Origin of the sequence: Tolypothrix tenuis PCC 7101 (genome assembly GCF_963874875.1) — a bacterium.
Taxonomy (GTDB): Bacteria; Cyanobacteriota; Cyanobacteriia; order Cyanobacteriales; family Nostocaceae; genus Aulosira; species Aulosira tenue.
On sequence record NZ_CAWNJS010000001.1, the window covers coordinates 7,811,353 to 7,869,023 of the forward strand.

General features: G+C 40.1%; 48 protein-coding genes and 2 tRNA genes (2 of these 50 only partly in view). 15 read left to right on the top strand and 35 right to left on the bottom strand.

Annotation, left to right across the window (positions count from 1 at the left end):
- The 15 genes from AACU25_RS30770 to murA form a co-directional block, all read right to left on the bottom strand.
- On the bottom strand, window positions 1–1,037 hold the 5' portion of the coding sequence (locus AACU25_RS30770; protein WP_096582174.1) for a glycosyltransferase family 4 protein. Its footprint begins 178 nt before the window's first position; 1,037 of the gene's 1,215 nt are visible here — the first part of the coding sequence; the start codon lies at window positions 1,035–1,037; its stop codon lies off the left edge, out of view.
- 53 nt (window positions 1,038–1,090) lie between these two features.
- Entirely contained in the window at window positions 1,091–2,167 is a 1,077-nt protein-coding gene (locus tag AACU25_RS30775; protein ID WP_096582176.1) for a glycosyltransferase family 4 protein, read from the bottom strand.
- A gap of 89 nt (window positions 2,168–2,256) precedes the next feature.
- The gene (locus AACU25_RS30780; protein WP_096582178.1) at window positions 2,257–3,012 is read right to left on the bottom strand and encodes a glycosyltransferase family 2 protein; all 756 of its coding nucleotides are present in this window, start codon (window positions 3,010–3,012) and stop codon (window positions 2,257–2,259) included.
- A 250-nt stretch (window positions 3,013–3,262) separates the two neighbouring features.
- The gene (locus tag AACU25_RS30785) at window positions 3,263–4,195 is read right to left on the bottom strand and encodes a class I SAM-dependent methyltransferase (RefSeq protein ID WP_096582180.1); all 933 of its coding nucleotides are present in this window, start codon (window positions 4,193–4,195) and stop codon (window positions 3,263–3,265) included.
- 204 nt (window positions 4,196–4,399) lie between these two features.
- Window positions 4,400–5,341, bottom strand: coding sequence for a glycosyltransferase (locus AACU25_RS30790; protein WP_096582182.1), 942 nt, complete (start codon window positions 5,339–5,341; stop codon window positions 4,400–4,402).
- Window positions 5,342–5,359: 18 nt separating this feature from the next.
- Window positions 5,360–6,379 carry a glycosyltransferase family 2 protein gene (locus tag AACU25_RS30795; protein WP_096582184.1) on the bottom strand — a complete coding sequence of 340 codons (1,020 nt, stop codon included), beginning with the start codon at window positions 6,377–6,379 and terminating at the stop codon, window positions 5,360–5,362.
- 17 nt (window positions 6,380–6,396) lie between these two features.
- Complete coding sequence (locus AACU25_RS30800; RefSeq protein WP_096582186.1) at window positions 6,397–7,248, bottom strand: methyltransferase domain-containing protein; 852 nt, start codon at window positions 7,246–7,248, stop codon at window positions 6,397–6,399.
- Window positions 7,249–7,312: 64 nt separating this feature from the next.
- Window positions 7,313–8,605 carry an ABC transporter ATP-binding protein gene (locus tag AACU25_RS30805; protein WP_096582188.1) on the bottom strand — a complete coding sequence of 431 codons (1,293 nt, stop codon included), beginning with the start codon at window positions 8,603–8,605 and terminating at the stop codon, window positions 7,313–7,315.
- A 15-nt stretch (window positions 8,606–8,620) separates the two neighbouring features.
- Complete coding sequence (locus AACU25_RS30810; protein ID WP_096582190.1) at window positions 8,621–9,445, bottom strand: ABC transporter permease; 825 nt, start codon at window positions 9,443–9,445, stop codon at window positions 8,621–8,623.
- A gap of 117 nt (window positions 9,446–9,562) precedes the next feature.
- Window positions 9,563–10,360 (bottom strand): WecB/TagA/CpsF family glycosyltransferase, encoded by a 798-nt coding sequence (locus AACU25_RS30815; RefSeq protein WP_096582192.1) that lies wholly within the window; start codon window positions 10,358–10,360, stop codon window positions 9,563–9,565.
- A 970-nt stretch (window positions 10,361–11,330) separates the two neighbouring features.
- Window positions 11,331–11,525, bottom strand: coding sequence for a hypothetical protein (locus AACU25_RS30820; protein ID WP_096582194.1), 195 nt, complete (start codon window positions 11,523–11,525; stop codon window positions 11,331–11,333).
- A 649-nt stretch (window positions 11,526–12,174) separates the two neighbouring features.
- Window positions 12,175–12,258, bottom strand: a tRNA-Leu gene (locus AACU25_RS30825).
- Between the two features lie 57 nt (window positions 12,259–12,315).
- Complete coding sequence (locus AACU25_RS30830) at window positions 12,316–13,410, bottom strand: alpha-hydroxy-acid oxidizing protein (RefSeq protein ID WP_199347196.1); 1,095 nt, start codon at window positions 13,408–13,410, stop codon at window positions 12,316–12,318.
- A gap of 87 nt (window positions 13,411–13,497) precedes the next feature.
- Window positions 13,498–14,361 (bottom strand): M48 family metallopeptidase, encoded by an 864-nt coding sequence (locus AACU25_RS30835; RefSeq protein WP_096582198.1) that lies wholly within the window; start codon window positions 14,359–14,361, stop codon window positions 13,498–13,500.
- 190 nt (window positions 14,362–14,551) lie between these two features.
- Window positions 14,552–15,928, bottom strand: coding sequence for a UDP-N-acetylglucosamine 1-carboxyvinyltransferase (murA, locus tag AACU25_RS30840; protein ID WP_096582200.1), 1,377 nt, complete (start codon window positions 15,926–15,928; stop codon window positions 14,552–14,554).
- A gap of 302 nt (window positions 15,929–16,230) precedes the next feature.
- Here murA and AACU25_RS30845 point away from each other — a divergent pair.
- Window positions 16,231–16,312 (top strand) — tRNA-Leu (locus tag AACU25_RS30845).
- Window positions 16,313–16,390: 78 nt separating this feature from the next.
- Window positions 16,391–17,176, top strand: coding sequence for a TrmH family RNA methyltransferase (locus tag AACU25_RS30850; protein WP_096582202.1), 786 nt, complete (start codon window positions 16,391–16,393; stop codon window positions 17,174–17,176).
- Between the two features lie 156 nt (window positions 17,177–17,332).
- On the opposite strand, the gene AACU25_RS30855 is transcribed toward AACU25_RS30850, so the two are convergent.
- The 9 genes from AACU25_RS30855 to mfd all read right to left on the bottom strand — a co-directional run bounded on the left by AACU25_RS30855 (window position 17,333) and on the right by mfd (window position 26,412).
- Window positions 17,333–17,578, bottom strand: a complete 246-nt coding sequence (locus AACU25_RS30855) for a hypothetical protein (RefSeq protein WP_096582204.1) — start codon at window positions 17,576–17,578, stop codon at window positions 17,333–17,335.
- A gap of 198 nt (window positions 17,579–17,776) precedes the next feature.
- A complete protein-coding gene (locus AACU25_RS30860; protein ID WP_096582206.1) occupies window positions 17,777–18,205 on the bottom strand; it encodes an acyl-CoA thioesterase in 429 nt (142 codons plus the stop codon).
- Window positions 18,206–18,278: 73 nt separating this feature from the next.
- Window positions 18,279–19,682, bottom strand: coding sequence for a tyrosine phenol-lyase (locus AACU25_RS30865; RefSeq protein ID WP_096582208.1), 1,404 nt, complete (start codon window positions 19,680–19,682; stop codon window positions 18,279–18,281).
- Between the two features lie 143 nt (window positions 19,683–19,825).
- Window positions 19,826–19,999 carry a hypothetical protein gene (locus AACU25_RS30870; protein WP_190445645.1) on the bottom strand — a complete coding sequence of 58 codons (174 nt, stop codon included), beginning with the start codon at window positions 19,997–19,999 and terminating at the stop codon, window positions 19,826–19,828.
- 18 nt (window positions 20,000–20,017) lie between these two features.
- Window positions 20,018–20,581 (bottom strand): Uma2 family endonuclease, encoded by a 564-nt coding sequence (locus AACU25_RS30875; protein ID WP_096582210.1) that lies wholly within the window; start codon window positions 20,579–20,581, stop codon window positions 20,018–20,020.
- Between the two features lie 163 nt (window positions 20,582–20,744).
- Complete coding sequence (locus AACU25_RS30880) at window positions 20,745–21,311, bottom strand: hypothetical protein (RefSeq protein ID WP_096582212.1); 567 nt, start codon at window positions 21,309–21,311, stop codon at window positions 20,745–20,747.
- On the bottom strand, window positions 21,311–22,696 hold the full coding sequence (locus AACU25_RS30885; RefSeq protein WP_096582214.1) for an AAA family ATPase: 1,386 nt from the start codon (window positions 22,694–22,696) through the stop codon (window positions 21,311–21,313). The genes AACU25_RS30880 and AACU25_RS30885 overlap by 1 nt, the downstream gene beginning before the upstream one ends.
- A 12-nt stretch (window positions 22,697–22,708) precedes the next feature.
- The gene (locus AACU25_RS30890) at window positions 22,709–22,906 is read right to left on the bottom strand and encodes a hypothetical protein (RefSeq protein ID WP_096582216.1); all 198 of its coding nucleotides are present in this window, start codon (window positions 22,904–22,906) and stop codon (window positions 22,709–22,711) included.
- A gap of 17 nt (window positions 22,907–22,923) precedes the next feature.
- A complete protein-coding gene (gene mfd, locus AACU25_RS30895) occupies window positions 22,924–26,412 on the bottom strand; it encodes a transcription-repair coupling factor (protein WP_096582218.1) in 3,489 nt (1,162 codons plus the stop codon).
- Window positions 26,413–26,722: 310 nt separating this feature from the next.
- Here mfd and AACU25_RS30900 point away from each other — a divergent pair, with 310 nt between their 5' ends.
- A complete protein-coding gene (locus tag AACU25_RS30900) occupies window positions 26,723–28,048 on the top strand; it encodes a hemolysin family protein (RefSeq protein ID WP_045868022.1) in 1,326 nt (441 codons plus the stop codon).
- Between the two features lie 611 nt (window positions 28,049–28,659).
- Here AACU25_RS30900 and AACU25_RS30905 read toward each other — a convergent pair.
- Entirely contained in the window at window positions 28,660–30,282 is a 1,623-nt protein-coding gene (locus AACU25_RS30905; protein WP_321206599.1) for a GUN4 domain-containing protein, read from the bottom strand.
- A 478-nt stretch (window positions 30,283–30,760) separates the two neighbouring features.
- Here AACU25_RS30905 and lysS point away from each other — a divergent pair, with 478 nt between their 5' ends.
- The 3 genes from lysS to AACU25_RS30920 all read left to right on the top strand — a co-directional run bounded on the left by lysS (window position 30,761) and on the right by AACU25_RS30920 (window position 33,632).
- On the top strand, window positions 30,761–32,287 hold the full coding sequence (gene lysS, locus AACU25_RS30910; RefSeq protein WP_096582220.1) for a lysine--tRNA ligase: 1,527 nt from the start codon (window positions 30,761–30,763) through the stop codon (window positions 32,285–32,287).
- A gap of 137 nt (window positions 32,288–32,424) precedes the next feature.
- Window positions 32,425–33,120 (top strand): hypothetical protein, encoded by a 696-nt coding sequence (locus tag AACU25_RS30915; RefSeq protein WP_096582222.1) that lies wholly within the window; start codon window positions 32,425–32,427, stop codon window positions 33,118–33,120.
- A gap of 44 nt (window positions 33,121–33,164) precedes the next feature.
- Window positions 33,165–33,632 carry a hypothetical protein gene (locus AACU25_RS30920; RefSeq protein WP_096584309.1) on the top strand — a complete coding sequence of 156 codons (468 nt, stop codon included), beginning with the start codon at window positions 33,165–33,167 and terminating at the stop codon, window positions 33,630–33,632.
- A gap of 602 nt (window positions 33,633–34,234) precedes the next feature.
- On the opposite strand, the gene AACU25_RS30925 is transcribed toward AACU25_RS30920, so the two are convergent.
- Window positions 34,235–34,831: a glyoxalase-like domain protein gene (locus AACU25_RS30925; RefSeq protein ID WP_096582224.1), complete on the bottom strand. Its 597-nt coding sequence runs from the start codon at window positions 34,829–34,831 to the stop codon at window positions 34,235–34,237.
- 196 nt (window positions 34,832–35,027) lie between these two features.
- Here AACU25_RS30925 and AACU25_RS30930 point away from each other — a divergent pair, with 196 nt between their 5' ends.
- Together AACU25_RS30930 and AACU25_RS30935 are read left to right on the top strand one after the other, a co-directional pair.
- A complete protein-coding gene (locus tag AACU25_RS30930) occupies window positions 35,028–35,651 on the top strand; it encodes an RNA polymerase sigma factor (protein WP_045868016.1) in 624 nt (207 codons plus the stop codon).
- 103 nt (window positions 35,652–35,754) lie between these two features.
- Window positions 35,755–36,882, top strand: a complete 1,128-nt coding sequence (locus tag AACU25_RS30935; protein WP_096582226.1) for a tetratricopeptide repeat protein — start codon at window positions 35,755–35,757, stop codon at window positions 36,880–36,882.
- A gap of 164 nt (window positions 36,883–37,046) precedes the next feature.
- Here the strand turns inward: AACU25_RS30935 and AACU25_RS30940 are convergent, their stop codons facing one another.
- Together AACU25_RS30940 and AACU25_RS30945 are read right to left on the bottom strand one after the other, a co-directional pair.
- The gene (locus AACU25_RS30940; RefSeq protein WP_096582228.1) at window positions 37,047–37,850 is read right to left on the bottom strand and encodes a hypothetical protein; all 804 of its coding nucleotides are present in this window, start codon (window positions 37,848–37,850) and stop codon (window positions 37,047–37,049) included.
- A gap of 637 nt (window positions 37,851–38,487) precedes the next feature.
- Window positions 38,488–39,894: a sensor histidine kinase gene (locus AACU25_RS30945; RefSeq protein WP_096582230.1), complete on the bottom strand. Its 1,407-nt coding sequence runs from the start codon at window positions 39,892–39,894 to the stop codon at window positions 38,488–38,490.
- Between the two features lie 262 nt (window positions 39,895–40,156).
- Here AACU25_RS30945 and ppk1 point away from each other — a divergent pair, with 262 nt between their 5' ends.
- Complete coding sequence (ppk1, locus tag AACU25_RS30950; RefSeq protein WP_096582232.1) at window positions 40,157–42,370, top strand: polyphosphate kinase 1; 2,214 nt, start codon at window positions 40,157–40,159, stop codon at window positions 42,368–42,370.
- A gap of 151 nt (window positions 42,371–42,521) precedes the next feature.
- Window positions 42,522–42,923, top strand: a complete 402-nt coding sequence (locus tag AACU25_RS30955) for a response regulator (RefSeq protein ID WP_045868013.1) — start codon at window positions 42,522–42,524, stop codon at window positions 42,921–42,923.
- 256 nt (window positions 42,924–43,179) lie between these two features.
- Here the strand turns inward: AACU25_RS30955 and AACU25_RS30960 are convergent, their stop codons facing one another.
- The 3 genes from AACU25_RS30960 to thrC all read right to left on the bottom strand — a co-directional run bounded on the left by AACU25_RS30960 (window position 43,180) and on the right by thrC (window position 45,337).
- A complete protein-coding gene (locus tag AACU25_RS30960) occupies window positions 43,180–43,362 on the bottom strand; it encodes a hypothetical protein (RefSeq protein WP_045868012.1) in 183 nt (60 codons plus the stop codon).
- A 260-nt stretch (window positions 43,363–43,622) separates the two neighbouring features.
- Window positions 43,623–44,129, bottom strand: a complete 507-nt coding sequence (locus AACU25_RS30965; RefSeq protein ID WP_096582234.1) for a GNAT family N-acetyltransferase — start codon at window positions 44,127–44,129, stop codon at window positions 43,623–43,625.
- A gap of 116 nt (window positions 44,130–44,245) precedes the next feature.
- Window positions 44,246–45,337: a threonine synthase gene (gene thrC, locus AACU25_RS30970; RefSeq protein ID WP_096582236.1), complete on the bottom strand. Its 1,092-nt coding sequence runs from the start codon at window positions 45,335–45,337 to the stop codon at window positions 44,246–44,248.
- A gap of 347 nt (window positions 45,338–45,684) precedes the next feature.
- On the opposite strand from thrC, the gene AACU25_RS30975 reads away from it, so the two are divergent.
- Window positions 45,685–45,879: a hypothetical protein gene (locus AACU25_RS30975; RefSeq protein WP_096582238.1), complete on the top strand. Its 195-nt coding sequence runs from the start codon at window positions 45,685–45,687 to the stop codon at window positions 45,877–45,879.
- A 121-nt stretch (window positions 45,880–46,000) separates the two neighbouring features.
- Here the strand turns inward: AACU25_RS30975 and AACU25_RS30980 are convergent, their stop codons facing one another.
- Window positions 46,001–48,358: a hypothetical protein gene (locus AACU25_RS30980; RefSeq protein WP_096582240.1), complete on the bottom strand. Its 2,358-nt coding sequence runs from the start codon at window positions 48,356–48,358 to the stop codon at window positions 46,001–46,003.
- A gap of 217 nt (window positions 48,359–48,575) precedes the next feature.
- Between AACU25_RS30980 and AACU25_RS30985 the strand changes: the two genes are divergently transcribed.
- Window positions 48,576–50,189: an iron uptake porin gene (locus AACU25_RS30985; RefSeq protein ID WP_339382086.1), complete on the top strand. Its 1,614-nt coding sequence runs from the start codon at window positions 48,576–48,578 to the stop codon at window positions 50,187–50,189.
- Window positions 50,190–50,265: 76 nt separating this feature from the next.
- On the opposite strand, the gene AACU25_RS30990 is transcribed toward AACU25_RS30985, so the two are convergent.
- The 3 genes from AACU25_RS30990 to AACU25_RS31000 form a co-directional block, all read right to left on the bottom strand.
- Complete coding sequence (locus tag AACU25_RS30990) at window positions 50,266–50,550, bottom strand: peptidase (protein ID WP_096582244.1); 285 nt, start codon at window positions 50,548–50,550, stop codon at window positions 50,266–50,268.
- 407 nt (window positions 50,551–50,957) lie between these two features.
- Window positions 50,958–51,767: a 2-succinyl-6-hydroxy-2,4-cyclohexadiene-1-carboxylate synthase gene (gene menH / locus AACU25_RS30995; RefSeq protein ID WP_096582246.1), complete on the bottom strand. Its 810-nt coding sequence runs from the start codon at window positions 51,765–51,767 to the stop codon at window positions 50,958–50,960.
- A gap of 71 nt (window positions 51,768–51,838) precedes the next feature.
- Entirely contained in the window at window positions 51,839–52,237 is a 399-nt protein-coding gene (locus tag AACU25_RS31000) for a metal-sensing transcriptional repressor (RefSeq protein ID WP_096582248.1), read from the bottom strand.
- Between the two features lie 463 nt (window positions 52,238–52,700).
- Between AACU25_RS31000 and AACU25_RS31005 the strand changes: the two genes are divergently transcribed.
- From AACU25_RS31005 to AACU25_RS31015, 3 genes are all read left to right on the top strand, one after another.
- Window positions 52,701–53,915: an HhoA/HhoB/HtrA family serine endopeptidase gene (locus AACU25_RS31005; RefSeq protein ID WP_096582250.1), complete on the top strand. Its 1,215-nt coding sequence runs from the start codon at window positions 52,701–52,703 to the stop codon at window positions 53,913–53,915.
- A gap of 618 nt (window positions 53,916–54,533) precedes the next feature.
- Window positions 54,534–56,747 (top strand): tetratricopeptide repeat protein, encoded by a 2,214-nt coding sequence (locus tag AACU25_RS31010; RefSeq protein WP_096582252.1) that lies wholly within the window; start codon window positions 54,534–54,536, stop codon window positions 56,745–56,747.
- Window positions 56,748–57,135: 388 nt separating this feature from the next.
- Window positions 57,136–57,671, top strand: the start of a protein-coding gene (locus tag AACU25_RS31015) for an efflux RND transporter periplasmic adaptor subunit (RefSeq protein WP_096582254.1). Its footprint extends 1,066 nt past the window's final position; only the first 536 of its 1,602 coding nucleotides appear in the window; it begins with the start codon at window positions 57,136–57,138; its stop codon lies off the right edge, out of view.

Below are 57,671 nucleotides of genomic sequence, written 5' to 3' on the forward strand. Positions count from 1 at the left end.
AGCGCCTCATGATCGCCTCGATATAGCAGACCAGTATATTCATGTTGAATAATCTCTGATGTTCCGGCATTATCATAACCAATCACAGGACGACAAACAGACATTGCTTCTACGGTAACTCTACCCATCCCTTCGTTTTTAGAACACATCAAAACCACATCTGAAGCTAGATAGGCTTGATATGGATCGTCTAGATAACCCCAAAATTCAACTTGATTTGAAACACCTAAATCTTCAGCTAATTTTTTAAGTTGAGCGAGTTGATCGCCAGAAGCATCACCAACTATTAATAGACGTACTTGAGAAAAAGTTTGAGTTAGTATTGACAAAGCTTTAATTGCTATATCTTGACCTTTATTAGCATGAATTAAACCAACTAAGGCAAAAGTAAATACTTTATCAACTCGCAAAGAATCATTTCCTAGTTTATATAAACGTTCTAATTCTAAAGTTGAAGCGATACCGTTATATACAACATGCATACGCTCTTTAGAACCTCTACTTGAAAAATGGTTGCGAATCGCTTTAGAAATAGCAATTTGTGCATCAGATTTTTGAATAAAAAAATTACATAATAACTTTCCCCAATCAAGGTGTAAATTGTAGTCTAGATCGAGAAATTCTCTAAGATGCCAAATATGTGGTATTTGAAGTTTCTCTGCCAGTAATGCACCTGCAGGAGTCGTGGAGGAATTTGTATACACCAGATCAACATTCCATTCCTTTACGATATCTGCTAACGAAGGAATTAGCTGAAGGTTTAAATAAAGACGTTTAAAAGCTTTAGGATAAAATGCAGCTATTCGGTATGACTTGTGAACAAAGTTACCTGCAGATTCAAATTTATCTGCCCACCATTGGATAGGAACAATAGCAAATTCTATATTGCGAAGTTTTAAAGTCTCAGTAAATTGACCCTCAAAAGGAGAGATAACATAAGGTACAACACCATATTTTTTTAATCCATCTATTAAGTTTAGAAGGGAACGATTGGCACCATACAAGTTGGGAAAATGAGTAATAAAAACTACTTTCATAATTCAAATAAAAAGTCATAGTAAGTATATTTACATATCAATAAATAATTTCCTTAAAGACAAGACCGATATATATCATTTGTAATTTCAGCAATATATCTCCAGTTGTACTTTTCAGCTAACTGTCGATTATGCTGTCCCATAGTTGATAAATTCGCGTGTTTCTCTAATGCCAGTTTCATAGTTTTCATTAAGCCATTTTCATCGTCTATCTCATATAAAAAAGCACCTGCGTCATCAAGCACTTCTCCAATACACCCTTTGCGTGGTGCAATACAGGCTTTACCGAAGGACATTGCTAGAAGAACGGCCCCAGATGTCAAAATATCTCGATATGGAAAAACAACTACATCACAAGCATTCATGTAGAGTTGAATCTGATTGTTGGGAACAAAACCTGGAATTAACTTAATGTTTTGGGCGTTAGCTAACTTTTGCGCCAGCAAATTTTTCATTTCTAGACTATCTTTATAAATCTTGCCTGCTATAACTAGTTGAGTCTTTTCACTATCTAATTCTTTGAATGTATCAATCAGTTCAGAAAGACCTTTGTAAGGTCTAATCAAACCCAGGAAAAGAAAAACAATATCGGAATCGTTAAAACCTAAGGCTGCTCGTGCAACTACTTTTTCAATTTTGTTTTCGTAACAGTCTATATAATTACCATGTGGAACAACAAATATCTTATCCTTATTTTTTACAGAGAATTTTTCTATAACTTCTTCTTTAGCTACTTGACAATGAGTAATAATAGCATTAGAAAATTTAATAACAGAAATACTGCATATCCAATCTAAAAATAAATTTATATTTTCATGGTTTTTGAGATTATGTACTGTCCAAACAATTTTTATTCCTAGAATTCTTAAAATAATTATTTGAATTATAAATATTACAGCTTTTATAAAAGACTTAATTGAATTTTCACTAGGTACTAAAAATAGAGGTTCCAACCAGTGTAAATGTACAATATCTGGTTTCCAGTTGGAAATCACAGTAGATAAAAATAGAAAATTATTATTTTCTCTTACTACTTGAATATTGAATTTCCCTAAGTTAGCAATAAGCTGATTCTGGTAAGGATTATCATCACTTGCTTTGGGAATAAAAATTGATTTTAAATTTTCCATATTAACTTAAATTGCTGTTATTTAGGTGTTCATAAAATTATCTATTTCCACACAAGACAAGATAATTTTTTATATTTGCTATTTTCTCCTCACTTTTTGAGTTTGCTTAACAAGTAGATATAGGCTACTTGGCACTGTTGAAGTAGGGGTAGCTTTTTTATATGCTTTTTTCTGATGTAGTTAGCAAGCTGGGTATGTTGACCATTAAGCTTAGTTAAACTTGTTTTTGTTCCTTCTATTGAGCGATAATTCCCCCAAATTTCATCTACATACTTTACTTTTTCTGCTCCTCGAATTGCTTTAAATATAAAATCTAAGTCCATGACGTAATGTTCATTAATATCGTATAATCCTATAACTTCATGTAGTTTCTTGTGATAAAAATAAGCCGAAGGATTAAAAGGATGAGGAGCTTGTTTAAGTAATATAGGTATGATATTTAAATTTTGAGGTTTGTTGATATGTATAATTTTATCTTCCTCATTTAAGACATTACAATTACCAACCACAAAACTTGGATCTGGCAAGGTTTTGAAAATTTCTAGTATTCTATTTAACACGTTATAATTATAAAAATCATCAACGTTCAAAATTCCAATTATTTCTCCTTTTGCAGCTAAAACTCCTTTATTCATAGCATCTGATTGTCCTTGATCTTTTTCAGAAATCCATCGAATATGTGAATAATTTTCTGCATAATGGTTGATAATTTCTACGGTAAGGTCTGTGGAACCTCCATCTACAATAATATGTTCAACTTCAGGGCATTTTTGGTCAATGACTACTTTGATGCATGATTCAATAAATTTTTCACCGTTATAAACTGGAGTAATAATGCTAATCATCTGTCTATTAATTGATATTGTGGCGTTGTTTAAATTATAGAAAGCAGTATACTAATTTTTGTCAAATTTTTATTGGGATTGCGGAAAAAATTTGGTAAATTCAAAAATAGTTATAACCAATTGATTATCGCTAATTAATATATGGATTATCTGCTGATATAAGTCTATATATCTTAGTTAATTTGTAAATATATGGACTATTTAGAAATTGCGATCGCTCGGCAGTTTTACTCATGTGATCGCATAGTTTTTATACAGCTTTTTTCAACCAGAGACTACCGCCAGTATTGCGTAAACACAAAGGCATTTTGTGCTTAAGTTCCTGTTGATAAAATTCACCCATAAATGAGTTAAAGTATAAAATCTGAAAGACGGAATTATATTGAAGAAAAGCTCTCAAGAAGTAACCTTCATTCCATGCTCTTCCCTCTTCCAGCCACTCTTTTGGATACTCAAATGAACAAAAAATATCGTGAAAATGTACAATCACTCCTGGTTTCAGCCGAGGAAGTATCTCGAAAATGATATGTGCAACATCACTACCAATTTTAACTACGTGTGATGAATCGATAAATAAGATATCACCCGCATCTAGCATTTGATATAAATCTATATCAACTTCTTGAACTGGTTTCTCAATCACTTGATGCTGAAGCTTATCTTGTTCATTTAATAAATTATAAAGACGTTCAGGGTAAGGTTCGATAAATGTAAAATTTACAGCGCTACCCAGAAAGCCTTCATTTGTGTCCAGCATAACTGCTGAAGAAAAGCCAGAGCCAACCTCAATCACTTTTTTAGGCTTTAAATGACGCAACATAGCATATAAAATAATTGCGTCTGAGTAGCAAAAAAATCGATTTTGATAGTAATATCGACAAGATGTATTTGGTTCTTCTGAAAAAGGTAATTCTTTATAATAGATAGCAAGCGAATCAAGCATTTGCAGTTGCTCTTCTTGCCTTAAATCTACACCAGGGAATTCTTTTTTGTATTTAAAAATTAGCTCTTCTTTGTCTAGTACATCACTGAGATTAGGAATAGGAGAATAGAAATGGCCAGGTGGAAAATTTTTGACAAATGGAGAAGAGTATAAATTATCAATGTCGTAACCCTGTTTAATAAAGGTAGACAACTTACGAATTCCGGGAATACTATAGACTAATGTTTTAACTTTGCTCATGATGCCTACTTCTATTAAATAAATTGCTTCATCAATGAGTACTAAATCTTTGAATAAACGTTGAGAAATTTTGTGTTTTCTACATTAAGTTGCGAGCTATTAATTATGCATTTTACAAAATTTGCTGATACAAATCGATGTATCTTTTAGCCTGTAGTTATACTGGATATTCTTCAGCATTAAATGCACAATAAGTTTAATTATTCAAGATGAAAAGCCTTGTCCTTGTATCTGAGAATTTAAAATTTCTTCTATTCCTAATAATTGTGCTTTTTTTCTAGCTTCATAAATCCGACGATCTATGGGATTTAACTTTGAAATTTGATAATATTCATTTAATTTTCTTCGCCATGATTGCTTCTGTATATTGGGCAATTTCCCTCGAAACGAGTCTAGTATTACATGAGAATATGTCATCCCTTCGATGAGTTTTACTATATATTCTTCTCCTAAACGGTTAGCAGGTATTAGATGGATTACTTTTAAATCTTTAAACTGACCAGTACCTAATCCAATATCGCAAGCTGTAAATGCTAAATCTGAATCTCCACCACTCATTAGCATCTTTCCCTGCCTATCTAATCCTAGTCTTTTTAAGTCAGTGCCTACTATATCACGATATTTTTCAGCTACAATTTTCCGAACACAAATTCCAGCACCACATGGTGTTGTTTCGTACTGATGAAGTAAATTTGACCATTTATCTTCTTGAAATTCTCGAATAGCTAAAAAAGGCAAATAAGGCTTTGTCCATTCAGGAGGTTGAACTTCGAATTCACCCTTAATTTGTCCACCCCAAGCACCTATAAATGGATAATCTTTACTAATTCGTAAAGCAATTTCCAAATATTCTGAATCTAAAACATTATCATCATCAACGAATATTAAAGTTTCTGCTGTTGCTTCTCTAATACCTCTTAAACGTGCAGGAGTTAAACCTAGTTGTTCTTCTCTAATATGGCGAGATTGAGGATGCCAGCTTAAATCTATTTCTGAAGACAGAATTTGGTCACTGGCGTTGTCTACTAATAAAAGTTCCCACTGTTCTACTGGCAATGTCTGAGCTTGTAAAGCACTTAAAACTTTATCAAGATAATTACGCCGAGGATTGTGAGTACAGATAATGACGCTTAAAGATAGTTTCATAAGTACAAAATAATTAAATTATGAATTGGCAGGCTGTCTCCAAGGTAGCCCCGATAAAATCATCAGGCGAAAAATTGGGATCATCAACTTGATAGAAGCTCTCACTATTGCAATTGACAAGTCACAGTTTAAAGCTTCCCGCAGTTGGTTCCTAGCGCCATAACTATCACCTGCGCTCAGAAAATCTTTTGCAGAATTGAGTGCATAAAAGGCATAGTTTCTTAATGCTGTTCTTGAAAGTTTATTAGCAGATTTGCTTGGCAAATATTCCCGCACAATATTAACTGCCTGACGAAAATCTTGAATATTCTTACCAGTCCGTACAGATTTTCCAGTTAATGAAGTAGCACCTCTGCGGTATAAAGCAAGTGGCTCAACTTCGTACCATACTGGATAATGAACAGCAATACGAACCCACATTTCCCAGTCTTCGCCCCAACAGGACATACGGCGGTCAAACCCGCCTAGTTGCTCGTAAACATCACGTCGCACAACAATCGATGGCGCTTGAATCAGCTGCTTGACAGCAATTCGCTCTAACCAATTGCTCAAAGTTCCACTTTCTGGCTGTTCTAGATAGGAAGTCCAAATTGGATTTCCTTGCTCATCTATGTGTATATGGCGACAAAAAGCTGCCCCAATATCAACATTTTCTTCAAAGCCACGTTGAAGCTTCCGATAAAAGCCATCTCTGACGCAATCATCGCCGTGCAGTAGATGAATTAACTGTCCACGCGATCGCTGCAAACAAGTCTCAAAATTTTTGATATAACCTACATTCTCTGGTTGACGGTAAAAACTAACGCGATCGCCTGCTAGTTCTCTAACAACAGCTTCGGGATCATCTTTTGTTGAATGGTCATCAATGACCTCAATCTGCATTACTTCTGTCCCTGGATCTTGCGCCAACACACTTACTAGTGTTTCGCGTAGATAGTTTGCACAATTGTAGGTAGGAATCATCACTGACCAAAGAGGACGTGGTATTCCCTCTGGGACTGGTACAATAGTTGCGCGGTAAGGATGTGGCTCGTTCATGGCAGTCTTAAGTGCAGCTAATTCTTTGTTTTAAAACGATTAATTATTCTCTTCAATTTAGAGAACATTCCTGATTCTTTTTTCACTTTAGTGGTATTACTTATTTTTTCCTTATTGAGTTCTTGAATTCTAGGTAAAGATAAGTCTACTTTGTTGCTATCTTGAAAATTTATTTCACCTATTTTAACTAGATAAAAAACTGGATGAATCACAGAAAGTGATGTGCTATTTTCTACTATAAAATTTTTGAGCTTTTTCTCTAAAATATGATTATTCTCCAAGTAACTGGAATGAATAAATAGTAATATGTTTTGCCGATACCAATAAGCTACTTTAGAGTTATTCCAAAGTTTTGGTCGAATATAATCAATAGCCACATAATCCCTTTTTCTAAATTTTTCTGCCCAATAATCTTGCCACTGCTCATTAATATGGTTATCTCCACCCTGATGAGGTATTGCTGCCGAGAATAAAACCACAGAACTAAGATTTACTAGAGAATTAACGAATAATTCTGCACAATCTTCCGGCAAATGTTCAGCAACCTCTAAAGACATAGCTAAATCAAATTTTTTGTCTATTTTTAAAGGTGCTTTTAAATCATAAGGTATAAAGTTTTGCTTCGGAATCAATAAAGTATTTTCATCAACATAACTACCATCAACTCCTAATATTTCTTTAACTCCATTTTCTTGAAAAAGCTTTAACCATGTCCCATCTCCACATCCAACATCAATTACCTGATTACAATGCAGAATCTTTAAAATTAGAGGAACTATTACCTCAGCAGATTCCTGTGCATAATCATGAAGTTGATTATAAAAATCTTTGGTATAGTAATCTTTCTCAGTTTTCTTTAATGTTTGCATTTTTATCTCCAATTACTGCAAAAATCGAATTTATAGTTATAAAACTAACGTTGATATTGAAAATTTAGTCTGATGGAATAATTTCCCAATCAGGCTCAAGAAAAATAACTCCCATATTGGCGAATGGAGTACGACCAGTTCCATATATATCTGTCTCTTCTATACGAAAACTTAAATACCCACTTAAAGTGTCAACATCAATAGATCCATTACCTAACCATATATCTACTGTGTATTCTCCTTGAAGAAAAGGAGGATTTTTAAGTGTGCAACACATAGTAGCCGATTCATAAGAATTACCATTAGTTTCAAAACCTGTCATTCGGGTGTTTACACCACCAATAGTGCCAAACACTGCATGATTGATTACAACACCCATCACAGGATCTGTTATTTTTGTAATATTTGTTGCATCAAATGTCATTTCAAACGTGATATCTGAACCTAGAGGATAGCTGGTTTGCTCACGCCCATTTGAATCTAAAACTCGTGCAGAAGTGATAAAAGGTTTTGCCCAAGATGGACGAAAAGCTTGTAAATTTCTTTCAGCTTCTTGTTGACTTTGAATTGAAGCTTCTAAATAACGTTTAATTGCATCTTCTGTTTTCCCATAAAAAATTAATTCACCACTTTGAAGCATCAATCCGGATGAACACAAATTACTAATAGCTGCCATTTGATGACTAACGAAAATTACAGTCCTTCCTTCAGAAGCCACATTCTGCATTTTGCCCAAACATTTCTTTTGAAACTGAGCATCTCCAACAGCTAAAACTTCATCTACAATTAAAACTTCTGGTTCCAGATGCGCCGCCACCGCAAACGCTAAACGCACATACATACCAGATGAATATCGCTTTACTGGCGTATCTAAAAATTTTTCTACTTCTGCAAAATCAACAATCTCATCAAACTTGCGTTGAATTTCAATCTTGCTCATCCCCAAAATTGCACCGTTGAGATAAATATTTTCTCTGCCTGTCAATTCTGGATGAAACCCTGTACCAACTTCTAATAAACTTGCTATCCTTCCTTGAATGCCAATCCTACCACTAGTTGGCTCTACAATTCGGCTTAATATTTTTAATAATGTTGATTTGCCTGCGCCATTACGCCCAATAATACCAACTCTTTCACCCTGCTTAATTTCAAATGAAACATCCTTCAAAGCCCAAAATTCTTCACGATTGGGATTATATATTTGCTGAACAGAAGGTTTAAAAAGTCTTTTACTTAGCGAGTCAACTCCTTTAGTAATAGAATCTCGCAAGGTTTTGTTTTTGCTGTTGACTTCTTTTTGATGACTAATAATGTACTTTTTACTCAGATTCTCAACTCGAATTATTGTATCAGACACGCAATCAACTCCTTGCTAAATCACATCAGCAAATTTCCGTTCCATCTTGCGGAAATACCAAATTCCGCTAAAAAAAACTAGGGCAACTAGTCCTACCGATAAAGCAAATCCTGGTAAATAAATGCTTGCTTCTCCTCCTAAGATTGCCCAACGAAAGCCATCAATTACCCCTACCATTGGATTGATTGAGTAGAGTAAGCGCCACTGTTCTGGCACAACACTACTACTGAAACCTACAGGTGAAATATATAAACCAAACTGAACAATAAAGGGCACAATGTAGCGGAAATCTCGGTACTCTACATTCAATGCTGCTAACCATAATCCTGCACCCATTGATGCGGCAAATCCAATCAATATAAATATTGGCAGTGTCAAAATTCGCCAGTCGGGCACAAAGTTGTACCATGCCATCAACGCTAACAGAATCATGCCAGAAATCATGAAGTCTACAAAGCTTACAATTACCGAACTGGTAGGTACAATCAAGCGAGGAAAGTAAACTTTAGAAATTAGGTTAGCATTTGCTATCAAGCTGTTGCTACATTCACTCAGCGCATTGGAAAAAAACTGCCAAGGTAACAAAGCCGAGAATACCAATATCGGGTAAGGCGCACCCCCTGAAGGTAACTTGGCAATATTACCAAATACGATTGTGAATACTACCATTGTTAAAAATGGTCGAATTAAGGCCCATGCAAACCCAATTACTGTTTGTTTATAGCGCACTAAAATATCGCGCCATGCTAGAAAGTAAAATAACTCTCTGTATTTCCACAGGTCTTTCCAATACTGGTTCTCAGTTCGACCTGCCTCAATGATGAGTTCTCTATTATTCATTTACTTAGTCGTAAGTCGTATGACTATATATGAGCAGTATGTAATTGTTTGCAAATCTGCAAAATCTGCATTTTTCCCAAAAGATACTTCTTCTGGTACTTACGCAAATATGATTCTTCAATCTCCTGTTCCATTCAGGAAGACTTCTGCAAAACGACTGGATGAGAGTAACTGTTTTGTAGCCAGCCACATAAAAGGTGGAATTGTTGTCATATAACGGCTCCAGAGACGGCGCGGTTCTTGAATCCAGCGATAAAGCCACTCAAAACCTAACTCTCTAATTAAGCGAGGTGCGCGCTTATGGATTCCTGCGTAAACTGGGAAAACTCCGCCGACTCCAATCATTACGGCTTGAATTTTACCTTTGTGTTGAGCCATCCAGTTTTCTTGTTTTGGACATCCTAAAGATACAAAGACTAGACCTGCACCACTTTTATTGATTTTTTTGATCAAATCTGCGTCTTCAGTTTCAGTCAGAGGACGGAAGGGTAAAGCTTCCATCGCTGCTATTTTCAGGTTGGGAAATTCTTGCTCTAGCCTTTGCCGCATTCTGGCAAGGATTTCGGTTTGGGAACCTAGAAAGAAAACACTGACATTTTGTCTTTGAGCTAGCTTACATAATCCTTGTAGAATATCCATTCCGGCTACGCGGTCTTGGGAACTCGCACCCATCCGCCGCATCATCCAAACTAACGGCATTCCATCAGGAGTGACGACATCTGCATTTTTTAGTACTCTAGCAAACTCGGGATTCCAATGAGCTTCCATGAGCATATGTACATTGGCAACGCAGACTGTTTTACTCTCTCGAGCGATCGCCCACTTCAGTATTGTTTGTATTTGGTTTTCAAAAGTTAATGCAGTAATGGGAAAATCCAGAACTTTTTGAGTAGGTACTAATTTTACCTCTCCCATAAATTCCTCCTGTGTCAAAAATCCTAAACATCAATTAGTTCATTGCCAACTGTGGAACAATCAGGTGATCCTATTGCTGACTTTCTTCTCAGTTCTTGGCATGGTCTGACTCATACACATGGAGATGCAATAGCTTTATCAGTAAGATTCTGGTTACCCTGGTATTTTTAAAACATGCGTTTCTCGTATCTTAGTTTACAAGCTTATCTGAGGCTTTTCCCAAAATTTACTATAAACTTTATGGTTACTTTATATTTACTTTGCAATTTCTTTACAAAAATATTACATTTTATGTAAATATCATGAACTGAGTAAGAGATCATCTGGAAAAAGAATTACGTAGAACAACTGGAAAATAATATTTTCAAGCTTCTAGCTCGAAGATAGTAGAGACAAAAAATCTCATGAACTCTCTGAAAATAGATATTGGCAGTAACTAAAGTTGTAGTTAATTAATATACATTTTGCTACGGTATATTGTTGTTTGTGTATTCAATTAGGGTGATTATCTAGAGATTTCCGCATCATCCAGAACTGGTTGCAGGTGCTGCGCTCATCAGTAAATTGGCTGAAATTGGTATCAAACTCAAGCTAAAAATCAAAAACTATGTAAGCTGAAGAATTATCTGTGTGCATATATTACACTTTAATCAAATTATAAAGTATTAATTTCCACACAAAAGCAAGTTTAATTTCCTAATTAGCTAATGACTGCCTAACACAGTAATAGTTCCCTGATAATGTTGCAGATAACTGTTTCGTACATTGATAACACAGACTCACCTGATTGTAAACGCTTTTTGACCTGATATTTATTACCTTGATTCTGCAATTAACAGCGTCATCTTCCCTAGTATTGATTTCAGTATTGGTGTCTGATTTAAAATTTAATTTTTAATTAAATGACTTAATAATTTTTGTTTATATTTCAGGCAATTATCTTTTAAATCTATATTTTTTGCATTTGCAACTAAATAAAAAAGGAGAAGATTAATTGTTCTTCTCCTTTGGCATTATTATTTTTATTGTCCGATTTTTGAGTTTCTTTCAGTCTTTGTCGCAACATTTGCCTTTGTTTTTTAAGTTGTCGCTGTCTTGCTGAACCACCTTTCCCTTTATCATTCCTGCCTTCTCGGCGAGGAGATTCCCATCTTTTTAATCTCATATTTTTTTACTCTCTGTGTAACTGGAAAGTGAATAACAATGGTGACTATGACGAAATGCAGACACAAACTTAATCAATTAATTTTGATTAGGCAGGAATTCTTACATCTCATCGTTAGCTCATAACTATATTAGCATTAAATCTTAATGGTTAGTTAGGCATGAAAAAAATAAAAGTATAAACACTTATTATTTAAATAAATATTATACATACTATACAAGTATAAAAACAGAGATAATATGTAACATTAACTACTTTTTACCAAGTCTGATGAGTCTTGGTTTTGATAGTTGATGATTTCGGAGTTTGATATTGAAGACCATAATGTATGGAATGCAGATAGTATCATTTCAAAATCTAGACGCAGTTAACTGTTGTATAGTTTCCTTTGTCCAATAAAATAATTGGCGCTGAGATGATGTTCCATATTCAAATTGTGTAATTCTAGTGGATAAAATGCCTATCTCACAATACTTTCGACTTTTTAGGCGTATTACTAGATATGCTTTAGCTGAGTAAGCTAAAGACTAGTCACGCTAGCTTGTAGCAAGTATTAACTTGCTTATCTAAAAAAGTCAATTACGATAATTTGATGACTCTTGTTAGAGAGCCGTTCAGGAAAAATTCTGATAACTCGGTTATTTTAAAGTGGGCAGGAGGAGAATCGAACTCCTATGACCGCAAGGTCGCCACATTTTGAGTGTGGTGCGTCTACCAGTTTCGCCACCCGCCCTTAGATGCAACTTTACTAATATACACTATCTGAGAGTTTTTCAACAAGGATGGAAAATTATTTTTCTGCGGATTTGACTAAACTGGAATCAATATCCTCTAGTTTGGCACAGCCACTTAGTGCCATAGCTAAACTTAACTCATCCTGTAGCAGCGAAATTACATGGGATGCACCAGCTTTTCCAGCTACTGCGAGTCCCCATAAAATCGGCCGCCCAATTAGTACAGCTTTTGCGCCTAAAGCTAAGGCTTTAAGAATATCTGTACCACGACGGATTCCACCATCCATCAAGATTTCGGCTTTACCATCTACTGCGGTGACAATCTCAGCTAAAGCATCTAAAGATGCGATCGCACTATCCAATTGTCTGCCACCATGATTAGAGACAACTATTGCTTTGACTCCGCACTCGACTGCACGTATGGCATCATCTCCTCGTAATATACCTTTTATCACCAAGGGTAGAGGGCAAATTGATTGCAACCATGCTAAATCATCCCAAGTTAGTGCCGGGTTTAGCTGTTGAGCAAAATAAGTAAACAACCCAGATTCCCCTTGTGCATGGGGTATATCTAACCCTGAGATGGTTGCAAGATTAGCGGCGTGTAAACCTGGAGGTAAGGAAAATTCGTTACGCTGATCGCGTTCGCGCCTTCCCAACATGGGAGCATCTACAGTTAAACATAATGCTTTGTAACCTGCATTGTAGGCTCTTTCGACTAAAGTGCGAGTTAAGCTTCTATCTTTATGGATGTAGAGCTGGAACCATTGCAAGGCATCAGGGAAATGTTGGCGTATCTCTGCAACTTGTTCAATGGTTTTAGTCGCCAAAGTACTGAGAACCATACCTACACCTGCTGCAGCCGCAGCTTTGGCGGTAGCGATTTCTCCCTCTGGATGGGCTAGACATTGAAACGCCATTGGTGCAATGAGTAAAGGTAGGGCAAGAGGTTGCCCTAAAATTGTGGTAGATAAATTGCGATCGCTCACATCTACTAACATGCGCGGACGCAACTTTAAACGCTCAAATGCAGCGCGGTTATCTCGTAATGTAATTTCATCTCCAGCACCGCTACTGTAATAATCAAGCGCCATCTGCGAAAGGTGGTTTTTCGCTAACTCTTCGTATTCAAAAAGGTTGATCGGTTGCAATTGATTGTGGATGTTGGCTAGGCGTTCGGTATTTTAATATCTCACGCCTAGATGCAGAGGTGCAAAGGAGAAGACAAGATGCTTAACTTACCAATTTCGCCATCCACCTTTGGATGTAAGTTCGGTTGGTTTATGGTTGTACAATAAGTTTTGATATTCTTTGCTACTTGCCCATCTGTCAATTTCTCTGGCTCGCAGTACTGGTACTGGGTGAGTTAATTGGGCTGTGCGGGCGGCTTTGACCATTTCGCCGAGTTCGTTCTTGCTAATATCATCGTAGGCACGAGCTTGAGCAACAAAAGCATCAAGGTTGAGTTGCGGTGCTAAAGTTGGCGAACCACCAGCTAACTTCATCAAAACTGACATCACAACTTTGGGATCTTGGGTAGCTAACAATGCGGCGCGATCGCAAGTAAACTCAGCACAGCGTACCCACTCTAACAGTTGTGTTTGTATTGCTTGAGCAATGAAAGAGCCGACATTAGGCAAGATTGCGGCTGCTAAGATGAGTAAATTTACGGGGGTTAGGTAAACACTATGGTCGCATTTAAGATGTCCTAACTCATGGGCAATGACAGCTTGAATTTCTTGTGGTGTCAGGATATCGATTAGCGAAGTATGCACCACAATGAAAGGTTGCTGACCTCGCATTGCAAAGGTATAGGCATTAGGTGCTGGATGTTGCCTGATATATAACTGAGGAGGTTCTATATCTAAGATTTTGCAAGCTTCTAACAGCAATTTGTATAAATCTGGCAGTTGGTTTTCACCTACCAAAACGCTAGAGGCAATATTTTCTACATAAAAAACCTGCTCTGCCATTGGCCCAAGCAGATTCCGCACCATCATATCTAAACCTGGGATCTGTTTGAGAGTTTTTGTAGCTTCCAAGTCTAAGGGATGACGAAAGGAGTCGGCTTTTAAACCAATCAGCGGTGTTTTTAATGACATGGTGTGAGAAGCGTAAAAGGGAATGGGAACTGGGTATTAGGGATTGGGTATTGGGGAGGGGAGGATTGGGTATTAATTATTTTTCCTTTGTTCCCCTTATTCTTATTGTCTTCCCAGTCCCCAGTCCCCAGTCCCTAATTCCTCATCCCAGTATAACGATTTAGCAGGGCGGGTATTGCCCAACTACTTACTAGGACTGAATGGAGGCGGGGGAATTACTGGTACTAGCAGCTGCGCCATCTGCGGATGGTTCGCCTACACGCAGAATTTTCGCACCCAGCTGTTGCAACTTGAGATCGAGTTGATCGTAGCCGCGATCGAGGTGGTGTAAACCCTGAATTGTAGTTGTGCCTTCTGCTGCCAACCCTGCTAAGACTAGCGCTGCTGATGCTCGCAAGTCCGTGCCTAATACTGGTGCGCCTGATAACATTGGTACCCCTCGAACAAAGGCAGTGTTACCTTTGACACGAATATCAGCCCCTAAGCGATTTAATTCGGAAGCATGACGTAAGCGATTTTCAAACACTGATTCGTTAATCAGGCTGTCACCTTCTGCCAAAGTTAGCAAAGCCATAAACGGCGCTTGCATATCTGTGGGAAACCCGGGATGCGGTAGAGTTTCTATATCGGTGGCTTTGAGGGTTGTCGCAGGGAGAACACGTAAGCAGTCGGGCGCTTCTTCAATAATGGTTACGCCAATATCCCGTAACTTAGCAAGAACTGGGGTTAAATGCTCTGGACTGACTCGTGAGAGGAGCAGTTCTGAGCGAGTAATCGCCCCTGCTACTAAAAATGTACCAGCCTCAATGCGATCGGGAATAATGCTGTATTCTGTCGAATGCAACTTGGACACCCCGACGATGGTAATTGTACTGGAGCCAGCACCTTGAATCTTGGCTCCCATTGCGTTACAGAAATTTGCCAAATCAACTACTTCTGGTTCCCGTGCGGCGTTTTCGATAATGGTTTCGCCATCTGCAAGAGTAGCAGCCATCATCAAAGTTTCAGTTGCGCCCACGCTGGGGGTATCCAGATAAATTCTGGCTCCTTTTAATCTGCCATTGCTTCCAGGAACATAGGCATTACAAATGCCATGCTCAATCTGAACTTCGGCTCCCATTGCTTGCAGTCCGCGGACGTGCAAATCAACCGGTCTGGCTCCAATTGCACAACCTCCTGGTAATGGCATCTGGGCTACTCCCAGCCTTGCCAAAATCGGCCCAATGGCAAAGAAACTTGCCCGCAGTTGGGTAACTAATTCGTAGGGAGCCTTGGAAGTGGTAATTTCACTGGCATTGATATCTAAAATGTCGCCGTTGCGTGTGAGACGAACGCCCAAAGCAGATAAAACCTCACCCATCCGTTCCACGTCCGCTAATAAGGGGACATTATGGATACGGCAATCTCCTGAACATAGCAAGGTTCCAGCCATGATCACCAGTGCTGAATTTTTCGCCCCGCTAATTTTTACATGACCCCGCAAAGGATGCCCGCCCCAAATTTGCAAGACTGAGGAGTCTGCTTCCAGAGTGGATTTGGCATCTGGTAAGCTGCTAGAAGGATTAATAAGCCTACCTCCAAGATAAATATGTCAATTTTATAAGGTTTGAAGTTGGTTCTGATTCTACAGTAAAGATTTGATTTGTCTACATTCTGTGCCTATTTCTTGCATCAATAAATGGTATTTTTCGGTCGGGGCTAATGGCTGAAAACGAGTAAGGGCAAAGTTTATAAGAATTTAAAATTTCTGATAACTAGCAAAAATATAAATTCTTGGCTGGTACCATCCGATACCCTGAAAAACCAGACACAGGAATTGACAAATTTAGATAAATGCGTAATAATCATAAATGGTCATGTTAAATGCCAGCGGAACTGGCGGAATTGGCAGACGCGCTAGATTCAGGTTCTAGTGCCGCAAGGCTTCCGGGTTCAAGTCCCGGGTTCCGCATCTGAGTAATGAGTGCTGAGTGTTGATTCCTGAGTAGGAAGAAGACTCAGCACTCAGCACTTTTAACTCACTACAGTCATGTTGACCAGTTTACAAAATCCCCTAGTGAAGCAAATTCGCAAACTACACGCAGCGAAGGAGCGACATAAGCAAGAATTATTTTTATTAGAAGGGACGCACTTGTTAGAAGAGGCTTGTGCGGTAAATTATCCTTTAGTGGCAGTTTGTTGCACTCCCGAATGGCAAGCTTCTCATCCTGAACTTTGGGAGCAAGCTTGTAATCTTTGTGATCGCTCTGAAATTGTCAGTGCAGAAGTTTTAAATGCGATCGCCACCACAGTCCAACCAGATGGGGTAGTCGCCACCGCCAAAAGGCGCGATCAAAAAACACAATTACCTGTGACTGGTATAGTTCTGGCTGTAGAAACTTTGCAAGATCCCGGTAATTTAGGCACGATTATTCGCACAGCCGCAGCCGCAGGTGCTTCAGGTTTATGGCTGAGTGGCAATAGTGTAGATTTAGATAACCCCAAAGTTTTACGCGCCTCTGCTGGACAATGGTTTCGTTTGGCAACAGCAGTGACAGAAGATTTAACAGCGACAATTGTGCAAAGTCAGCAAGCGGGAATGCAAGTCGTCGCTACTTTACCCAGCGCTAAGTTAACTTACTGGGAAGTAGATTGGCGCAAACCCAGTTTAATTTTATTGGGCAATGAGGGTGCTGGTTTGTCACCAGAGATCGCAGCAATGGCAGACAAGCAAGTACAAATTCCCCTCAGTCCAGGTGTAGAATCCTTGAATGTGGCGATCGCAGCTGCGTTGATGTTATATGAAGCCCAAAGGCAAATGATTTATCGTCAGTAATACTTGATTTAAGTAAGTTGGTGCATATAGGCTTTAAGCCCTTACCAATAATACCACTTGCTTTAAGCCGGGAAACCCGTAAGGGCGCAGTGGCTCACAAATGACTAAGGTCAAATGACAGCCTTTCCCACTTATCTTTAAATTGCGCCAGCCTACTTATTTGATGCGTTCTGCCAGATATTTCTCAATATCAGCCACCGCATCTTCAAAAGCTTCTAGATCGATAGCAGCTAAATCTTCTTCTTCAGCCTTGAGTTGAGCATCGCTGAGACTACCGTTAGACAATCCTGATGTAGTTTGCTCTGGGATGGGATTTCCTTGTAACATAGTCTCCAATTCATCCAAGGCTGCTTGAAATTCTTGGGCCGCCGTTTCCCGTTCTTCTTGCTGACGTTGCTCCATAAGATTGACCTGAGAATGTGAATTTATTGGCACGATTTTGAATGCAGTGACTAAATTTGTATCTTTTTGAGATTACATATCATAGTCTTAACTTTCCGGAATCATCGCGTCATATTGTATCAAATTTACATATTGAGAGTGGAAACTGGAACCGTGATCATTACTAGAAAGTTTTCATCAGGATTTCATACATAACTACTAGTTCGTGGAGACGCTAGAGTTTATTATTGCTGAGAATTTATCTAACATCATAGTGGGAATGGGTCGTGGACGCATGGTTTTAGCATCTACCCATACCCACATAGCTTCGGCTGTTACTAGTAACTCATCTTGGTTTTGTTTACGAATTTCATAAAGTCGGAAGCAGCGAGTCCCCCGTATTTCCCGCAACCAAGTTGTGACTTCTAAAGTATCACCTGCTACGGCTGGGCGGAGATAGTCAATTTCTACCCGCCGCATCACAAATACACCACCCGATTCTTTGTAGACATCTAAACTTAAACCTAGGTGTTCCGAGTGTTCAATCGCTGCTTGTTCAAGATAATTTTGATAGACAGCATTGTTAACATGTCCGAGAGCATCCATTTCGTAGTGACGAACACGTAGTAAAGTTTTGAAGAATTGCATGGAGATTTGTAACTTGATCGGTGTTTGAGACTTTCTTTATATTAGTTTTTTTGGATCAGCGAGATTTATACCTTTAGAGCAGCTCAAATCTTGCTTGGAAGAAACGAAGATATTTAGGTTCATAAACCATCTTCAATCCCCGCAAGCGATGGCGATTGTAATATACTTCGTCTACTGCTTCTGCAGTTAAATCCATGTGAGCTTGAGTATAAACGCGGCGAGGGATTGTTAGCCGCACTAGTTCTAACTCTGGATAATAGTGGTCACCTGTATCTTTGTTGCGTCCTGCGGAAACAATACCACGTTCCATTGCTCGAATACCCGCTTCTCGATATAGTTCTGCTGCTAAAAGCTGTGCAGGAAATTGGTCTTGGGGAATGTGGGGTAAGAAAGCTTTCGCATCTAAATAGATTGCATGACCACCAATCGGCACAACAATGGGAATATTCCAATCTAGTAGCTTTTGTCCTAGATACTCAACTTGCCCTATCCTTGCCCGAATATGATCGTCTTGGACTGATTCTTCAATACCTATGGCCATAGCTTCCATGTCACGCCCAGCCATACCGCCGTAAGTATGCAAACCCTCATAAATAACAATCATGTTACGTGCTTCTTCGTAAATATCGGGATCGTTCAAGGCTAGCCAACCACCAATATTTACTAATGCATCCTTCTTACCACTCATAGTGCAACCGTCTGTATAGGAACAAAATTCCTTTAAGATGATGGCAATTGATTGCTGGTGATAGTCTGCTTCTCGTTGCTGGATAAAGTAAGCGTTTTCTACAGCACGAGTAGCGTCAAGAATGATACGGATATCGTGACTTTTAGCTAATTCGTAGACAGCACGTAAATTTGCCATAGAAATTGGCTGTCCACCTGCCATATTCACTGTACCAGCAACGCTAATATAAGGAATGCGTTCCGCACCAACACGTTTAATCAGGTCAGTTAACTTTTGTAAATCGACATTACCTTTAAAGGGGTGTTGCGATCGCGGATCGTGGGCTTCATCAATAATTACATCAACAAAAGTACCACCAGCCAACTCTTGATGTAACCTGGTGGTGGTGAAATACATATTACCGGGTATGTAATCACCGGGTTTAATCAAAATTTTGGAGAGAATATTTTCCGCACCGCGTCCTTGGTGGGTGGGGAGAATGTAACGATAGCCGTAATATTTTTGGATAGCCTCTTCTAAACTATAGAAATTTTTGCTACCAGCGTAAGCTTCATCTCCCACCATCATCCCAGCCCATTGGCGATCGCTCATGGCAGAAGTGCCGCTATCAGTCAGCAAATCTATATAAACATCTTCAGAACGCAATAGAAAAGTGTTGTAACCAGCCTCTGCGATCGCTTGTTCGCGTTCAGCACGAGTAGTCATTTTTAACGGCTCAACCACCTTAATTTTATATGGTTCAGCCCAAGAGCGACGACGACGTGGGCGTTCTGGTATAGCGTCTGTCATAATTCTTGACTCCTTCATCTAGGCTTGCTGAATATTTGCATACCATTTTGGTGTGTGAAACCAGGATTGCCAAGATTGTCAAAGTAATTCGTAATTGATATAACGAATCAACTCTGCGAAAATTCAACAGCTAATAGAGTTGATTAAATTGTAACGCTGCTCATTTGAGGGAAAAGGCGATCGCTTAAACTGTTCGCTTCTGTTGCAACTTCTTCACATATTCTGCGATCGCTGTTTCCATCATGGGGATGTTGTGTATCTGGAATCGAGTATAAATCAGTATATTTAGAGAACTGAGGGTGATGATGCGATCGCACTCAAAGCTATACTAAATCTCACTCTAATAACCAAGCAAACAACTCTTTGACTGTCAGCTGTAACTTACCCGCAAACAATGGCGTAGGTAGAATTGCATCTGGCTCGTCAAACACCTCAGTTTCTTGCTTAGGGCGATAAACAAACACCGTTTGCTCATCTGGATCAATCAACCATCCCATTTGAGTTCCATGCTTGAGACAATGGAGAATATTTTTGGTTACCTTTGTTTGGCTTTGATCGGGAGACAAAATTTCAATTGTCCAATCGGGAGCAATGGGGAATATGTTAGCAACTTCTCCATTTTCATCGCGAGGAATCCTACTCAAGATAAACACTGCGATATCTGGTACAGTTGAACGTCCGCCAAATGTACAACGCAATTCAGGAAATGCACGAGCAATACGCTGAGGTTTAACTACACAATTGATCGCAGGTATAAGTTCTCCTTGCAACGTGCTATGTTTCCCTTGTGGCATTGGTTTGGGGATAATTTGACCATCAATATACTCACTAGCAGGTTTTGTTTCTGGTAGCTGCAGAAACTCCTCCAGTGTTAGAGTTTTGCTTGCGGCTTGTAGCATTTAGGGATTGGCTCTAGAACTGCTAGACTATCTCAAATCTTTATTGTACATTTTGGTAATTTTGGTCAATGGCGATCGCTTTCGGTGTTGCGAAAGAAAGCGAGACCGCTTAATTGCTTATTCACTTAAATTACTCATTTCTATTTATAAAGTACAACTGCCGTTATTGTTTGCCTCCGATCAAATGACTGAATTGAATGTAATTTGGAGAACTGATTTTAAGCATTTGCTCTGGAATACTATGAGCATCAGTTATTTTCTCACGTGTAGTTCTCTTATTAATGTTGATATTTCTGATAGTAACAAAGCGGTAAACATAAGTGTCCAAGAAATTTTTTTCACCCCAAAACTCTTTACCAATTTTCTGGCAATAGGTTATAAAACACTTAGCACCCTTAAGTTGCTGAATGATTTCCCATTCTGGACTTGTCTTAGTCTTTGCTTTCATTTCAATGCAGAGAATGACCTTTTTTGTATCAGTATCAGCAACGATGACAAAATCTGCACGCTTACACTCACCTTTTGAGCCAGAAAAGATGGTTGAAGGCGATTGAAAAGCATCGGCCTTGATGACAATAACTTGATCTTCATTAGGCATTCCATGAATTGTGACAATACAACTGGGTAAATCCGGTTCTATAAGTTTTACTTGCTTTTTGTTGTGGTGCGCTTCCAATGGAACTGTAGCGGTTGCCTTAATCATCTGTTTCAGGATAGCAATATCAGACATTAATCCTGACCCCAGACGATCGCTTCTTGAATCCTATTCATGGTTTCTATGGTTGTATCAAAGCTACGAGCTTCAATACCCAGTTCTAGATTAATGTCAGCTGGTGTTAAGGTCTGGCATTTAATTCTTTTTGTTTTTCCCTCTAGTATTATTGGTGCTTCTTCCGCAATATAAACTTTGATTTTTTCAGGAGAAATCAGTTCTGCTGGGCGATAACCTTCTTCTTCAGCAATTCGCTTGAGATGGGTTTTATCTTGATTAAGCATAATCAGCGTATTCAGTTCTTTGATGATGTAATCACTGTGGGTGGTGATGAAAACCTTAATACCGAGGTTTACCAATCGAGCGAAAAGCCGTGCAACGCGTCGCTGGTTTTCCGGGTGTAGATTCATTTCGGGTTCGTCCACCATCAGTAAATCGCCAAGTTGAGCCTCATGTCTCAGGTAAAAGCCTATATCTAGTAAGGAACGCACGGCACTAGAACTTTCATCCATAGAAAGCCTGACTCGTTTACCCTTGGGCACATAGTAAAGCTCATCGTTGCGAGTCACAGTATACTCGCCACCAATAATATCAGCAAAATCATCCAGTACATCTTTATGATGTTCGGCAATAAAACTGCTTTTTTTGACAATGCTTTCAAGCTGCCGAATAAAGTCCACATTTGTCTTTATTGGTAGAGCATAATCATCATAATCTTTCAGTAAAAGCTCCCTTGGGTCAATGTTTTTATCCACCTGACCCATTTCTTCCAGCAGCCGATTCCGGGCGAAATTCAACTCTTTGCGAAAAATAGCAGCACCAGTTCTTTCTGCACTAGCGATAAAAGGACGAGGAAAAAGCCGCTCAAAAATAATGTGTTTAAGAGCATCAGCAATAATGCGTTCAAGGACATCGGTAGGAATTGTTACCTGCTCTTTCTCAACAAGTAAGGTTACAACTAATTCTGTGCTTTCTTCGCTTTTAGTGATCGAAAAAAGTTCTGCATTAGCGGCTCTCATTTTCAAATCAAATCTGTCTACCAAACGAATATTCTGGATATCCAGAATTACCTGAAAATTAGTTGTTTTAAATCGTTCCGTCTGTGCTGCAAAAATCTTAGGTAATTGCTGAGTATATGCCTGACAACCATTAGCAACAATCTGCTCAGACTGTTTGATGTATTCTTGTATATTAAGACGAACTACGCCGTTTGCCAGAAGTTGCTCTATTTTATCGCTGCTAATTGGGATCGAAAACATTCGCTGCCAAGTATATAAAAAGCCAAACAAGGCATAAGTAGCGTAGGTCTTGCCTGTATTATTGCAGCCACAAATGATCGTCAGGTCGCCAAGCATAAATTCGGCTTGCTTTAAAGCACCAAGATTTTTGACTTTAATTTTCATTGCCGTATTCCTTTAGCGATCATCCCTTAGCATCCTCCTCAACCATACCAGCTGGGTTTGGGCAATGGGTAAACCTATGTTCACTGTTGCTTTGGTAGACAGATTTGACGTAATTTCAGTGCAATGGCATAAATCTATATCTTCATCATTCATGACATCTAAGCGTTGCCAATAAGTCTGCGATTTGTTCAAATTAGTTTCTCTGTTCATGGTAGGCTCCTAACTAATCAAACTACGGCAGCTTCTGGAATCGCACCTTGCATTTTACTCATAGCATCAAGTAAACTCTGCAATTGTTTATCAGCTTTGAGAACTGCTAAACCTCGCACTGTTACTTTACCTGGAGAATAGACAAAGCGTGTTTTCAAACTGTCTGGTAAATTCGCCGCTAGTAAGTTCCAAGCTGGTTCTTCCATTGGGGTTTCTAAAATGATGTGCTGTTTATTTTCGGGTTTAATGCGACTAAATCCTAATTTCTTGGCTAATTGTTTAAGTTCCATTACTCGCAATAATTGACTAGCTGGCGCTGGAATTGCACCGTAGCGATCGCTCCATTCGGCTTGAATCTGGTTTAATTCTTCTCTAGATTTCGCTGCTGCTACTGCACGATAAGCACTCATCTTTTGATCTAAGTCGGGGATGTAATCAGCAGGAATGAATGCTGTGAGGTTAAGGTCAATTTGCGTATCGTCAACTTTGGGAATTTCCTGTCCGCGGATTTCACGAATCGATTCTTCCAACATTTCCATATACAAATCAAAGCCGATCGCATCCATTTGACCGGATTGTTCTGCACCTAGCAAGTTCCCGACACCGCGTATTTCCATGTCGCGCATTGCGAGTTGATACCCAGATCCTAATTGCGTAAATTCCTGAATGGCTCGTAATCTCTGGCGTGCAGCTTCCGATAAGGTTCGCTGCTGGGGGTAAAATAACCAGGCGTGAGCTTGAATCCCCGCACGTCCCACACGACCCCGTAATTGATACAATTGCGCTAACCCGAAACGGTGGGCATCTTCAATTAAGATGGTGTTGACTCTGGGAATATCTAAACCAGATTCAATAATTGTCGTACAAACCAAAATCTCTGCATCACCATTGTTAAAGGTAAGCATTGTTGATTCTAGCTGTCCTTCATCCATTTGACCGTGAGCTACGGCAAACCTAGCTGAGGGAATGATTTCGCGCAATTTTGTTGTTGTCTCTTCAATGCCTTCTACTCGGGGAACTACGTAAAATACTTGTCCACCTCTGTCTAGTTCTTGACGAATAGCTGTACGGATAGTTTCATAATTCATCTGAGCCAGATGAGTTTGAATTGGTCGCCGAGATGGCGGTGGGGTAGTAATTAAGCTCATTTCCCGAATCCCCGATAAAGACATATACAAGGTACGGGGAATGGGTGTAGCAGACAGTGTTAGCACATCCACCTGAGTTTTGAGGCTTTTAATTTTCTCCTTTTGGTTAACGCCAAAGCGTTGTTCTTCATCCACAACCAACAGTCCTAAATCGCGGAAGGATACACCTTTGCCTAAAAGTTGGTGTGTTCCCACTACTATATCTAGTTCTCCCGTAGATAAGCGCTTTTGAATTTCTCGCCGTTCCTCAGCAGTGCGGAAGCGATTGAGTAAGCCAACATTCACCGGGTAAGGTGCAAAGCGTTCTTTGAGGGTGTGGTAATGTTGCTGGGTGAGGATGGTTGTCGGCGCAAGTAAAGCCACTTGTTTACCAGCAGTGACAGCTTTGAAAATGGCGCGAATAGCAACTTCCGTTTTCCCGAAACCCACATCGCCACAAACCAAGCGATCCATTGGGCGATCGCTTTCCATGTCGCGTTTGACATCTTGTACAGCTTTTAACTGGTCTGTAGTCGGTTGGTAGGGGAAAGAATCTTCCATTTCCTCTTGCCAAGGCATATCTGCTGGGTAGCTAAAGCCTTGTTGTTGCGATCGCGCCGCATACAATTTCAGCAAGTCCACTGCCAATTTCTTGATGGCTTTGCGGACTTTATTTTTGGTATTCTCCCAAGCTTTACCCGTCATTTTGTGCAGTTCGGGTGCTTTATCGGCGGTGGTGCGGAACCGAGATAAAGAACCAACTTGATCGGCTGCAACTCTCAGCAAACCGTCAGCATACTGCACCACAATATAATCACGGGTTTCATCGTTAATTGTCAGACTTTCGAGTTTGACAAATTTACCAATCCCGTGGCTGCGGTGAACTACATAATCTCCCGGACGTAGCTTATTAGGGTCAACTTGCTTCGATGCAGCTTGGCGGCGCTTGCGAATATAGCTAGGAGTAGCTAAGGAATGCTGTCCGTAAAATTCCCTGTCTGTAACTACTACCAAGCGGAAGGTGGGGAGAATAAAACCTTCCAGTTCCGCCAACCCAGAATATTTAAGCGCTACAGGTATATGGTTAATTTGTAGCTTCTCAATTGCGAGGTAATCACGGGGATTTGGGATAAACTGCGCTGGACAGTCATGTTCTTGCAACAGCGAAACCGAACGGGAAGGTTGAGCCGAAATTAGCCAAGTCGAAAAATTGCGATCGCGTTCTTGGCGTAATGTGTCAGCAAGTTTGGCAAATTGATGTGGTGTAACCGGAACAGGTCTACTGGCAAGATTAATGCCAGTATTTTCTTCTGCCAGTTCCGATAAATATACTCGTTTAAACTTCTCTGCTGTTGCTAAACAGTCATCAAAAGACCGATGGATTTTTGGCAATTGTAAAGAACCCAGCCCAATTTCCCCAGTTCCCAGAGACCATTGTTCCTCAGCATTTTCTACCCAGCGATCGCTATGAGCATGACATTGTTCTGGCTCATCGATGGCAACTAGAGTATTTTCGCTTAAATAGTCTAACAAAGATGCTGGTTGCTCAAAAGCTAACCCTAAAAAGCGACGGCTACCTTCTAAGAGTGCTGAGTCTGAATCTAATTCAGCAGTTATGGCTGCGAAATCAGCACGATTTTTTAGTTCATCTGTGACAATAGGCGCAAAGCTGGTAGGTGTGAGAACAATGTGGTCAATTTTGTCAAGGGCAGATCGTTGAGTTGAGGGATCGAATTCCCGGATTTGTTCGATTTCGTCACCAAACCATTCCAACCGCACTGGTAACTCTGACGCTACCGGAAAGATATCAACAATATCACCGCGCCGACTCCATTGCCCTTCTGTTTCTACCAAGGGTACTCGTTCATAGCCTAAAGTAGCGAGTTTCGTACTAAAGGTATTTAAGCCAAATTCCATCCCCTTTTTTAAAGTCAAGCAATAAGGGATAAAAGCCTCTGGTGGTGGTAAATGAGGTTGTAGCGCCCCCGTTGTCGCTACAATGGCAATTTTTGACTGTTGACCTTTGACCGTTGACTCTTGACTCTTCACCAAATCAGCCAACACCTGCATTTGTCCCCAAGTCATTTCCGTTTCCGGGTCAAAAGGCTCATAGGGTGATGCTTCGGAGGTGGGATAAAAATAGACATTTTTCCATCCCATTGCTTCTAATTGTGCATAAGCGCGTCCTGCTTCCTCCAAAGTGGCACACACCACAAATAAATTCTTTTCAGAATGCTGTGCCAATGCCGAAGCCACTAAACCCTTAGGAAGGCGGGGAATACCATTTAACCGCAAATCCTGTTGACGATTGAGTTTAGAAACTAGCTCGGTGGTTAGTGGCGATCGCACTAAAGCACGCACAATAGAAGAAAATGCCATAACTTTTACTATAAATTTGGAGTCGTCGAGTAGCAGCTTATGTCAACTATTTTAAATACTGTTAACAGCCGTCTGGGGATTGGGGACTGGGGACTTGGGACTGGGGATTGGGGACTGGGGAGATGAAAAGACAAGGTGAGAAATTCCTATTACCAATTACCAATTACCAATTAACCCATGCCTAATGCCCAATGCCCAATGCCCCATCCCCCATTCTCTTTATGTACAATTAAAGCGTTTATCGATGCACCTTTAATACTAGATACTAAGAGTTAAGCTAAGTTCGCTCTTGATAGCGGCAATTATAAGAATGTCCTCCATGACTTTTGAAATTTTAATCATTTTGGTATTAATTATTGCCAATGGGGTGTTTTCTATGTCCGAGATGGCCATCGTCTCGGCGCGTAAGGTCAGGTTACAGCAGTTGGCTAATCAAGGAGACGCAAAAGCAAGAGCAGCATTGAAACTCGCTGAGTCTCCCAATCAATTTTTTTCTACCATTCAAATTGGGATTACCCTGATTGGAATCCTGACTGGTGCATTTGGTGGCGCGACTATTGCGGAAAAGTTAGCGGTTTATGTGAAGTTAATTCCGTTTTTAGCAGCTTACAGTCAGCCAGTTTCATTCGGGCTAGTAGTTTTAATTATCACTTATTTGTCGCTGATTGTGGGCGAATTAGTGCCGAAGCGCTTGGCATTGAATAACCCAGAAGCCATTGCTGCGTTTGTAGCCATACCGATGCGGGCTTTAGCTGCGATCGCATCTCCAGCCGTTTACCTTTTAAGTGCTTCTACGGAAATGGTGTTGAGGGTGTTAGGAATTAGACCATCTACTGAGCCGCAAGTCACGGAAGAAGAAATTAAAATCTTAATTGAGCAAGGTACTGAGGCTGGTACTTTTGAAGAAGCTGAACAGGACATGGTAGAGCGAGTATTTCGCTTAGGCGATCGCCCTGTCAGCGCTTTTATGACTCCTCGCCCCGATATTGTCTGGCTGGATTTAGAAGACAGTGCAGAAGAAAACCGCGAGAAAATGGTGGATAGTGCCTATTCTCGGTATCCAGTTTGTCAAGAAGGATTAGATAACGTCCTAGGTGTCATTCCAGTGACAGATTTATTAGCTAGGAGTTTTAAGGGTGAGCCTCTCGATTTAACTGTGGGATTACGACAGCCTGTATTTGTGCCAGAAAGTACCCGTGGTTTAAGAGTTTTGGAGTTATTTAAACAAACCGTTACTCACATGGCACTGGTAGTAGATGAATATGGTGTAATTCAAGGACTAGTAACCCTCAATGACATCATGAGCGAAATTGTGGGTGATGTGCCAGCCGATCCCAGTCAGGATCAACCCCAAGCAGTACAAAGAGAAGATGGTTCCTGGCTGTTAGATGGAATGTTACCTGTAGAAGAATTTTTAGAAATATTTGATATGGAGGAATGGCAACCAGATGAGCGAGGTAGCTATCAAACTTTGGGTGGCTTTGTGATTACTCATCTAGGCCGAATACCCGCCGCCGCAGATCATTTTGAATGGCAGGGGATGCGTTTTGAAGTCATGGATATGGATGGCAATAGAGTTGATAAAGTACTGGTGATTCCCAGAAATCATAAATCAACAGAGTCCACAGAATCTTAGACATGAGTCAAAAAAGTCAAGCATAAATAAAGCAACTCATGTATAAGGGCGTATATATTGCGCCCTTAAATTACTTGAATATTGTTGCTAATAATAAAATATAGTTCAGTTAAAAAAATTAATCGATAAGCTGTTCCATATTTAACTTGCATATATTGGGCGGGCAAGATGCCCCACCCCACAATAAACATACAATTTCAGATTATGCAAACTAGATGTGGTTTGGCTTAACAAAACCAAAAAACTAGTTACTCAACAAAGAAAACAGAACAATAATTTTGGAGGGGGTTTGGGGGATTCTCCCCCAATTCTGATGGCTTTTTTAATAAGGATAAATCAATCGCTAATGAGCTTATACCACTTCAAATAATGTTTGCTACACATAACATCAATATATTCTAGAGGGCAAGGCATTTCCTTGCCCCTAAGTATGTCGCATTCTTTTTTCAAATTGGTATTAACTAAACCTTATTGGCTTATAATGATTTTTCTGACTTACCGGTAATACATCAAATGACAGAAAATATACCTTAATAAATTAGAGTTTTATTTAAATAAAATTGCAATATTTTTCCACCTAAAACTCATACAATAATTATCTAAACTTAATTTTATATTGCACAACTTTGGATACGATCGTACAACTCATACCAACAACCCCAATTGTTTATATTTTTCAAATCTTTTCTGAGAAATAAGTTGGTGAAATCAAAGGGAAGATGACCTAAGGGAGCCTCAAGACTATAATTTATTTGCTCGTCTTTGAGCCACTTACCATTTACAATCCAAGCGACATGCTCGGTAAAATCTTTGCATTTTAAATTTAGATCTTCAGATGCTTGGCTTGCTCTTTGCCAAATACAAGTTTGAATACTAAATCCAAAATGTAAATTACTATAATTCAACCAGAGCTTATCAATGATTCGCAAATCTTCACAAGGGAAATTTGCAATAGATTCACCAGAAAACAATATCTGATTCATCATTGGTAACTCTAAATTCAAGTTGTTTATTTGTTGACTGGCAATAGTGAAAATAATTTTTGTGGTTTCTATATCTGCTGCTTGCCAGTTTTTTTCTGATAGAAGAAGCTGCAAATTAGAGTAATCTATACTAAATTTATTGTTAAAGATTTGAATATCGTCTTGACTAATTCTAAAATATTCTGGCTTAATTATGCTTTTTTCAACTCCGATATTAATTTCACTAAATTTTGCAGATTTTTCATGAATTAAATAGTTCAAAGTCTCTTGATAGGCTTGCTTTTGCTGTAGATAAAAATCGTGCAAGATATCAGTATATGGTTTGAGCAAATCTGATGAGCATTGCCCAATTGCCAACTCTGGCTCTAAATCAAATAGTTGTGGTTCGTATAAATGATTGAGATGTAAGTAATACCAATCTGTGAGTAATGCTGCTAGTAGTTGGTGAAGCGTCACTATAATTTGCCGAATAGTGCGAATAGCCCGCGTCTCATTATAATCAGCTGCTTGTAAAGCTTCATAGGCTTCTTCCCAGTTCCAAGTAGGTAGATTAATTTTAGCTATCTTGCTATTATTGGGATGCCAAAAATTTGCATGAAAATAAACTTCATAATCAGTGATTTTGCTGTGCAGTACGACTGTAGGAATAGGCGGCAAAATTTGTTGTAATTGAAGGATATCCGTATCACTAATGGCACGCATAAAATAGTCGCCATAAAATTCTACAGGGCATAGATCACTGTTGAGAGGATAATCTCTATGGAGAAAAGTTTTTAATTTTTCTGGAAGTTCAATTGGTAAATCATGTTGCAAAGAAGATGGACAATGAGGACTAATATGTGGTGGTGCTACTAATACTAGTAACCGATGTTTTTTTTGCCCATTACTTAAAATATTGTAAGTTTCTTCCCGGCTAAAAATATTTGATAAATCTCTTTGTTCAAAGAAGTTGCGAATATCTGGTAATTGACGCTGAACTTGATTAGCTTGCCATTCACCTAATAATTCAAGAAGTTGTTTACTACACTCCACACGCAACTGTTTTGGTAACTCATTGAGGTGATTGTCGCTAATTGCATGAGATTGTATGATTGCTTCTATGTAGCGATTGTCATCTTTAAATAAAGATCCTAAGAAAACTGAAGTACTATAACTAGTAGCGATTTCATCAATTGTTCTGCTAATGCTATTAGCAGTACTTTTAAGCAAATTTGAAATAATTGTGTCAACTATAAGAGGTAAAGATACCATTTTTGCATACTTCTCCACAAAGGAGTAGATTTGATTGTGTGCCAGAATTCACTCTGTTGTAGCCTGTGACCAGGAAATGTGTCACTAAGGGACTTCCAACTAAAAAAATTATTCCATCCCTGCGGGACGCTACGCGAACGCTGTGTATGCAGAGGGGGCAGAGGAAGCAGAGGAGAAAAAATCTATCACTATGAACATGGGATAAGGGACTTCCAACTAAAAAAATATACTATCGCTTTCTTGGCAGGGGGCAGGGGGCAGGGAGCAGGGGGAGAATAAAAATATTCTCGGACTATATTTGGATAATTTATTTTCTGGAAGTCCCTAATTTATTTTCTGGCAGTCCCTAAACTCTTAGCTGTAATATTATTAGCTAATTTGGTTAAAAATATTTCTTATTAGTAAATCTTCAGCCTTGAGAGTCGCGGCTAGTTTTACAGCATCTATAATTAATCTTGCCCTATGAGCGTTCGTTACCATGTCGGAAGAAGATATCCGTGCCACGAGGCTGGAAAAAATAGACCAGCTAAAACAACTGGGAATGAATCCCTATGCCTATCGATGGGAGTCTACCCACCACGCAGCACAACTACAAGAAAAATTTGCTGATTTACCTAGTGGTGAAGAAGTTGATTTAGAAGTTGCCATTGCTGGGCGCATTCTGGCGCGTCGTGTCTTTGGTAAACTGGCTTTCTTCACCTTGCAAGATGAAACAGGCACGATTCAGCTTTATTTAGAGAAAAATCGCATTCAAGAAAGCATGGCCGATATTGATGCTGATGCTTTCAATCACCTCAAGCAACTCTCAGACGCAGGCGATATCCTGGGAGTCAAAGGCACTATAAAACGGACTGAAAAGGGCGAGTTATCTGTCTACGTCAAACAATACAGTATTCTAACCAAATCCCTATTGCCTCTACCCGACAAGTGGCACGGGTTGACTGATGTGGCTAAACGCTACCGTCAGCGTTATGTTGACTTGATTGTCAACCCTGATGTGCGGCAAACTTTCCGCCGCCGCGCCCAAATTACTGCGGGGATTCGTCGCTATTTAGAACAGCGCGATTTTCTAGAAATTGAAACGCCAGTGCTGCAAAGTGAGGCTGGGGGTGCGGATGCACGCCCGTTTATCACGTATCACAACACCTTAGAGATGGAGTTGTATCTGCGGATTGCCACAGAACTGCATTTGAAAAGGTTGATTGTTGGTGGTTTTGAAAAGGTATTTGAGTTAGGGCGAATTTTCCGTAACGAAGGAATTTCAACTCGACATAACCCAGAATTTACCACAATTGAAATTTACCAAGCCTACGCCGACTACAATGACATGATGGAGTTGACAGAGGGAATTATTACCACTGTTGCCCAAGAAGTACTCGGCACACTGCAGATTACCTACCAAGAAGTAGCTGTTGATTTGACACCACCTTGGCGGCGGGTAACGATGCATGACTTAGTCAAAGAATACACAGGCTTGGATTTTAATGCCTTCCAAACAGTGGAAGAGGCAAAAACAGCCAGTAAAAATGCTGGGATTCCTGGTGTAGATGAAGCTCAATCTATTGGCAAGTTACTGAATTTAGCCTTTGAAGAAAAGGTAGAAGCCAACTTAATTCAGCCAACTTTTGTCATTGACTATCCCGTTGAAATTTCGCCCTTAGCGAAGCCGCACCGTTCTAAGCCTGGTTTGGTAGAAAGGTTTGAGTTATTCATTGTAGGGCGGGAGACTGGTAATAGTTTCTCAGAACTGACCGACCCCATTGACCAAAGAGAACGTCTCGAAGCCCAAGCTGCACGCAAAGCTGCTGGCGACTTAGAAGCCCAAGGTGTTGACGAAGACTTTTTGACCGCTTTGGAATATGGAATGCCACCTACAGGCGGATTAGGGATTGGGATTGATAGGTTGGTAATGCTATTAACTGATTCTGCCAGTATTCGGGATGCGATCGCCTTTCCCCTCCTCAAACCCGAAAAATCTGACTCATCCCCAGAGGCTACAACTTAATCCTAACTAGCAATTACATAGCTAAAAACACCTGTAAAGACGTAAGCTTTTGCGTTTTTGCAGGTTATTAATTAAGAATGCTATAAAATAATTTTATAATTCTTGCCGCTCACTCCAGTTTTGAGGTTTATCATTATTTGCAAGCCAAAGATATTAAAAAACAATTAAGATTACTCATAGATGAAGCATCTTTAATAGATCCTGGTTTAGCGAAAAGGTTAGAAGAGATCAATCGTTGGGTAAAAGATGTTAAGCCTGGTTCTCTAACATCTAAGAAATTTGTACTTTTTTTTCTGCAACAGATAATTAAAGATGCGCTGATTTGGCTTGATATTCAGTCTTCCGCATCACTAGAGGAGCGGCAACAATACTATGAACGGATGACACCAACGGAATACTATTGGTATAGTTATTTATTCCCCAAATGGTTGAATCAAGCAGATCCAAAATTCTCTATTTGGAAACAGAAATTGATGGCGGGGGAGTATCATCAAGCGGATATCAATGTTCTGAGATTGATTGCTAGTGATATCATCCATCGGGAAGGCACTTTTTGGCAGTGTTATATAGCCGACTTCTCAATGGCAACTGATATAATTGTTAGTAATCGAGAGAAGCAACCACTGTGTATTCAGATCACTAGTCTTTCGGATGAATTTTCTCAGGAAAAATCTGATAATTGGGAAAATACCTTGCTACTTTGGAGCATAGATAGAGGTTTGTTCTTAAGTTACAATCCCCACATTACGGATTTTGTCAATCAGGTAGTGAATATATCACTATATAACAGCGATCGCTTGCCAACAGGTATTTACTTAAAATTCAATTTATAGTTGTAGACCATTTTCCGTCACTGTCTTCACCAAACTACATGATTATGGGGCACAAAATTCCAGTTGAACCTCAAGCAAGATTAGAAAATTTTTTGGCACATTTAGAAGCAGCTAGGCAATTACAAAGAGAATGGATGACTTATGGACTTGACTGTGTAAATTTATATTTTGATGATGTTGATGAAGATTGGTGGGAAAAATGGGTAGAAGAAGAACCGCAGAGTTTTGAAGCTGCTGTAATAGCCTTCCTGGAAAGTGATAACTGGGTAGCTGTTAGGGTACGCAAGCAACTGCAAGACAAACCCATCTGTGAAATTGCTAGCAAGCTGGACAAATATTTGAGTTTCCCACAAGAAGACCAGATTTTTGCTATCAAAAACTTTTTAGCAGGTAAAGTGGTTGTGGGAGACAGTTACCGCTACAGCACAATTGAAATTGATGAAATTGAACTTTTTAATTTAGCAGCAGAACTCTTAGAGAAGTTGGAAGAAATTCGCGGTAGAAATCTCTAGATTTTTGAGTGCTGAGTTTTGGAAGTAGGGTGTGTTGTCGCACAGCGCAACGCACCGAGATGACACCAAAAATTCGCAAACCTTGCTACCCAGATTCCCGACTTTTTCAAAAAGTCGGGAATCTAAATCTCGCTAAAGTAATATCAAATCAAATAATGTTTGCAACACATCAATATATCTAGAGGGAAAGGCACTGCCTTTCCCCTACAATCTGTCGCATTCTTTTTTCAAATTTGTATAAGGGACTTCCAAATAAAAAAATAATCAATTGCTTTGGTAAGCAGAGGAAGCAGAGGAAGCAGAGGAAGCAGAGGAGGCAGAGGAGGCAGAGGAGGCAGAGGAGGCAGAGGAGGCAGAGGAGGAAGAAGACAATTATGTTTTTCCCTCCGCAAAATGGTTAATTTAATTTCTGGAAGTCCCTAAGTGACATTTCATCCTATAAAACTAATACAGAATTTGTCAGGCGATGCAGTAGGAATTTAATTATTATGTTGTTGCGAAATAATCAAATTCTAAAAAATTTTGCACCCAATAATATGTAGGGGCGCAAAGCTTTGCGCCCCTAACTCATGGTTACTGATGACTACACCCCTAATTAATAACTAATTCGCAACCTCAGCCATTTCAATAATGCGTTCTTCATAATCCTTAACTAAAAAATTAAGGGGTTTTTGGTTGCGAATTTTAAACTTCAAACCGCGTGTTTCTACTCGCATTAAAATCATTTCTAGGCAATCGCGGTCAAAGCAAACATGGCGTTGCTGGTTTTTTGTGCCTAAACTAGCGCCAGTAATCACGTGCAACTGGGTATTTTTCTTTAACTGATACCACAAACCTTCACTGGCATTACTCATCATTTTGTTGGAGAAGCTGGGCCCTGTAGACATATAAAGTGGGTCTATGCCTGTTGCGCCTATAGTTTGTTCGTAGTTGTAGTAATAGTGCAAAGGCACTTCAGCGGCTGGCAAATCTAGCAGCCCTTCATACAACTGTCGCGCAATTTCCAAATCTGACACCATAACGGTGTGTACTTTGGGCGCACTGGTGAGGAACATCCACATTGCTCCCGCGTAAGCCGCCAGGAGCAATACCATAATGCCTTGGGTGGAGAGTAGGCTATCCAGGGGCAGGGAAGGCAGAAACGAGCCTAAAGTTAAAGGACTAAGTTGGAACGATATCACACTAGAGGCTATAACCATGAACAAGTCAAATATTGTATAAGGGAATGGCTTTTATTATTGTCGATAAAGACTAAAATTAAGTCCTTGTTTATAGTGTATCAATACTCCAGTGGTGTGAGTCTGAAGCAAAATTAGACAAACATGAAGTTATTGTGCGCTAAATGGGAGACTGACAATCCCAAATTTATATTAACAACTATCAAACCTACGGCTCGTGCAAATCCCTCACTTTCCCGAAGCTAATCACCCCCTGGTTAAGTCGCTGTTCCATCAAAGTGACCAAGAACTAGTAAATCTGTTTCAACGCTCTCCCGAAAGCGGAAAGTACTTTACAGCGATTTTTTGCCGCTATAGCCCGATAGTTTACACCTTGATTCGGCATTCAGCGCGATCGCCTGTGCAAGCAGATTATTTGTTCGCCCTCACTTGGCGACATATTTACTATGAACTCGGTGGGCTAGATTTAAATAGCCCAACACCCAACCAAGAACCCTTAACTCTACAAAATTGGCTGATTAACATCACCGCCTACTGCATTAATGAGATTGAATTACCACCCACAGAAGCAATTCATTATTCTCTCAAAGCTACTTCGCCTGCTTTATGGTGCTATGTTGAGCAAGCCTTGGATCAACTACCCCCTGTTTTGCGCTTTGTAGTCTTAATGGCTCAAACTTTCCGCTGGAGTGAAACGCGAATTGCTGCTTACCTCCAAGCTGAGGGTGAAAATTTTACACCGAACGAAGTAGCCAATTTTCTCCAGGAAGGATATCGTATGTTAGAGGACAAATTACCTGGAGACATTCGTGCGATTTATTTAGGCGAAGATGCAGCCTAATCTAGCTTAAGTATATACACGTAAATTTAAAATTTATCCGAGGTAGTTTTAACCTTGCTTATAAAACCTTCTACTTAAAAGCGACATTTCTCGGGTAAGTTTTATGAAACAACGGTATTTCTTACCAGAGGCTAGCATTCTCAATTTAAATCCCCGCCTGAACTCAGGATTAAAAAGTTGGGATTGTGCTATCCTCGCCTCGCGCCAGGGTGGTAAATCCCAATTTTTGACTGCTTGCTTGCTGATTTTGGCTGTGGCTTTTAGTCCCCTAGTAGCCAGTGCTGCGGATATTACTCAACAACTGCACCGTCCGTTAGATCGTTCGACGTTGCGAGACTCAAGAGATCAAGCAGATAGCTTATTAAATATCGGTGAACAACAATACCAGTTAGGTTATGCCGATAAAACTCTTGATTCTTGCTTGCAAGCACTAGAAATTTATCACTCTTTGGGTGACTACAAAGCCCAAGGTATGACCTATGATTTGCTAGCGAAAGCGTACATCCAGTTAGACCGTTTGCAAGAAGGGGAAGATGCATTACGGCGGAGGTTGGCGATCGCTCGCGATACTAAAGATTTTCAGTCTCAGATTTTTGCACTGAATAATATTAGTACAGTTCTGCTACAAAAAGGAGAATTCATCCCAGCAGGTAAAACCGTACAAGAAGCACTGGAAATTGCCCAAAATGTGCAAAATATTGCCGGTGAAGGCTTGTCTTTGAGTAATTGGGGACTGGTAAATGCCAGAGTCGGCAATTACAGCAAGGCAATAAAATTGTATGAAACTGCTTTGTCTTTCCGTCGCCAAAGTGGTGATGTGATTGGTGAGACAAATACCCTCAATAATTTGGGTGATGCTTACCTAGCAATGGGTAATTATGACGATACCATTGGCACTTATGGCGCTGCTTTGAGGATAGCGAAAACTACACGCGATCGCACTAATTATGTAAGAGCAATTGACGGTTTAGTCACAGCTCATAGTTCTGTGGGACGCAATGAGCGTGCTTTTGACTTATTAGAGCAACGCCTAGCAATGGCTAGAGACTCGCAAAATCTAAGGGAAGAATTTGGAGTTTTTATGACCTATGCCAAGATATACGAAAAACTCAATAATTATCTCACTGCTCGTAACTTTTACGAAAGAGCACTCGTATTAGCGCGAACGCTGGAAGACAGCAAGCAGGAGGTATTTTTGGTTGACAAGCTGACTAAATTACCCAAACGCTAATACAATTTTGGATTTTGGATTGTGAACTAAACAAATTGGTATGAAATATTGCGTTTTACCTTTTGGTTTTTGAAGGCAATCACTTGATAATAGTAGGGTTGGACATCACCAGCCCTACTATTATTTTTACAAATAACAAATGACAAATGACAAATGACAAATGCCTAATTCAAAAATACTGAGCCATTTGATTGAATTCGCATAGCTTTTGCATCTTGAGCTACGTCTGTGGTTTCATCCAATCTGACTTCTAATAATCCGGTTTCGGAGGGTTGTGCATTCACTGACAATAATCCGCCATCTTCGCGTTGGAATGTCACTGTGATGGGCGCACGTAAATTTTGTAGTACTATATCAGATTTTCCACTAAGCGATCGCTCGTTAGTATCGCCAATAACTTGATAAGTTACATTAGCGCCAGTGTCATTCACCAGTCTGACATTAACACTACCATTGTTGAGCGCTACTGTGGCTACTGGGCTTTGTCCCTGTTGTCTGATAGAGGGTTCAGTTACAGAATTTTGTTGAGAAGGAACCTGCTGTGGGGTGGAATATGTAGTTGAACTCTGAGTTTGTGTACTCTGCTGGGAGCGATTATAAGGCGCTTCGTTTAAAACACCAGGATTAGGATTAAGTTGTGAGTTAGAAGTGCTTCCCGGTGCTTCTCCACCTACACCTGTATTTGTTTGATTTGCTGATGGGTTAGCAGAATTATAAGGAACTGTTCCTTGGGATTGCACTTGTTGAGTTAATGCATTAGGCGGACATCCTTGAGGAACCAAAACTCGACTGTTATGTGGTTCTTCATAGAAAATTCTGGGACAAGGATTAACTTTCCCTACAGAACTAGGTTGTGGTGTTACTGGTATTGGTGTTTGTGCAAGTGCTGGTACACTCATCAGTAAACCGCCGCACAGAGCAGCCAAAAATTCAGCCGACTTGCGAAACTTTTGCGAATTGCTATTCATTGTACACTCCTAGAAAATCTCACCTGAAATTATTGATGAATTTGATAAATCAGCAAATTACATTAGGTAATAACTTTGCATTTATTACCCTTAATCATTGAAATTATTTGCTTTTTATAATCTTGATTTCAGTAATTTAAATTTAACATTTTAGCGACTTTTTTATATCTAACCAAAGGTCGGAAAATTAATTAAATTGCAATTATTGTTTATTTCCAAGGAATGAGAAATTAATGATTATCTGATTTTTTATAAGTTATACTATTTTGAAAAAAGAACTCGAGAAATGGGCAGGTAAGGGCACGGCATCCACAATCTTGTGGTATATCAAATTATCTTACTGGTGCCGTGCCCCTACAAAGAATTTATTTGTCGCAAACATTTTTTGAATTGGTATTACTACTTGCATAATAAATTATGAGTAAATTAACCAACCTATTGAAAATGAGTTAGTAAAAATAAAATCTGGAAAAATATTAATTAAATCAAATTTGATGCAGCTAGAGTTAGCAGTTTATTAAAAGGATGTCATCAGTATTGAGAGTCAAAATATCTCAATACGGCGTTTTACTATCTAAGTTAGTAGGGAAAGCAATTGTGTTTCATCTGTCATAAGAAACAAATGTCAACTCCAGCATTAAGACTCAAGAGTTACGGGTAAAGTAACTGTAAAAGTAGTACCCTTACCTAGACGGCTTTCGACTTGAATTTGGCCTTGGTGATGTTCGACAATAGCTTGGGCGATCGCTAACCCTAATCCTGACCCAGTAGAAATTTCTGTAGCTGTATTACCATTACTATGGGTACGCGCCGGATCTACCCGATAAAAGCGGTCAAATAACTTTGGTAGTGCATCCCCAGGAATGCCAACCCCCGTATCACTAACTTTAACTTGTAATTGAGCACTACTGTAGCGCAAGCCAGCAACTCGATTGATACCTTCTAAACGCGCTAATTCTACATTTACCTTGCCTTCAGATGGAGTGTATTGCACAGCGTTCCCAATCAAATTAGTGAATAGTCGCACCAATTGATCCCAATTAGCTACAAGTGTGAACCAATCTTCAGACAGTTCGGGGTTAGTGTCTCCAAGTGCAGGATCTACCAAATCCAAAGCCAGGTTGATTTTCTTTTCTTTAGCTAATAATTGCTGTTCTTCTAGCACTTCCATCAGCAAAGCATCCAAAGGACAAGAGGAAAAGTTATCTTTGCTGATACCACTATCTTGACGTGCGAGGAACAGTAAATCATTAACTAACCTACCCAAGCGTTGAGTAAGTCGTTCTACTAATTTTAACTGTTGGCGATAGTGTAAAGATGCCGTAGGTTCTACCTCTGCTGACTCTAAATCAGCCAAGGCGACTTGTACATTAGTTTGAATTAAAGTAATTGGACTTCGCAATTCGTGAGAAGCATCGGCGGTAAATTGTTTCAGCCGTTGATAGGAATCTCCTACCGGTTCCATTGCTTTACCAGAGAGAAACCAACCACTAGCACCCACAGAAAGCACCATTAACCACGTACCAATAGCTAAATCCAACATGAATTGACGGCTGGGTTTACTAACTTCAAACCAGGGATGGCTAACACGCAGATAACCTAATACTTGGCGACCAAATTCTACCCGATGCGTAACTTGACGTAATAACATTGGTGACTTTTCCTCGCCTTCATTCCCCACACGCACAGTTTCACCAGTACGATTCGCATGAATGGGAATATTCAAAGGCGTGGATAGCGTTGACCAAAGTAATTCTCCGTTAGCGCTAAACCATTCCAAATCAATATGATCGTCTTCTACTGTGTCAGTATTATCACGAAAACTGGCTTCTAAATTAATGCGTAATGTATCAGTGCCACTATTGACTGGCTCAATGATGAGCGATCGCTCTACTACTTCCACAACATGATTGAGAGTATCATCAATCCGCTCAATCAATGTATTGCGGACATAGAAATATACTCCACTGGCAAATAATAAGAGTAATACAGCTGTAACGGCAGTGTACCAAAGAGCCAGGCGGCGGCGAGTAGCTTGGAACATGGGGATTGGGGATTGGGGACTGGGGAGTGGGGACTGGGGATTGGGGATTGGTAATTGGTAATGGGTAATTGGGAAGAACTCCAAAATTAATCTATACTCAGCACTCAGGACTCAGCAATCTTGTACAGACGCGATTAATCGCGTCTCTGCAACTCAGCACTGATTACTTATTGCTAAAAAGCTGCTCGCTTGCTTACACTATTTCATTTACTATGTTTATTATTCAGTTGCATGGGCTGCAACTATCCGCCCTAAGGTGATCATGGCAAAATCCAAAAAGAGCGCTACTACTCCCATCAATCTGAGCGATTCACAATACTACATCAACCGAGAACTAAGCTGGTTAGAGTTTAATAACCGAGTTTTACATGAAGCTTTCGACCAGCGAACGCCTCTTTTGGAAAGACTCAAGTTTTTGGCGATATTTACCTCTAACTTGGATGAGTTCTTTATGGTGAGGGTTGCAGGTTTAAAGCAACAAGTCGAGGCCAAAGTCTCACAGTTAAGTCCTGATGGCCGCACGCCACAACAACAGCTAGATGATATCAGGTTTACCCTCAGTCCCCAGGTAACTAAACAGCATCAGCATTTTGAGCAAGTACTCAGACCGTTATTGGCGCAAAATAAAATACATATTCTGGATTATATAGAGTTAACTGATAAACAACGGAATTATTTAGATAACTATTTTGAAGAACAAATTTTTCCGGTTCTAACTCCCTTAGCTGTCGATCCCAGCCATCCTTTCCCCTATATTTCTAATCTCAGCCTGAATTTGGCTGTGGTGGTGAAAAATCCCGAAACAGAAGAAGAATTTTTTGCCAGAGTTAAAGTTCCCAAAGTTTTACCGCGATTTATACCTTTACCACCAGAGTTAGGAATTTATCACAACGGTCAACCTGCTCACTGGACTGGTGTACCTTTAGAACAGGCGATCGCACATAATTTAGATTCCCTATTTCCGGGGATGAATATTCAGGAATATCATCCTTTCCGCATTACTCGTGATGCTGATTTGGCCTTGGAAGAGGATGAAGCCGACGATTTACTCTTGGCGATTGAACAAGAACTCAGAAAACGCCGCATTGGTGGAACCCCAGTCCGCTTAGAAATTCAATCCCAAACTCCCGAAACAGTGCGATCGCGTTTACTAGAAGATTTAGAATTAACCGAAAGCGATATTTACGAAGTCGATGGACTTTTAGGATTGCGGGATTTGATGTACTTTATGTCATTACCGCTACCAGAATTTAAAGATCCACCACGACAATCTGTAGTTCCTTCCCGCTTGCAATGGTTGAGAGAACCTAGCGTCAGTTCGGAAATTCCTGAGGTAGAGGAAGGAAAAGACTTTTTTGCGGTCATTAGTGAAAAGGATTTGTTAGTACACCATCCCTATCAATCTTTTTCTACAACCGTGGTGCGCTTTATTACCCATGCTGCCCATGACCCGAATGTCCTAGCCATTAAAATGACCCTTTATCGGACTTCTGGGGACTCGCCTATTGTTAATGCTTTAATTGCAGCCGCAGAAAATGGCAAGCAAGTATCTGTATTAGTGGAATTAAAAGCGCGGTTTGATGAAGAGAATAATATTTATTGGGCGAGACGGTTAGAAAGAGTCGGCGTTCACGTTGTCTATGGTTTAGTGGGGCTGAAAACTCACTGTAAAACTATCATGGTCGTGCGTCGAGAAAAAGACCGGATGCGTCGCTATGTCCATATTGGCACTGGCAACTATAATCAAAAAACTGCACGACTATATACAGATTTAGGATTATTCACCTGCAACGAAGAAATTGGTGCTGATATTACCGATCTATTCAATTTTCTCACAGGCTATTCCCGGCAAAAGTCCTATCGCGAATTATTAGTTGCACCTGTGAATATGCGCGATCGCTTTTTAGCACTAATTCATCGGGAAATCGAAAATGCCAAAAATGGGATTACTGGCAGAATTGTTGCCAAAATGAATTCTTTAGTAGATCCGCAAATTATTGCAACTTTATATGAAGCGTCCCGGGCTGGAGTCCAAATCGATTTGATTGTGCGCGGTGTTTGCTGCTTGCGCCCAGGGCTGAAAGATATTAGTGAAAATATTCGGATCATTAGCATAGTCGGTCGCTTTTTAGAACACTCCCGCATTTTTTATTTTTATAACAATGCCCAGGAAGAAATCTATATTGGTAGCGCCGATTGGATGCGTCGTAACCTAGACCGTAGAGTAGAAGTAATTACTCCAATCAAAGACCCAGATATTGCCAAAGACTTGCAAGAAATCTTAGGAATCATGCTAGCAGACAATCGTCAAGCTTGGGAATTACAAGCCAATGGCAGCTATATTCAACGACAACCATGCGATCGCGCCCCAGAAGCGCACTCACAAAAAAGCCTGATCAATATGGCATTACGCTCAACTAGCATTAGCTCAAACCTGATTGATACAAAAAAGAATTCCTTCTATCTTGACAATTAGCTAAATTTACTACTTTTAGAAAACTTTAATTTTTCCTCACAAAATCTAAATTATTTAGTGCGCTAAAAGCCTAATTATTCAACCATAGGATAGAGTAACTCCCAGGACTAATTACCATAAACTATAAAAGTTATCGTACTTAAACTTTTAAATGTTAATGTTGTCCTGTGAGTCTTCTACCTTGCGTGTTTTAGTGGTTGACGATCACGAACTAACCCGCCTAACCCTACAATTAGCTTTTTCTTGTCAAAAAAATATCCAGGTAGTAGGTTTAGCCAGCAATGGTCAAGAAGCTATAGAAATGGTTAAACGCTATCAACCTGATGTAATTGTTCTAGATTTACAAATGCCCGTTATGGATGGCTGGAGTGCTTCAGGGCACATTAAAGCTATCTCTCCCAAAACACAAATCTTGGCTTACTCTTCAGTGGAAGATGCTAATTTTCATCCAAATGGTATGTCTAACTTTGATGAATTTTGCAAAAAAGATGTACCTACTACTGAACTCATCGCTAGGGTGAGAGAATTAGGAGACCGAGCAATGAATGGTTAATATCATTTTGGACTTGAGATTTTAGATTGTGAAAGATTGATTGACTGAGCTTTTGCGCCATTCATTCTGTCGCAATCATTTTTCAAATTGGTATAAGTTCCAAGATAAATAATGCAATATAGTGAAAGTGCTTGATTAACCCAAGCGCAAGAGAATTCTGGGGATTGAGGGACATGATAGCTATTAAAAGCGTTGGTACAGTTGATCGATAACTATGTACCAACGCAATTTTGTTGTTATTTAAACAAAGATTGGCTTAGTTATTTCCTGCCTCTGGAACAGTGCGTCTAAATTCATCCAGCAGATCATCTAATTCTTCTAAGGCTTGATTTACATCAATTCTCAAAGTACCAATATTTGGTTGTTCTAAGAGACTGAGTAAATAATCACGCTTGCTTTGAACGATGGCAATTCGTTCTTTTATAGTTTGTATATCCATTGTTTTGTTTGCATTCTTTAACTCTCTTCCAGTTTAACTGAAGCGTTGAAATTCACCCATTCTCTACAGGTGGGAAATTAATAGCAGTTAGAAAAAGAATGCAACAAATTCATGTATGGTATGGTGTGTTGTCGCCAAGCCAAACGCACCAACGCAGCATCCATAATTAAAGTAAGGGCACGGCATCCACAATCTTTCGGCATATCAAATATCTTACTGGTGCCGTGCCCCTACAAAAAATCTATCTGACTAAATTGGTATTAAGCTTGTATATTAAATGACTCATGATATGAGACGAGTCCAGTTGGTATGTGCCCGTTAAAGGAAATAGCTTGGAAGTATTCAGGTGGAACATCGGCTAGAACCAAACTAGGCTCTGCCTGAAAACCAAAACGGCTGTAGTAGTTAGGGTTTCCTAGCAATACACATCCAGATGCACCCAGCTGGCGTAGAGTAGCCAATGCTTCCCTCATCAGTTGTGAGCCAATCCCAATGCCTTGATGCTCGGGCGCTACAGAGATTGGCCCCAGTCCATACCAACCTTGAGTAGCATCAGAAATTGCAACTGGGGATACAGCAACCTGCCCAACGATTTTCCCTTCAGCTTCAGCAACTAGAGAAATTGTTAAATTCCCTGAATCACGCAAAGCATTTACAATCAACTGCTCAGTGTGGCTACTATAGGCCATATTGAGAAACGCTGCTGTTGTCAAAGCTTCAATATCAGCAACATCACCAGGCACTTCTTTTCTGATTGTGATATTCATTATTGATGTTCTAGAATCTGCGCTATTAGCAGCATTCTTAATCAACGTAGAGAAATTTAGATCCCCGACTTTTTGAAAAAGTCGGGGATCTGCTGATCAATCCAAAATCTAAAATTCTAAAATCCCATCGCTGCGGCAACTGCGCCTAATTCTGCTTCAATTCCTTGTTTAAATTGGCTATGGCTGTGCTTAATGGCTGTATCTGGATCTTTTAAACCATTACCCGTAAGGACGCACACAACTGTTGCTCCTGAAGGAATTTGGTCTTTCACCTGCAACATCCCAGCTACGGAAGCGGCGCTGGCTGGTTCACAGAAAACGCCTTCTGTTGATGCTAACAATCTGTAAGCATCAAGAATTTCCTCATCAGTAACGGCGTAGAAGTTTCCTTGGCTAGCTGATTTCACTGCTACAGCTTTTTCCCAACTTGCAGGATTGCCAATGCGAATCGCTGTTGCTACTGTTTCGGGATGCTGTACTGGCTGTCCGTTAACTAAAGGCGCTGCACCTGCTGCTTGGAAGCCCATCACTGTGGGTAAGCGATCGCATTTCCCTACTTGGTGGTATTGACAAAATCCCATCCAATATGCTGAGATATTCCCCGCATTGCCAACTGGGATACATAGCCAGTCTGGGGCGTTACCTAAAACATCAACAATTTCAAAGGCGGCTGTTTTCTGCCCTTCTAAGCGGTAGGGATTAACAGAATTCACCAAAGTGATGGGGTAGCTTTCTGCCATCTCACGGACAATTTCTAAGGCGCGGTCAAAGTTGCCTTTTACCGCCAGCACTTCTGCCCCGTATAGTAAAGCCTGTGCTAACTTACCCAGCGCTACATAACCATCGGGAATCAGCACAAAAGCTTTCATCCCTCCACGTCTGGCATAAGCTGCGGCTGCTGCTGAGGTGTTACCTGTACTAGCACAAATTACCGCCTTTGCCCCTGCTTCTTTCGCCTTGGAAATAGCCATTGTCATTCCCCGGTCTTTGAAGCTACCAGTGGGGTTAAGACCGTCGTATTTGACAAAAACGCGGACTTGTCTACCAATGCGTTCTGCGATCGCGGGCACTGGAATTAGCGGTGTATTACCCTCTAATAAAGTGACAACGGGCGTTGTTTCGCTGACAGGCAAGTATTCACGATAGGCTTCGATCAGTCCGGGCCAAGGTTGGCGATGAGATTTAGCAGCAGATAGGCTTACAGTCACGGTAATTTATATCAGTTTTTTCGTGCAAACAGAAAAATTTCAATGGTAAACATCTTGCACCAAGAGACGCTCTCATCACAAGAACAGAGTAATTTTTATAGTGCGGGCGTTTTACCTAGATTTTTATTTACCATTTTCTAGTCAGCTTTGTCAGAAGTTTTGCCAAAAGCGAATCTTATCTGTGATGTTTTTTCTGGAACACAGCCATCACAATTTGAGTCTCTTATCACAAAACTATAAACCCATTAGAGTAAATGATTGAAAGTATACAATCATTTAACAAAGCTTAAAACTACATTATTATATTATCTCTAATGGTGTGAGTTGAGTTGTGGATTTAAATAACTATGTCTACCAGTTCTTCTACTAGTGTTTCTGACCGTCCTTGCCAAGATCTTTGGAAAAGCCAATTAAACAAGGCTTACTACCAAGACGACCAACAAGCTAAATTAATGCACCTGCGAGCAGAGGTAGAATCTTTGCTGTTACAGTTGCAAAGCCTGAAGGAACAACGCCTGTCTGCTGATAGCCCAGAGCAATAAGCTAAACGCAGGCTGAAGGTTGAATTCTGGAGGCTCAAGGCTAAAACCAAATTAGCCAATTTTCTGCACCCCTAAATTAAACTCATCCTTTATACTTCAGCCTTCAACCTTCCTGCGGCTGTTATTCAAAGCGTTGATTTTTCTTTGACCAGCGCTTGAGGCTATATTTATCACCATTTTCTACTAATAGCGCTAGAGATTGTCCATCTGCAAGTTGGGCTATCCCCGTTAGTGTTTGGTGGTAATTTTGCTGAAACTCAGTATAAATTACCTTACCACTATCAGACAAGATTAAAGTGCGGGGACGAGAAAGATTTTTGGCGGCTGCTTGTGTGTCAACTCCTGGATGATTTAAAGATGCGATCGCTTCATCTGAGATAGTCAACACGCTTTCTGGATGCGTATTATTGGTTAAATTTAAGACTTGCACGGGCCAATAGCCTATTTGTTGCAACATCTGTGGCACACGGGGCATGGCACCATTGGGGATTTGACCTGATTGTTGTAATGACTTCCACACTGTTGGTAGCATTGCTGATACTCTGGCTGGATCTTGTTGTGATAGTTCTTGCAGAGTGATGGGAGATGGTTGTACCCATTCCAGCGCCGCATCTGTTAAAGCTAAAGGTCGCGGTTGGAGAGAATTTTGATTTTCCGCGATTGGTTGTCCAGATACTAGCAAGCGTAAAACCCCACCTTGCAATTGCACGCCTTTAATTGTGGCGGTGGTCATTTGTTGTTCTCCGTTGGGTAACCAAACCACTATTAAAATTGTCGGGTCAGCACTGATACCCAAGGTGTCCCACATAAATTTTGCTGGAGAGATTTTAGGTAATTGGAAATTTCCAAAGGGGAAATTTAGCCAGCGTTTACCATCATTAAATGCACTCACCTCTACTTGATACCAAACTTCGTTATCTGTGAGTTGCAGGTCTGTTGTCAGGTTTGGTCTTAGCCAATCATTTTTGTTGACTTGGGTAATGAGTTGCACTGAACCCACAATTCGGCTGGGTTGAGTGGAAAGGATTTTTGGTCTGATACCTTCGTTACTGAGTGTGGCTAACAAACCTTCAATATAAGTCATCGTTTGGGGCGTAATTTTAGGTTGTGCTTTCAACCAAGAAATCGCGTGTTCTTCCCCCCGTTGCACAGCTAATACCAATGCACCCCAAGCGATTACCTCTGGTCGATTGGGGTTGACTCGCAATGCTGTGGTGATGCGATTCCATAACCTACCTCCATCCATTTGCAGCAGAGTGGCAATTTCCGGGACATTTTGCGGTGAAGCTTCAAATACCTGTAAAGCTTTTTGCCAGCGACCATCAATTAAATCTGCTAGCACCTCTTGAGAGGGAATTGCCCAAGTTTTATCAGCTTCGGTTTTGGTAAGTTGGGAATGTAAACGAATTACATCAATTTGTGCTTTTACATCTGCTGTAAGTGCGGCTTTTTGCTGTTTCTGCAATGATTGCAGCCACTCCAAAGCTGGAGTCCAAAGTCCACTCCGGGCTAGTAATAAAGCATTTTGGTAAGCAGGATTTCTCAGGGCTGGTATTTTTAAGGAAATTTCTTCTAAAGCAATGGGATGGAGAAATAATTTTAAAGGTTTAATTTGATAAATGCGTAATCTTGGCTCTAAACCTATAGTTTGATCGATAACTAACTCTTTAACACTATCTCCAGTCACCTGCTGCCATTTTGGTAGTTGTCCATTGGGGCTTTTCCACGTCAACATCTGTTGCAAAGTGCTACGTTCTGGATTGTAGTAGACAATGTTACCGTAGGCGATCGCACTAGTTCCTTGAGGTAGTTTACCTTGTAGATTTAGCCACAATCCTGATGATGTGCCACCCGGAAAGCGATTTACTTCAGTTAACGGTAAGGTTTGGCTATTTTCTGGGTTCTCTAATTCCACTTCATCAGCAGTAGAAACCACAAAAGATTCTTCTGGCCCAGTTATGGTTAGTTGACTGGCTAAACGGTAGTATTTTTCGGTTGGAGATGGTAACTCCAAATCTTGAGACTGTTGATAAACCCTCAGTTCTACCAAGGCTTGACAATCATTCAGGCAATCAGGACGCTGTTGAAAAACTGGCAGCAAAAAAGACTGTTGTTTATCCTTTGGTACAGCTATAGTCTCCCCAGCTATGAGTTTTTTTTGACTCAGGCTAAGTTTAATTTGTTTGAGAGTCAGGGGTTTATCTTTGTAATTACCTCGAGATATTTGTGCCCATTCAGGTAAAAATTTATTCATCCAGATAATTTGCTCTGGATTGAAAATATAAAGAATACTGAGCCACGAAAAAGAAATTAATACACCAACACTACTCAACAATATGGCGATCGCTAGAGTTGATGTCAGCCTATTTCTCCATTGAGAATTTTCTTTAGGTGTTGTGGAGGTATCTTGATTTCTCCCAACATGAGACTGGTTTTGCCATGAGGGTTTTAAACTTAGCTTTCGCAATCGATTGACCATGTTGGTTTGCACTCTATCTAGAGAGTAATTTGAGGCTGCATAATTTATCTTTTATACTCGCGGTTTTTCAATATTGCCCAAAAATTTTCCAGTCTAATTTGACACAAAAACCGTAAAATTACTCAAGCCATTTATACATAAACGTGAATACACTCATGGCCTAAGTATGGAAGCAGAGTAGAAGCCAATGATACGCCCCACGAAAAGAAAGACCTGGATGCTGGCATGGTTAATAATTGCGGGCGTAAACGGATTTTGCCAAAAAGCGATCGCTCAAGATTATAGTTTGCCATCTTCTAGCGAAGAGTCTTCTCTAGAAGCTCCAGAACCGATGGAGCAAGTAACATCGGTATCACAGCTAAACGACGTACAACCTACAGATTGGGCATTTCAAGCATTACAATCTTTAGTAGAACGCTACGGTTGTATTGCAGGTTATCCCAATAGTACTTATCGAGGCGATCGCGCTTTGACACGCTATGAATTTGCCGCAGGTGTAAATGCTTGCTTAGATAGAGTTAACGAGTTAATCGCTACAGCTACCAGTGACTTAGTTAGCCGCGAAGACTTAGCCCAAATCCAAAAATTACAATCAGAATTTGCCCCAGAATTAGCCGCTTTACGGGGTAGAGTGGATAAATTAGAAGCCCGCACAGCCGAACTTGAAGCCAATCAATTTTCCACAACAACTAAACTCAGTGGCTTCGCCATAATTGGTGTACAAGGAAGAAATAGCAATCGTGGTGACGTTAGCCCTAGAGATGGTATCAAAGATACAAATGACCTAGGGACAAATACTAATGTTATCTCTTTGAGTCAGCTGTATTTAACTACTCAATTTACACCCCGTAGTTACTTATTTACAGGTCTTTTACATGGAATCGGTGCTAGTAGTCCGAGGTTTAACAATAGCGTTTCTCGGAATGATGTTTTGCTGGGCTACGAATTTCCTACAGATGGCTTCGTCATTAGTGATCTGCATTATCACTGGTTAGCGGCTGATAACTTAGCGCTGATGATCGGTACAGAAAACGTCAATATGACAACCGCTTTCCGCGGCCCGAACCGGGCAGAAAGCGGTGCTACAGGCCCACTATCACTGTTTGCACAACGCAACCCTATTTTAAATATAGGGTTTGGTCATGGTGGTATAGCTGTGGATTGGCAGATTGCTAAACGCTTCAGTTTACAGGCACTTTATTCTAGTTACAATCCTGGTAATCCAGGTAAAGGTACTGGCATATTTGATAGTAATACTACGACTGGTGTACAGTTACTTATAACGCCAACGGATGCTGTAGATTTAAGTATTTATTATGTGAATAATTACTCTTCGGATGGTTGCTTACTCAGCTTTGTAGGTGATGAGTGCTTAACAGCAAATTCCGCACCTCTACAAACCAATGCTGTGGGTGCAACCGTCACTTGGCAAATTTCACCCCGCATTACTCTTGGGGGATGGGGTGGTTATACCAGTTCTTACATTCCTGGGCAAACGGGAAGTGTGGAAACAACAAATTACATGGCATTTGTTAATTTTCCAGATTTATTTGCTAAAGGAAATTTGGGCGGAATTTATGTCGGACAACCGCCAAAAATTACTAGCAGTAACTTACGCACAGGTAGCAATGTCCCTGACACAATTAATACGGGTTTAGGACGTGCAGGTGGACAACCAGGAAGCACACTGCAAATCGAAGCTTTTTATCGCTTTCAAGTCACAGATAATATTAGTATTACACCAGGAATCATCCATATATTAGAACCAGGACATACACCTAATAGTGACCCTGTGACTATTGGTATACTTAGAAGTACTTTTCTGTTTTAATTGTTTAAAATTGCTTGTTTTCCTGTTCTTTATTTACTGGATACAAACAACATATAATGAGTTTTTCAGATGCCCCTTAAAAGTCTAACGGCTTAGAGGGAACGCGTCGTTCACGAAACAAACTTGTCATGTAAATTCCAGTAATTAGCAAGCCTAGTAAGCCAATTCCATTAATAATTGGGAAAACGCCATCTAATCCAAAAGTTTCCAAAGTGTGGAGGTGGATGAGAAAACCTGCTAATTCCCGTTGATGCATAGCTTTAGCAATGGGAAAAGTAATACCAGTGATTGTAGTTAGCAGTAACGGTAACACACATATAATTGCTAACCAACGATGATATTTGCGAAAAAGACGATTCATAAAAATTCCAAACTTAGATGATGAAAGAAACACTACCCCAACTGTATGAAAATCATTTCTCTGCAATTGGGTTAGTGTGTTTATGGGTTACCTGTATGGGAAAAACAGCTTGTTTTTGAGACTTCGGTAAACGGTGTTTTTTCTAGTAGTTAGTCCGTTGACCTTGTTAGTATCTCTGACAAGAGAATTATTTATATTTATGATTAAAGTATTAGAAAATTACAGTTAGCCTGACTTTTAAATTACAATTTTGTAATTTTCGTACCTAGTAGCGTGCGTTAGGCGTAGCCGTAACGCACGAAAAGCATTGACATAGGTGCGGTACGCTATCGCTAACATACCCTAAGTAAAGCTTTGGCATTGATGCGTTACGCTATCGCTAACGCATCCTACATAAATTCAACAATTTATGCTAAAAATGTGCGGAGATGTTGCACAAATTCGCTGGTATTTTCAAAGTGAGTATTATGCCCAGCATTTTTAATTACCTTTAACTGAGCATGGTGACAAATATCAGCCATTGTCTGATTAATATCTATAAATTTTTCATCATATTCCCCAACTAATAAAAGCAGAGGATTCTTACTTCCTTTGAGTTCTTCCCATAAAGAAGGTTGATATCCCGTACCCATAAAACGTAGGGATTTATCTAATTCTAGGGGATGATTTTGCAAGCGACTTTCGAGCATCAATTCGTATTTGGGATGATTTTTGATATCACCAAAAATCGGCTGATTATACCAATTTGACAAGAATTCTTCAAAATCACTTGTCTCCAGACTTCTGATTAATTTTCTGCCTATATGATAATCATGTTGAATGCGAGCTAACCGTTCGGCTTCTGTTGCTAAACCTGGACAAGCAGATTCTAGTACCACTTTAAAAAAACGTTCGGGGAAATGCAGGGTAAGATATAAAGCCAATCGCCCACCCATTGAATAGCCAACTAAAAAGCATTTGCTAATTTGTAGTTCATCTAACAAGTTAATTAAAGCATGAGCAATGTATGGCATGGTATAGCATTCATCAGTTCCTAAAACTTGCGTTTTGCCATGCCCAGGGAGGTCAATATTCAAATAAGAGAATTCATCAGATAGTAAGTTGATGGCTTCATCAAATTCATCAATTTTTCCCATAAAGCCATGCAAAAAAAGAATTACTGGCTTATTGTAGTTTTTAATGAAAGAGTAGTTAAATTTATAGTTTGTTAAAGGCATTTTTATAGATAGTCATTCACCCTAATGAATAAAAATTATGAAGATAATTATTGATTGATAATTAGCTATTTTTAAGGCAAAAATCTATCTAAAGCTGCCTTAAGTTCGGCAATTTCCGTATCAATATTACCTTCTTGGGCAGCTCTAGCAATACACTCAGTTAAATGTTCATCGAGTACAATTCGCGCTACCCGATCCAATGCACCCCTGACTGCGGCTATTTGCAATAAAACATCCGGACAAGGGCTATTTTGCTGCACCATTGTTTTAATACCACGAATGTGACCCTCTATACGCGAAAGCCGATTTACAATTCGCTTTAAAGACTCTTCGCTATGCACGTGAGGATGTACCGATTCTCCATGCACAGAATGATGATCAGAATGTTCGTGATCTGTGCTGTGATTGTGCGAGTGTTCCGCAGGCTGAGATTTACTCAAGGATTCTTCAGACGATCGGTTTCCATTCATGGGTTATCAAAGTGTTGGCTAACTAAGATAGTAGCGTAGTGGGGATGAGGGATTGGGGACTAGGGACTGGTGACTGGGGATAAGGGGTAATGGGGATTGGGAGATAAATTCCAATTACCAATTACCCAATGACAAACACCAATTACTAATTACCCAATTACAACCACCAATCTTTAATTGTGGCGTGAAATCCGAACTTTTTTAGGGGAAATGTCCATAATAGCTTTTGAGGTAAATATACAATTAATTTGATTACAGGTGTTCACTCTATGTCTGGGCATTGTCAGGGAGAGCAAGGACATATTTGTTACTTAGCTCCTAGACTCTAGCTCCTGTCATGGTGAAACATGAAGTAGAGTGCAAGCGTCTATACGCAAGCATTCTCGTCGATTCTGTAAAAATAAATTTAGATAGAGTTGTCACGACTAAGTAAAAATTACGCTTCTAGATTTAGGTTGTGATTATGAGAGTTCCCAAACTAACCCGGTCTATACGCCAACTCAGTTCCCATGTTTTAGCCATATTTCTAGGAGTTGTGCTAACTTTTACGACTTTGCGGGTGTTACCTTCGGAAGCTGAACCAGCACCCAAGGCTACAGCTGCAAATCCACCAGAGTTGCTGACGCAACGTCAATCACCAGCTTCAGCGGCTATAGGTAGCAGCAGCTTTGTCACAGCCGCTGTTAATCGTGTAGGGCCAGCAGTGGTGCGGATTGACACAGAACGCACAATTACCCGTCGCAACGATCCTTTCTTTGAAGACCCATTTTTCCGCCAGTTTTTCGGTGATGGCTTCTCACAACAGCCATCTAGAGAACAGTTGCGCGGTCTGGGTTCTGGTTTCATTCTGGATAAGAGTGGACTAGTTCTTACCAATGCCCACGTAGTTGATAAAGCCGATCGCGTGACAGTTCGACTTAAAGATGGTCGCACCTTTGACGGTAAAGTTCAAGGTATTGATGAAGTTACAGATTTGGCGGTAGTTAAAATTAATGCAGGGAATGATTTACCAGTTGCTCCCTTAGGTTCTTCTAGTAACGTACAGGTGGGAGACTGGGCGATCGCAGTTGGTAATCCTTTAGGATTTGATAATACCGTAACTTTGGGAATTGTCAGCACCCTCAAGCGTTCCAGCGCTCAAGTCGGGATTACAGATAAACGTCTAGAGTTTATTCAAACTGACGCAGCAATTAACCCTGGTAACTCTGGCGGGCCGTTATTAAATGGTACAGGTGAAGTAATTGGGATTAATACCGCCATTCGTGCTGATGCAATGGGGATTGGCTTTGCAATTCCTATAGATAAAGCCAAAGCGATCGCAGAACAACTGCAACGCACGGGTAAAGTTGCTCACCCCTATTTAGGCGTGCAAATGGTATCTTTAACACCCGAGTTAGCCAAGCAGAACAACACAGATCCTAACTCTCCTATTCAAATACCAGAAGTTAACGGAGTTTTAGTGATGCGGGTTGTACCTAATTCCCCTGCTGCATCTGCGGGTATTAGACGCGGGGATGTAATTGTGCAAATTGATGGACAAGCAATTACCACAGCAGAACAGTTGCAGAATGTTGTTGAAAATAGTCGCCTCGGTCAAGTGTTGCAGCTAAAAGTGCAACGAGGTAATCAAACACAACAACTATCAGTCCGCACTGCTGAGTTACAAAATGCTTCGTAATCAGCGCTGAAACATAAGTCATTCTAGGGGCGTACAGCTAGCTGTACGCCTCTACTTTTTGCAGATATTTTCACTTTTGTTGAGTATCTCTAGGTAGATGATGAAACAATTTTTCTGCCGTTACCAAAAATTTTTTCGGACATAATAGTGTCAATTTTTGTTACAATTATTATATTTGTTGCAGTATAAATATAGGCTCTAGCCTTCTTAAAACCTGAAAACTGGGATTAATCCTAAGTGGAACAAAATCCATATTAAAACCATCTTGATGGTTATATTTTTGACCAAAAAATAGCAGGCTACAAGTTCCTAAATTTATTGATATTGTTGGCGAATTAATGTAAGTTTTACCTCGATAATTCATGCCTAGCTTTGGAAATCAAAGCTGTATCAAGAGGCGAAGCCCGATAATTAATTAAAGGTAGAACCTCTGGAATAGCATTCCTAAACAGAAGCTTGATAATGAGGAGGTGTAGGGTTATACCCCTCATTCATTAATCGGCATTATCATTATATTTAGGGAGATTGTAATGTTAAATTTTAAAATTTCCCCAGGGTTTAACTGCTGAGATATACCCTGAAAAAGAATGTAAACGGTGTTTTGGCCTTGTAGCCACTATGAGCGTGAATGATACTGCACACACAGATAATTTCTCTTGGAATCGGCAAGTATATCACCGATTAAAACTTGCCTTAAGCCTGAATTTGCGAAGGCAATTGTTCTTGGCAGTTTGTGATGATTTACACTTAAGAAATCAAGTAGCCGCCCGTTTGCATTCTACTTTGGCTTATCCTGTTGGACAAATACTTTATCAACCAGAAGATAGCTTTGAAAGTAGTACGCCAGCTTATCCGCGTTTAGCGACTTTGCGCTTAAATTTAAACGATCCCAATCCCATAGCGCAGATAAATCAATGGCTGACTAGTTATCCACCGCCAATTATTGGAGCATCAAAAGATACTCCAGGAAGACCTTTACCGATACCAGCGTTTCAAATTGTTGGTGTCGAGCTACTCACTAAGCAACCAGTAGCCGTACAGCGATTATTCTTACACTACCTCCGCTTAAGCGAAGAGTATTTAGCTAACCAAGAGTCCAACAGTTTCCTCGAATCTAGTTTGCTGTTGTGGGTACCACGTCCTTGGTTATCTGCAATTCAGCAGTCAGCACCACAGTTTTGGCGTTGTCGTACTGGTGTGTTTATGTTTGCTGGCGAACCAACGCCAACATCTCATAATGGTGCTTATCCAGAACGTTTTGCAGGTTCTAGAAGTTTAGATTTTGATGATTTTGAACCATCCCTGTTAGAAGAAGCAGTGGCTCAGGCGGAACTCAAAGCTGTAGAAAGTAATGAGCTGAAGTTTGAGGATGATTTAGATTTTGAGCCAGAAGCACCAGTAGATACTACACCACCTCCGGCAGTACCGATTTCCACATCAGAAATTTTACAAATCCAGGGTAAGCAAGAAGCACCTCTAGCAATATCAAATAATGGTAATAAGCTTCCACAATTGCCATCTCTGGCTCATATCAGCAAAGATTTAACTGAGCTAGTACTAGAAACTATTAATTCTAAGATTATTCAAGATGACGAGGATATTTCTCTAGCGCAGCAAATGCTAGTGGAAATTGAGAAATTGCACTCGCAGGAAGCCTCTGGGGAAGTACTATCAGCAGCGTATCATCGTTTAGGCAACTACTATCGCCTTCGCATTGAACAAGGGCAGTCAAATTTAGAAAACATCATGGTAGCAATTCTCGCCTACCAGGAGGCAGTCACCTTTGATGAAACCTCACCACAGCTACCGGATATTTTGAATGACTTGGGTACACTCTACTGGATGCTATATCGCACACCACCCAATTCCGAAGAAGGACAAACTTATATTGAGCAGGGAATTGAATTTTATAAATTAGCTTTAAAGCTAATTTCACCCCAAACTAACCCAGAAACTTACGCGCGGGTACAAAATAATTTAGGCACAGCTTACGGTGATTTAGCGCGGTTTGGTAACCCCGCCGAAAGTTGGCAGCAAGCAGTGATAGCGTATAACGAAGCACTACGCTATCGTACAACTGCAATGGAGCCATTAAAGTACGCAGCTTGCCAGAATAACTTGGGTACAGCTTACTGGCATTTAGGGCAATACAATCAACCAGTAGTCAATTTAAAAAAAGCGATCGCAGCTTATAATTTAGCACTGGCTCACTATAGCCCTGAATATGAACCGCTCAAATATGGCATGATTCAAAACAACATCGGCACAGCCTACTGGAATCTTGCCCAATACGAGCAACCAGCGCACCATCTGAAGATGGCTATTGATGTTTATACTGACGCTTTAAAATATCGCACACCTGCGGCTGTTCCTAGTGGCTGTGCAGCTACAGAAAATAATTTGGGAACGGCATATTGGCATTTAGCAAATCTTTCGCAAACAACTAAAGAACAGCGGCATAAATATTTGCAATTATGCATCGCTGCTTATGACGAAGCATTAGCATTGGCTCACTCACTTAATCCTGCTGTTTTAAGTTTTGATGTCCTATCTACTCACAATAACTTAGGTTTAGCTCATTATCAAATTGCCACAGATCAGTATTTTAATGCTGATAAAAAAGTCCGTTCTCAACATTTAGAAGCAGCATTAGAAAATCATTTGCAAGCCTTAAATGGATTAAGCAAACAAGCAGAAGCTTATCAAACCACCTTTTCTTATGTCGTCAAAACAGTACGTGCATTCCACAGTGAACTAGGAATTCAAGGACAAAATCAAGCTTTATCAAAAGTGCCTTCTCAGTTGTTACCAGAAATTTTGCCGAAGCTTTAGGGATTGGGGATTGGGGTGGGAAGGCAGGGGGGCAGGGAGCAGGTGAACCAGCGCGGTCTTGGGGGTTTCCCCCATGAGCGACTGGTGAACCAGCGCGGTCTTGGGGGTTTCCCCCATGAGCGACTGGTGAACCCGAAGGGGAGCAGGGGGAAATTATTAATTCCAATTACCAATTACCAATTACCCATTACCTAATAACAAATGACAAATGACAAATACCAAATTGATGACTTAGGTCACAAATGAATTTTCAATTATTAGTGACTTTAGTCATGCACTCAATTTACTAATTTTAGTCGATAATTACTAGCATGAATTTATACGATAAAAGCTCCCAGGTGATACTTGCAGACTTAAAAAACTAGCTTTTTCCTATTCCAGAGTGCAAATGACTATTGATTCATCACAATCTATCGATTCATCACCATCTGTTGATTCATCGGCTTTGCTTCCCAAAAGCAAAAGAAATTTCAAAATTCGTTGGCTGTCGTGGCTACTTGCTGTTGGGCTTTTGGGTGGAATTGGCTCTGCAATTTATTACCAGGTAGCTGTCGTTCCCACTCAGCAAGCTAGACGAAGGGTGCTGACGCAGCCTCTAGAAAGACAGACTTTAGCAATTACAGTGTCAGCAAATGGTACAGTCAAACCTGAGCGCTCAATTAACCTCAGCCCCAAAAATTCTGGCATCCTCAAAAGACTATTAGCAAAGGAAGGAGATATTGTCAAAGCAGGACAGATTGTCGCCTATATGGATGATTCCAATCTGCGCGGACAACTTACTTCTGCTCAAGGACAGTTAGCGCAAGCCGAGGCGAATCTGCAAAAGGCGCAAGCGGGAAATCGCCCCCAAGATATTGCTCAAGCACAAGCCGCATTAGACGAAGCCGAGGCGAATCTGCAAAAGGCGCAAGCTGGGAATCGCCC

What these genes read in the sequence shown, in the direction of transcription:
- AACU25_RS30775 (WP_096582176.1), bottom strand. Translation starts at nt 2,167, where the DNA reads ATGGAAAATTTAAAATCAATTTTTATTCCCAAAGCAAGTGATGATAAT.
- AACU25_RS30780 (WP_096582178.1), bottom strand. Translation starts at nt 3,012, where the DNA reads ATGATTAGCATTATTACTCCAGTTTATAACGGTGAAAAATTTATTGAA.
- AACU25_RS30785 (WP_096582180.1), bottom strand. Translation starts at nt 4,195, where the DNA reads ATGAGCAAAGTTAAAACATTAGTCTATAGTATTCCCGGAATTCGTAAG.
- AACU25_RS30790 (WP_096582182.1), bottom strand. Translation starts at nt 5,341, where the DNA reads ATGAAACTATCTTTAAGCGTCATTATCTGTACTCACAATCCTCGGCGT.
- AACU25_RS30795 (WP_096582184.1), bottom strand. Translation starts at nt 6,379, where the DNA reads ATGAACGAGCCACATCCTTACCGCGCAACTATTGTACCAGTCCCAGAG.
- AACU25_RS30800 (WP_096582186.1), bottom strand. Translation starts at nt 7,248, where the DNA reads ATGCAAACATTAAAGAAAACTGAGAAAGATTACTATACCAAAGATTTT.
- AACU25_RS30810 (WP_096582190.1), bottom strand. Translation starts at nt 9,445, where the DNA reads ATGAATAATAGAGAACTCATCATTGAGGCAGGTCGAACTGAGAACCAG.
- AACU25_RS30815 (WP_096582192.1), bottom strand. Translation starts at nt 10,360, where the DNA reads ATGGGAGAGGTAAAATTAGTACCTACTCAAAAAGTTCTGGATTTTCCC.
- AACU25_RS30820 (WP_096582194.1), bottom strand. Translation starts at nt 11,525, where the DNA reads ATGAGATTAAAAAGATGGGAATCTCCTCGCCGAGAAGGCAGGAATGAT.
- AACU25_RS30835 (WP_096582198.1), bottom strand. Translation starts at nt 14,361, where the DNA reads ATGTCATTAAAAACACCGCTGATTGGTTTAAAAGCCGACTCCTTTCGT.
- AACU25_RS30850 (WP_096582202.1), top strand. Translation starts at nt 16,391, where the DNA reads ATGTTGACCAGTTTACAAAATCCCCTAGTGAAGCAAATTCGCAAACTA.
- AACU25_RS30855 (WP_096582204.1), bottom strand. Translation starts at nt 17,578, where the DNA reads ATGGAGCAACGTCAGCAAGAAGAACGGGAAACGGCGGCCCAAGAATTT.
- AACU25_RS30860 (WP_096582206.1), bottom strand. Translation starts at nt 18,205, where the DNA reads ATGCAATTCTTCAAAACTTTACTACGTGTTCGTCACTACGAAATGGAT.
- AACU25_RS30865 (WP_096582208.1), bottom strand. Translation starts at nt 19,682, where the DNA reads ATGACAGACGCTATACCAGAACGCCCACGTCGTCGTCGCTCTTGGGCT.
- AACU25_RS30875 (WP_096582210.1), bottom strand. Translation starts at nt 20,581, where the DNA reads ATGCTACAAGCCGCAAGCAAAACTCTAACACTGGAGGAGTTTCTGCAG.
- AACU25_RS30880 (WP_096582212.1), bottom strand. Translation starts at nt 21,311, where the DNA reads ATGTCTGATATTGCTATCCTGAAACAGATGATTAAGGCAACCGCTACA.
- AACU25_RS30885 (WP_096582214.1), bottom strand. Translation starts at nt 22,696, where the DNA reads ATGAAAATTAAAGTCAAAAATCTTGGTGCTTTAAAGCAAGCCGAATTT.
- AACU25_RS30890 (WP_096582216.1), bottom strand. Translation starts at nt 22,906, where the DNA reads ATGAACAGAGAAACTAATTTGAACAAATCGCAGACTTATTGGCAACGC.
- mfd (WP_096582218.1), bottom strand. Translation starts at nt 26,412, where the DNA reads ATGGCATTTTCTTCTATTGTGCGTGCTTTAGTGCGATCGCCACTAACC.
- AACU25_RS30900 (WP_045868022.1), top strand. Translation starts at nt 26,723, where the DNA reads ATGTCCTCCATGACTTTTGAAATTTTAATCATTTTGGTATTAATTATT.
- AACU25_RS30905 (WP_321206599.1), bottom strand. Translation starts at nt 30,282, where the DNA reads ATGGTATCTTTACCTCTTATAGTTGACACAATTATTTCAAATTTGCTT.
- lysS (WP_096582220.1), top strand. Translation starts at nt 30,761, where the DNA reads ATGTCGGAAGAAGATATCCGTGCCACGAGGCTGGAAAAAATAGACCAG.
- AACU25_RS30920 (WP_096584309.1), top strand. Translation starts at nt 33,165, where the DNA reads ATGGGGCACAAAATTCCAGTTGAACCTCAAGCAAGATTAGAAAATTTT.
- AACU25_RS30925 (WP_096582224.1), bottom strand. Translation starts at nt 34,831, where the DNA reads ATGGTTATAGCCTCTAGTGTGATATCGTTCCAACTTAGTCCTTTAACT.
- AACU25_RS30935 (WP_096582226.1), top strand. Translation starts at nt 35,755, where the DNA reads ATGAAACAACGGTATTTCTTACCAGAGGCTAGCATTCTCAATTTAAAT.
- AACU25_RS30940 (WP_096582228.1), bottom strand. Translation starts at nt 37,850, where the DNA reads ATGAATAGCAATTCGCAAAAGTTTCGCAAGTCGGCTGAATTTTTGGCT.
- AACU25_RS30945 (WP_096582230.1), bottom strand. Translation starts at nt 39,894, where the DNA reads ATGTTCCAAGCTACTCGCCGCCGCCTGGCTCTTTGGTACACTGCCGTT.
- ppk1 (WP_096582232.1), top strand. Translation starts at nt 40,157, where the DNA reads ATGGCAAAATCCAAAAAGAGCGCTACTACTCCCATCAATCTGAGCGAT.
- AACU25_RS30955 (WP_045868013.1), top strand. Translation starts at nt 42,522, where the DNA reads ATGTTAATGTTGTCCTGTGAGTCTTCTACCTTGCGTGTTTTAGTGGTT.
- AACU25_RS30960 (WP_045868012.1), bottom strand. Translation starts at nt 43,362, where the DNA reads ATGGATATACAAACTATAAAAGAACGAATTGCCATCGTTCAAAGCAAG.
- AACU25_RS30965 (WP_096582234.1), bottom strand. Translation starts at nt 44,129, where the DNA reads ATGAATATCACAATCAGAAAAGAAGTGCCTGGTGATGTTGCTGATATT.
- AACU25_RS30975 (WP_096582238.1), top strand. Translation starts at nt 45,685, where the DNA reads ATGTCTACCAGTTCTTCTACTAGTGTTTCTGACCGTCCTTGCCAAGAT.
- AACU25_RS30980 (WP_096582240.1), bottom strand. Translation starts at nt 48,358, where the DNA reads ATGGTCAATCGATTGCGAAAGCTAAGTTTAAAACCCTCATGGCAAAAC.
- AACU25_RS30985 (WP_339382086.1), top strand. Translation starts at nt 48,576, where the DNA reads ATGCTGGCATGGTTAATAATTGCGGGCGTAAACGGATTTTGCCAAAAA.
- AACU25_RS30990 (WP_096582244.1), bottom strand. Translation starts at nt 50,550, where the DNA reads ATGAATCGTCTTTTTCGCAAATATCATCGTTGGTTAGCAATTATATGT.
- menH (WP_096582246.1), bottom strand. Translation starts at nt 51,767, where the DNA reads ATGCCTTTAACAAACTATAAATTTAACTACTCTTTCATTAAAAACTAC.
- AACU25_RS31000 (WP_096582248.1), bottom strand. Translation starts at nt 52,237, where the DNA reads ATGAATGGAAACCGATCGTCTGAAGAATCCTTGAGTAAATCTCAGCCT.
- AACU25_RS31005 (WP_096582250.1), top strand. Translation starts at nt 52,701, where the DNA reads ATGAGAGTTCCCAAACTAACCCGGTCTATACGCCAACTCAGTTCCCAT.
- AACU25_RS31010 (WP_096582252.1), top strand. Translation starts at nt 54,534, where the DNA reads ATGAGCGTGAATGATACTGCACACACAGATAATTTCTCTTGGAATCGG.